Origin of the sequence: Desulfoscipio geothermicus DSM 3669 (assembly GCF_900115975.1) — a bacterium.
In the GTDB taxonomy this organism is placed as follows: domain Bacteria; phylum Bacillota; class Desulfotomaculia; order Desulfotomaculales; family Desulfallaceae; genus Desulfoscipio; species Desulfoscipio geothermicus.
This window is the reverse complement of sequence record NZ_FOYM01000013.1, coordinates 57,672-104,800: the sequence shown is the minus strand read 5'-3', so window position 1 is coordinate 104,800 and position 47,129 is coordinate 57,672. Positions and strand designations below refer to the sequence as shown.

Below are 47,129 nucleotides of genomic sequence, written 5' to 3'. Positions count from 1 at the left end.
TTCTACTCCTGCACCCTGTGCCAGAGCTTTGCGCCCACCCACGTGTGCGTGATCGCCCCCGAGCGGGTCGGCCTGTGCGGCGCAGTGAGCTGGCTCGACGCCAAAGCGGCCTACGAAATCAACCCGCACGGCGCCAACCAGCCCATCCCGAAGGAAGGCGTCATCGACGAAGTCAAGGGCCAGTGGCAGTCCTTCAACGAGTTCTGTTTCAACAACTCGCAGCGCAACATCGAGGCCGTCAACTTCTACACCATCATGGAATACCCGATGACCTCCTGCGGCTGCTTCGAGTGCATCCTGGCCATGGTGCCCGAGTGCAACGGCTTCATGGTGGTCAACCGCGAACACGGCGGCATGACCCCGTCCGGGATGACTTTCAGCACGCTGGCCGGCACCATCGGCGGCGGTGCCCAGATGCCCGGCTTCATGGGCATCGGTAAATCCTACTTGGCTTCGCCCAAATTTGTGCCCGCCGACGGCGGATTGGGCCGGCTGGTTTGGATGCCCAAGGCCCTGAAGGAAGAGCTGCGCCCCGCCCTGGAGGAGGCGGCCGAGAATGCCGGCCTGGGCAAGGAGTTTGTAGATAAGATCGCCGACGAAACCGTGGGCACCAGCGGCGAGGAAATCATGTCCTTCCTTGAGGAAAAGGGACACCCGGCGCTGACCATGGATCCGTTGATGTAATATCAGCTAGTATTTCCTTTCGAGTTTCCGGAACACCAGTGGCGGACCCCCTTTAAATGAGTGTTCGAAAAGGAGCACGAAAGACACGAGAAGTTCAAGGCGGCGAAGGTTTTGAGGAGCGGAGCGTATATATAATACGTGAGCACCGCAAAAGCCGAGCCAACGTAGAAATTCGACGTGGATTTCGCGCGGACTTTTCGAACATCCTCTTTAAGGGTTCCGCCGGAGTGTTCCGTATATATGACAAGCGATTTTCGAGAAAGGAGTTTGGAGTAATGGGTTTAACAGGTTTAGAAATTTTTAAACAGCTGCCGAAAACCAACTGTAAAGATTGTGGGCAACCAACCTGCCTGGCTTTCGCCATGCAACTGGCCAGCGGTAAAGCCAGCCTGGATCAGTGCCCCCATGTAAGCGATGCAGCAAAGGAAGCTCTCGATTCCGCCTCCGCCCCGCCGGTGGCACTGGTGAAGGTCGGCAAAGGTGCAAAAGAAGTCGCACTGGGTAACGAAACCGTTCTTTTCCGTCATGACAAGCGTTTTGAGCATCCCACAGGGATTGCTATTTCCGTCAGCGACACCGACAGCGATATCCCAGCCAAGGTAGCGGAAATCAACAAACTGGTCTTTGACCGCGTCGGCCAGATTCACAGCGTGAACCTCGTTGCAGTGGCTAACGCTTCCGGCGATGCTGCCAAGTTTGCCGAAGCAGCAAAAGCAGTTCAGGATAACACTGAATTTCCGCTGGTGTTGATAAGTGAAGATCCGGCGGCCATGGAAAAAGCGCTGGAAGTAGCCGGTGACAACAACCCGCTTATCTGCGGCGCCAATGCGTCTAACCTGGAAGCCATGGTCGAGTTGGCCAAAAAATACGATGCTCCTGTGGTGATTAAAGGTGCTGACCTTAATGAGCTGGCCGACCTGGTACAGAAAGCCGGTTATAAAAAGCTCTTCCTGGATTCCGGCGCCCGCGAAGTCAACAAGGTTCTGGCCGACCAGACCCAGATTCGCCGCCAGGCTTTGAAGAAGTTTCGCCCGTTCGGTTATCCCACCATTACCTTTGCGGACAACCCGGATCCCATTCAGGCCGTTGTGGACGCTGGCGTGTACATTGCCAAATACGCCGGGATAGTAGTACTGAATACTGCAGATCCCGCCGACGTACTGCCGCTGATCACCCTGCGCCTGAACATCTACACCGACCCGCAGAAACCGATTGCGGTAGAATCCAAGCTGTACGAAGTGGGCAACCCCGGACCGAATGCACCGGTATTTGTCACCACCAACTTCTCCCTGACTTACTTCTGCGTACAGGGTGATATTGAAGCCGGTCGCATTGACGCCTACATCCTGCCGGTGGACACCGACGGCATCTCTGTATTAACCGGTTGGGCGGCAGGCAAGTTTACACCGGAGAAGATTACCGAAATGGTTAATGAGACCGGTATTGCCGACAAGGTTTCCCATAAGAAGCTGATCATTCCGGGAGGCGTGGCCGTATTAAGCGGCAAGCTGCAGGAACTGAGCGGCTGGGAAGTGCTGGTCGGGCCGCGTGAATCCGCCGGCATTCCTTCCTTCATCAAGCAGCGGTGGAACGCATAACATTGCTCCGATTGCAGCCTAACACTAGTAATTCAGAGCAGTGTGGAAAATAATAACCTGTAATCAGTTCTGACAGTTATATATACCAACAAAGGAGATGAATTATATGTCATTTAATATAGCAGTAGCCGGGAAAGGCGGTACAGGTAAAACCACATTATGCTCTTTGATTATCAGGCAATTGATAAAAACCGATAAAAAACCCGTCTTTGCAGTGGATGCCGACGCCAATGCCAATTTGAACGAAGCGCTGGGCATGGAAATCGAGGGTTCCATTGCAGACTTACTGGTGCGGATTAACAATAACCTTGAACCTCTGCCGGCAGGCATGACCAAGGACCAGTTTGTCGAATACAAAGTACATCAATCCCTCTCAGAAGGTGATTATGTCGACCTTTTAGTAATGGGCGGCCCGGAAGGAGCCGGTTGTTACTGTTACGCCAATAATTTGTTGCGTGGTTTTGTAGCCGATTTGAGCCAAAATTACCAGTACATGGTAATGGACAATGAGGCCGGCCTGGAACACTTGAGCAGGCGTACTACTCAAAATATAGACATTCTGTTCATCACCAGCGACGCCTCGGCCCGCGGTATCCGGTCTGCCGGCAGGGTGCGCGAACTGGTGGAGAATTTAAAGTTGGATATCAAGAAAATGTACCTTGTGGTATCCAGAGTGAACGAGGGTAATTTGGATGCACTCAAACCGGAAATAGAAAAAACCGGTTTGGAATTAATCGGCACATTACCTCTAGATGAGCAGGTTATGGAATATGACCTGTTGAGCAAACCACTCTTTGATTTACCTGATGATTCACCGGTGGTGGCAGCTGTGAACGAAATTTTAAAGAAAGCTGCCATTCTGTAATACCGCAAAATTAGCTTTCTAACGCAGAAAGGAGCGGAACTAATGGCTGTTACTATAGCTAAGGAAAAATGGACCAGCAAGGTAGGCGAAATGGTGCTGGGAGCCGATTCGACCGTTAAGGTAGGCGGCGAAAGCGCACTGCCTTTCCTGCATTTTGAAGGAGAAATTCCCAACAAGCCGGTACTGGCACTGGAAGTTTGGGACCTGGAACCTGTAGATTGGCCTGAAATTTTAAAGAAACCCTTTGCCGACGTACTGGCGGATCCCGTGGCCTGGGCCAAGAAGAACGTGGAATACGGTGCTGATTTGGTCGCCCTGCGCTTAATGAGCGCCCATCCTGATTATAAAAATGCTACTCCGGAAGAGTGCGCCGCCACGGCAAAGGCAGTAGCAGATGCCGTAGATGTGCCCCTGATCGTTATCGGCTGCGGCGTAGAGGAAAAGGACGCCGATTTGTTCGAAAAAGTCGGTGAAGCCCTGAACGGCAAGAACTGCTTGATCGGCTGCGCCACCGAGAAAAATTACAAGACCATCACCGCTGCCGCGATGGTGAACGGCCACAGCGTGATTGCTTCCAGCCCGTTGGATATCAACCTCGCCAAACAGTTAAATATTTTGATGACTGAAATGAATCTGCCGGCCAACCGCATTGCCATTGACCCGCTGGTGGGCGCACTGGGCTACGGCATTGAGTATGCCTACTCCATCATGGAAAGGGCCAGAATGGGTGCACTCATGGGTGACAAGATGCTGGCCATGCCGGTTATCTGCTTTGTCGGCCAGGAGGCCTGGAAAGCCAAGGAAGCCAAGAGCCCCGATGACGAAAATCCCGAATGGGGCGCCCAGGAGCGCCGGGCCATCCTATGGGAGGTTATCACCGCCACAACCTTTGCCCAGGCGGGCGGTTCCATATTTGTGCTGCGTCACCCCGAGACCGTCAAGCAGGTTAAGGTCCAGCTGGACAAAATGATGGAGAGCAATGCTTATTAAAAAATAGAGGAGGCTAAGAGCATGATCCTTATTGGTGAGCGGATCAACGGCATGTTTAAGGATATCCGGGAAGCTATCCAGAACAAGGACCCGGAACCCGTCAGGTACTGGGCCAAGCGTCAGTATGAAATGTGCGCTTCCTATCTTGATGTCAATACCGGTCCGACTGTGGAAGCAGCGGACCAGCCCGCCGTCATGGAATGGCTGGTAAAAACCGCCCAGGAAGCCGCCCCCCTGCCGTGCTGCATCGATTCCACCAACCCCGATGCCATTGAAGCCGGTTTGAAAGTGCACAAGGGCAAGGCTATGATCAACTCCACGACAGCTGACCAGTTCAAAATGGATATTTATATCCCCATGGCAGCCAAGTACAATGCCGCCATTATCGGTCTGGCCATGAACGAAAAGGGTGTGCCGAAAAGCGCTTCCGATCGTATCGCCCTGGCCATGGAAATCGTAGTCAATTGCGATATGCACGGCGTTCCCATGGAAGACCTGTACATCGACCCGCTTATGCTGCCCTGCAATGTAGCGCAGGAGCACGGCGTTGAAGTGCTGGAAACTCTCAGACAAATCAAGACCCTGGCTGACCCGGCACCGCGAACCACCATGGGCTTGAGCAACTCTTCCCAGCGCTGCACCAACCGTCACTTGATCAACCGTACCTTCTTGATTATGAGCATGGCTTGCGGTCTGGATTCAGCCATTGCCGACGTGGACGACGAAGAACTGCTGGATGCAGTGGCAGCGGCCAACATTTTATTGAATAAAGACATCTATTGCGACTCTTTCCTGAAAACCTTCCGCTCCAAGTAAGATAAATTAAGACCGTCACAAACAGCCGGTCAAGGTTTAGGAAAAGGCGGTTATAATATAACCGCCTTTTCTTAACTGGCGCTGTCCCGGGTACTTAACACCAAACCAAATCATTTGACAGCGTAAGCGCTAAATATTATACTAAGGTCAAGGTATGCATAATCCCGGTTTATTAAATAATTTAAAGATTTTTCGAACAATTGGGCTAAATCAAACCTTATGTTGGTGAAATAAATAATTATTTAACATTAAATGTGCCAAGATTTGCAATACATTGAAACAATCCCGGTTTCACCACAAAGGTTATAATATTAGCCTTAGTAGCATTTAACGAACCAGCTAATTTGCTAAACAATCAGTACAACCGGGAACAGAGCATCCTTTGAGTAACCGGCTCGGGCATCCGGTTAAATGCAATATCTTCCCGGCCCGGAAAATCTTTGGAATTCTGTGATGCCGAAACTAGGAGGACGGATGTGATGCTTAGATGAGTACAAAACCTGACAAGGTCGGAGCCGTACTAGTAGTTGGCGCAGGTATCGCCGGTATACAAGCATCGCTTGATTTGGCGGAATCAGGCTATTATGTATATCTGGTGGAAAAAAGCCCGGCCATTGGCGGTACCATGCCGATGCTGGACAAAACATTCCCTACTAATGACTGCTCCATGTGCATCCTGTCTCCCAAACTTGTTGATTGCGGGAGACACTTGAATGTCAATACCATTACCAACGCTGAAGTGGTGGACATTCAGGGTGAACCGGGTAACTTTAAAGTTACCGTTAAACAAAAGGCCCGTTTTGTTGACCCGGAAAAATGTACCGGATGCGGATCCTGTGCTGAAGAATGTCCGGTTAAAGTGGATGACGAATTCAATCAGGGTCTTAATAAGAGGAAGGCCATCTACAAACAGTATGCCCAAGCCTATCCCAACGCCTATGCCATTGATGCCAGCAAATGTTTGAAAATCAAAAAACCCAAAGCATGTGGCAAATGTCTTGAAGTCTGCCAGGCGGATGCCATCAATCATCAAATGCAAGACGAAACGAAGGAAATTGCAGTTGGTTCCGTCATTCTTTGCCCGGGCTTTGAAAAATTTGACGTCAGCCAGCTTGCATATTATGGCTACGGCAAACTGCCCAATGTTTTAACCAGCCTTGAATTTGAACGTATCCTCAGCGCTTCCGGTCCGTTCGGCGGACACCTGCAAAGGCCTTCCGACGGCAAGGAGCCCCAAAAGATAGCCTGGATTCAATGTGTCGGTTCCCGTAACTGCCGCATCGAACATGGTTACTGCTCTTCGGTTTGCTGCATGTACGCGATCAAGGAAGCCGTAATCGCCAAGGAACACACCCATTATCCCCTGGACACGGCTATTTTCTTTATGGACATGCGCACCTACGGCAAAGATTTTGAAAAATATTATGACCGGGCCAGACTGGAAAACGGCGTGCGTTTTATTCGTTCCCGCGTGTTTGAGGTAATGGAAGCCGACGACGGATCCGGAAACTGCCGTATCCGTTATTCCAACGAAGACGGGTCCATTGGCTATGAAGACTTTGACCTGGTGGTCCTTTCCCTCGGACTGGAACCGGCTTCCGAAATGGTGGAACTGGCCGGCAAGCTGGGCCTGGAGTTGAACAAGTTTAATTTCTGCGAACCGCCCGCCCTGACCGGCGTGGCTACCAATAAACCCGGTGTTTTCGTGGCCGGCGCTTTCAGCGGTCCACGGGACATTCCCGAAACCGTCATGCAGGCCAGCGCCGCGGCAGCAGCTTCAGCCGCAGACCTGGCATCCGCACGCGGCACTATGACCAAAGCTAAAGAGTACCCGGCGGAAAAAGATGTGGCCGGTGAAATCATTCGTACCGGTGTGTTCGTTTGCCACTGCGGCATCAACATCGGTAGCGTGGTTAACGTGCCCGAAGTTGTGGAATTTGCCAAGACATTACCAGGTGTTGTTTTTGCTGATGAGAAAATGTACGCCTGTTCGCAGGATACCTCGGCACAAATAAAAGAGGCCATTGAACAGTACGGCCTAAACAGGGTGGTTGTAGCCTCCTGCAGTCCCCGGACTCACGAACCGATGTTCCAGGAGACTTTAAAGGAAGCGGGGCTGAACCCCAACCTGTTTGAAATGGCCAACATCCGTGACCAGTGTTCCTGGGTCCACATGAACGAGCCCGAGAAAGCCACCGCCAAGGCCAAGGACCTGGTTAAAATGGCTGTATCCAAGGCCGCGTTGCTCGAACCGATCGACGGCGTAACCCTGGATATGAATCATGACGCCCTGGTTATTGGCGGCGGTGTATCCGGCATGACCAGCGCCATTAATCTTTCCAAGCAGGGTTACAAAGTATATCTGGTGGAAAAAGCAGAGACTTTGGGCGGTATCGCCAACCGTCTCCGTTTTGGCATGCGGGGTGAAGACGTGCCCGCGTTTGTCAGCGATCTGGTGGCCCAGGTCAATGCCGATGCAAATATTAAAATATTTACCGGTGCTGAGATTACCGATGTGCACGGTTTCGTCGGCAACTTCGAAACTACACTGAGTAGTGGTGAAGTTATCCAGCACGGCGTTACCATAATCTCCACCGGCGCTGAAGAATACAAGCCCACCGAGTACCTGTACGGGCAAAGTGACCGGGTAATGACCCTCCTGGAACTGGAAGGCCTGCTGGCCGCTAAGGATAGCAAGGTTACCGGCGCCAAGAATGTTGTATTTATCCAGTGCGTAGGTTCCAGAGACGAAGAACGCCCGTACTGCAGCAGAATTTGCTGCACCAAATCCGTAAAACAAGCCCTCAAGGTAAAAGAAATCAATCCTGACGCCAACGTATTTGTACTTTACCGTGACATAAGAACCTATGGTTTCTTTGAAGAAATGTACCGTGAAGCGCGTAACAAGGGAGTCATCTTCATCCGCTACACCGTGGACAACAAACCGGTGGTGGAGTCCGGAGCGGGCGGCGTCAAGGTAACGGTAACCGACCACGTACTGGGTGTGCCCGTAGAAATCAACGCCGATGTGGTTGGACTGGCAGCCGCCATTGTGGCAGCCAAAGATACCAATACCAAGTTAAGCAAGTTTTACAAGGTCCCGCTCAATCAGGAAGGCTTCTTCCTGGAAGCTCATATGAAGCTGCGCCCGGTTGACTTCGGAACCGATGGCGTATTCATGTGCGGCCTGGCGCACGGGCCCAAAAACCTGGAAGAAAACATCTCCCAGGCCAAGGCAGCCGTGGGACGCGCCTGCACTGTGCTGGCCAAGGATTCCATTTCCGTGGAAGGCAAGAGCGCCTTTGTTAACAAGAAGAAGTGCGCTGGCTGCGGTGAATGTGAATCTGTCTGTCCGGCCAAGGCTGTACAGGTAGATCCGGAAGAAAAAGTAGCCGTGGTCAACGAAGCCCTGTGCAAGGGCTGCGGTGCCTGTGCCTCCTCTTGTCGTTGCGGAGCTATTAACGTCAAGGGTTGCACCAACCAGCAATTAGTGGCCATGATTAACGCGCTATAGATGGGGGAGGGAAACAAACGGATATGAAATTCGAACCCAAAATTGTAGCTTTTTTGTGCAACTGGTGTAGTTACGCCGGTGCTGACCTGGCCGGCATAGGCCGTATTCAGTATCCACCCAATATCCGGGTGATACGCATACCCTGTTCCGGAAGGATAAATCCTTTATTTATCATCAAGGCGCTCCGGCACGGAGCCGATGCTGTACTCACCTCCGGGTGACACCCCGGCGACTGCCACTATGTTAGTGGCAACCTGGTAGCCCGTAGGAAATTTGCTCTGTTAAAAGACTTACTGGAATATGTCGGCGTTGATGAAGGCCGGGTCAACTTCTCCTGGGTATCAGCGGCTGAAGGCGGGCGTTTTGCCGAGCTGGTCAAAAAAGTTACGCAAAAAGCTGAAGAAATCGGCCCCAATAAGGGCCTAATTGATAGTGAATCGGGGTGTTGCGGATGCAAAAGCTAACAGCTCAAATAAAAGACGCAGCCAAAAAATTACTTGAAGAAAAGAAAGTTGACCTGGTGATAGGCTTTGCAGAAGGCAGTCTCCCACTGCGCGGCACACCCTTTTTCGCCCGCACTTCCGAAGAAGCCGACAAACTGACCTGGAGCAGGGGCTGTGAAAATAATCTGGCCAACTACCTGCGCAAACGGGAAGATAAGGTGGCGGTAGTGGCCAAGGGCTGTGACGTACGGTCTATCGTAGCCCTGATCAAGGAAAACCAGATTAACAGGGATAATCTGTATATCATCGGCGTACCCTGCAACGGCATGATCGACCGTAAGAAAGTGAACGCCATGCTTGGCGGCAGGGAAGTTCTGGCAATGGAAGAAAACGGCGACACCGTTGTGTTAAAGGGAAAAGACTTCAGCGAAACTGTCAATATTACAGACCTGTTGCATAGTTCCTGCCAGGACTGCCGTTACGGCAACCCGGTGGTTTATGATGAACTAATGGGCGAACTGCTGCCGGAAAAGGGCGAAGACGACTTTGCAGACGTTAAGGAGTTTGCCGCCAAGTCTGCAGCGGAGCGCCGCGCTTACCTGGCCAAAGAATTCAGCAAGTGTATCAGGTGTTACGCCTGCCGTAACGCTTGTCCCATGTGTTATTGCGAAGAATGCTTTGTGGATTGCAGCCAGCCGGAATGGATTGGCAAGAGCGCCGCAAATACAGAGGATAATATTTTATTCCAGGTGGTTAGGGTATTCCACAGTGCCGGTCGCTGCGCCGATTGCGGAGCTTGTGAAAGGGCCTGCCCCATGGGCATCAACCTGCGCCTGTTAACCCGTAAAATGGTTAATGACGTTAAAGAATTGTTTAACGCCGAGACCGGGGTCAACATGGACGACAAAGCGGCCCTCGCTACATTCACAGCTAATGACCCAGAACCTTTCTTGGTGAAGGAATGAGGTGAAACTGATGATAGTAAGCAAAAAAGACATACCCAACTTCCTGGATAAATTAATCAGCGAGTATCAAGTATTTGCGCCTGTCAAGGAAGAAACCTATACGCTGTTCAAACAAATCTGTTCCGGTGCCGATGCAGCCCTGGACGCGGGAAACACCAAGCTTCCGGCCAAGGAAATCTTTTTCCCGCAGTCCGAAAAGCTGTTCAGCTATAACGTTAGCGAAGAAGGCGCCAGGCTGGAAGCGCCCGTGGACGATCAGAAAAAAGTGATCTTTGGTGTTCGCCCCTGTGACGCCAAAAGCTTGACGTTGCTCGACAACGTTTTTAATAACGATAAATACCAAGACCCCTACTATTTAACCAGACGTAACAATACAATTATGATAGGTATTGGTTGCAACAGCCCCGCCAGCACCTGCTTCTGCACTTCAGTAAACGGCGGTCCCTTTGATACCAAAGGTCTGGACCTTTTGCTGGTGGATACCGGGGATGCTTACGTAGTGGAAGTGGTATCCGACAAGGGACGGGAAATAGCTGAAAAAGCAGGTTTTGCCGCCGCTGCGGACGCCAACAAAGATGCTGCCGCAAAAGTTAAGCAAGATGCCGTGGTAACTTGCCAGGTAAATATCGACGGCTTGAAAGCCAAGCTGGACGTTAATTTCTATGACTCCATCTGGGAAAAAATCCATGAAAAGTGCCTGGGCTGCGGAGCCTGCACCTACCTGTGCCCCACCTGCCATTGCTTTGACATAGTTGATGAAGCAACCGATTGCAACGGTTGCCGGGTGCGCAACTGGGATTCCTGCGCCTTCCCGCTCTTTACGCTGCACGGTTCCGGCCACAACCCGCGAACCAGTAATAAAGAGCGTTACCGCAACAGAATCATGCATAAATTCAAGTATTTTGTAGACAACTTCAATGAAATCGCCTGTGTGGGTTGCGGCAGGTGCATCAAAAACTGCCCCGTTAATATGGACATCCGGGTGGTACTGGAGGATATTCGGGGTTCGGAAGCGAGGTTGGATAGTTAATGAAAAATCCATATCTACCGCTGCCAATGAAGCTGGTCAAAAACTTTACTGAAACAGAAGATAAGCTCATCCACACCTTTACCCTGCAGTACCTGAATGAAGAGGACGAAAAGAGCTTTTCTTATATGCCAGGGCAGTTTGCCGAGCTTTGTGTATTCGGGAAAGGCGAGGCCCCCTTCGGTATCGCTTCTTCACCGACTGAGCCGGGGTTCCTTAAATTTTCGGTAGCTAAAGTGGGCGTTGTTTCCACAGCTCTCCACCTGATGGAGGAAGGAACGATTGTCGGAGTGCGCGGCCCGCTGGGCAACTATTACCCCGTGGAAGAGTTCAAAGGTAAAAACGTGGTCATTATCGGCGGTGGTTTTGCATTCACCACTTTACGCTCGCTGGCCACCTATATGCTGCACCCCGAACGCCGCGGCGACTACGGCGACATAACCGTCATTTACGGTGCCCGTAACCCCGGCCTGCTGCTGTACAAAGAGGAACTGGCCGCCTGGGAACAGAGCCCGGACATCAACCTGGTTACCACCATTGACCGTCCTGTTGACGGCTGGAACGGCAGGGTAGGCTTTATTCCCGCCGTTACCGAAGAAGTGGCGCCCAGCGCTGAAAATGCCTATGCCATTATCTGCGGGCCACCGGTGATGATTAAGTTCACCATGCCTGTGCTGGAAAAACTTGGTTTCACGCCGAAAACAACCATTATGTCGCTGGAAAACCGGATGAAGTGCGGTATCGGTATGTGCGGCAGGTGTAACGTGGGAGGCAAATACGTTTGCAAGGACGGCCCCGTCTTTACCAGGGCCCAACTCAACCAACTGCCCAATGAATATTAAACATAAATGAAATTCGCTGGTTATGGCGTCACTGTTATTATAATCAGACGCTGTAACCAGACCCACTTGTATTTATACCGTATGCCAAGATCAAGAGGGGAGGACCATTTAATGGAAGCTATTAAAGCTGCCGAACTCAACCCCAAGTTCAGGGATGAGGTAGCAGGCCTGCTAAAAAACTACGATTTTACCAACTGCCTGGCCTGCGGCATGTGCACAGCAGGCTGCCCGTATTCTGACATTCATGAAAATCAAGACCCGCGCAAATTCCTGCGCAAAGTGCTGCTGGGCATGAAAGAGGAAGTCTTTAGCGATCCTTATATCTGGTACTGCACCATGTGCGAGCGTTGCACCATCGAATGCCCCATGAACGTCAACATTGCCGCCTTGGTGCGCTCATTGCGCGGCACCTGGGATAAGGACAAGATTCCCGGCTATCTCCAGACCATTGCCGAAGAACACAAGGAATCCGGCAACCAAATGAATGTTGATCAGGTCGACTATGAAGAAACCCTGGAATGGATTGAAGAGGAACTGCAGGAAGAACTGGGCGACCCCAACTATAAAATTCCTTTAAATAAGGAAGGAGCCCAATATTTTTACGGCTTTAACGCCCGGGATATCAAGTATTATCCCAACGAACTGCAAACCACGTTAAAGATTTTCTATGCGGCCGGTATTGACTATACCATCAGCACAAAGCGCTGGGATGCCACCAACATTGCGCTCTTCACCGGACAAAACGATGACTTCGTGGAAATCTCCAAGCCGGTTTGGGAAGAATTTGTACGGCTTGGGTGTAAAGAATTTATTGTAACCGAGTGCGGTCACGCCTTCCGTTCTATGCGTTGGGGGTACAGAACCTTCTGGGATGGAAAGGAGTTTCCTATCCGCCATATCTTAGAACTGCTTAATGACCTGGTTAAAGAAGGTAAATTAAAGCTTGACCCCGATGCCATTACCGAAGTGGTTACTTACCACGATCCCTGTAATACCGCCCGCAAGGAAGGTGTCTGGGAAGCACCGCGGGAGTTAATCAGAAGTTTTGTTAAGAACTTTGTAGATATGAACCCCAACGGCAGGATGAATTACTGCTGCGGTGCCGGCGGTGGCGGTATGGCTATGCCTGAATTCAATGATATTCGTAAAGCTAAGGGCAAGCGTAAAGTGGACCAGGTGGTGGCCACCGGTGCGGAAATAGTAATAGTGCCCTGTCACAACTGTATTGACCAGTTTAACGACCTGAACAAGTGGTATGAGGAAAAAGCCAAGTCTAAAAACATGCACATGTGCACACTGATGGAAAGAGCGCTTATCATGCCGGAAAAGGAAGAAGCATAAAAAACTGTTGCATACAGACATATAGATAAAAGACATAAAAAAATTTATATATAATATTATAATATTATGCTAATGATATGTTTTGCCAGGAGGACTCTTTACGAGAGGACGGGTGTGATGCATGAATAAAGATAAAGTTGGAGCGGTACTGGTAGTAGGAGCCGGTATTTCCGGCATCCAGGCATCACTTGACCTTGCAGAGTCCGGCTACTACGTGTATCTAGTGGAGCAATCACCGGCCATTGGCGGAACTATGCCGAGGTTGGATAAAACTTTTCCCACCAATGATTGCTCCATGTGTATTCTTTCTCCCAAACTTGTAGAGTGTGGAAGACACCTGAACATTGAAAAATATATGCTTACCGATATCCTTGATGTTCAAGGTGAGCCGGGTAACTTCAAGGTAAAATTACGTAAACGGGCGCGATATATCGACCTCGAGAAGTGTACTGGCTGTGGCGAATGCAAAGACGTTTGCCCGGTTGATGTACCCAGTGAATTTGATGCTGACCTGGGCAAAAGGAAAGCTATTTACAAAATGTATGCCCAGGCTATGCCTGCTGCTTATTCCATTGAAAAGAAAGGTACCTCCCCGTGTAAGGCTGCCTGCCCTGCAGGCGTAAATGCCCAGGGATATGTACAGCTGGTTAAAGAAGGGAAATTTATTGAATCTTGGCAATTAATTTACAAAGATAATCCATTACCGGCCATTTGCGGCCGGGTATGTACGCATCCCTGTGAATCGGAATGTCACCGCAAAAGTGTCGATAAACCGGTTAACATCAGGGAGTTAAAGCGTGTCGTTGCCGACGTTGCTTACCGTGACCTGGATAAGCTGCCGCTGCCGGAAGTGGCGCCATCCAATGGCTTTAAAGTGGCCATTATCGGATCCGGCCCGGCTGGTTTATCCGCTGCCTACCAGTTAGCCAAGCAGGGATATGGCGTAACTATCTTTGAAGCATTGCCCCAGGCCGGCGGCATGCTCAGGTATGGTATCCCCGAATACCGTCTGCCCAAGAAGATTGTCGACCTGGAAATCAGCTTGCTGGAAAAAATGGGTGTCGAAATTAAAACCAATACGCCGCTGGGCCCGCAGTTAACTGTAGACGACCTGATGAACCAGGGTTACAAAGCAGTATTCCTTGCCATCGGTGCTCACAAGGGTGTATTACTGAATATACCGGGCGAGGATCTGGGCGGTGTTATTCCCGGTGTTGATTTCCTGCGCCGGGTCAGTCTCGGCGAAAAAGTCACCCTGGGTAAACGCGTGGCCGTAATCGGCGGCGGCAATACGGCTATGGACGCTGCCCGCACCGCGTTGCGCACGGGAGCGGAAGAGGTAACCATAGTTTACCGCCGTTCAGAAGCTGAAATTACAGCAGCTGAAGAAGAAATACATGAGGCCAAAGAAGAAGGCATTATCTTCAAGATGATGACCAGTCCGGTGGCTGTGCACGGAAAAGATGGAAAAGTCGCTAGATTGGAATGCATTCAAAATGAACTGGGCGAACCCGATGAAAGCGGGCGGCGCCGTCCGGTGCCCGTGGCTGGCAGTGAGTTCACCATCGACGTGGACAATGTTATTGTCGCCATTGGCCAGTCGCCTGATGCATCCGGGCTTAATGGCACAGTTGAGTTATCCAGAAAGAATACCATTATCGTTAATAATGAACTGGCCACCAACGTACCCGGCGTTTTTGCCGCAGGCGATGTTGTCACCGGCCCGGCCACTGTGGTGGACGCCATCGGCGCAGGTAAAAAAGCCGCTTGTTCCATCGACCGTTATCTCAGGAACGAAGAAGCTACCATTAAATTCAGCACCTATTCCCAAGATGACGTCGCCGAGTTCCCCAAACACGCCCCTGCAGTAATGGTGTCAAATCCACGGACTGTCGGCAATTTCACTGATCCCGAGCAGCGGATCAAGAATTTTGCAGAAGTTGCCCTGGGGATTAGCGAAGAAGACGCCCGCCGGGAAGCTGAACGCTGCCTCAACTGCTCCGTCTGTTCGGAATGCGGCGAATGTGTCAAGGCCTGCCTGCGTGAGGCTGTTAATCATGAAATGCAGGATGAAGAAGTCGAAGTTGAAGTCGGTTCCATCGTTCTCAGTTCCGGCGCGGAATTGTGCGATCCCACCGATCTATTCTACTTCGGTTATAAAAAATATCCCAATGTGGTTACCAGTATTGAATTTGAACGCATCTTGAGCGCTTCCGGGCCCTATGCCGGGCATCTGGTCAGACCCTATGACGACAAGGAACCACGCAAGATTGCCTGGATTCAATGCGTCGGTTCCCGGAACGCCAGAATACAGCATAATTACTGCTCCTCAGTATGCTGCATGTATGCCATCAAGGAAGCAGTTATCGCCAAGGAGCATAGCGCCGAGGAACTGGATACCACCATCTTTATGATGGATATGCGTTCCTACGGCAAGGACTTTGAAAAGTATTACGAAAGGGCTAAAAACGAGCACGGCGTTAAATTTGTCCGCTCACGCATCTATGAGATCACCGAGGCGGAGGGTGAGGACAAAAATCTGGTCATTCGCTATGCCAATGAAGACGGTACCATCAGTACCGAAGAATTTGATATGGTAGTCCTCTCCGTAGGTTTCCAGTCTTCCAAGAAAGCTATGGAAGTGGGACAGATGATGGGTCTGGAATTAAACAAATACGGTTTCGCGGAATTGGCTTCCTTAACAGGTGTCGGCACAACCCAACCCGGTATTTTTGCGGCAGGTACATTTGCCGGTCCGAAAGATATTCCCGAAACAGTTATGCAGGCCAGTGCCGCAGCTTCTGCTGCCGAAAGCCTGCTTGGCGACGTGCGCGGCACCCTGGTCAAGGAAAGGGTGTTCCCGCCCGAGCGTGATGTGACCGGTGAGGAACCCAGAATCGGCGTATTTGTCTGTAACTGCGGTATCAACATTGGTGGGGTTGTAAAAGTTCCCGAAGTAGTGGAAATGGCCAAGCAACTGCCCAATGTAGTGTATGCAGGCGAATATCTGTACGTCTGCTCGCAGGACAGCCAGGCCACCATGAAACAAATAATTAATGAATACAATTTGAACCGGGTAGTGGTGGCTTCCTGCAGCCCCAGAACTCACAAGCCGCTGTTCCAGGAAACGTTGAAAGAGGCCGGCTTGAACAGGTACCTGTTTGAAATGGCCAACATCCGGGACCAGTGTTCGTGGGTGCACATGCATGAGCCCGACAAAGCCACTGCCAAGGCCAAGGACCTGGTCAGGATGATCGTCGCCAAGTCCACCCTGCTGCAACCCATCAAGCAGGGTTCGGTGAGTGTCACCAAGTCCGCCCTGGTTATCGGCGGCGGCGTTACCGGCATGACCAATGCCCTGAGTCTGGCGGAACAAGGCTACGAAGTAAACCTGGTAGAGAAATCACCCGAGCTGGGCGGCATGGCCCAAAGGATCAGAAAAGGCTTTAAGGGTGAAGACATTCAAGCGTTTGTCAGTGAGTTAATCGGCAAAATAAATAACAACCCGCTGATTAAAACTTATACTTCGGCTGAAATAAAAGATGTTTCCGGTTACGTAGGCAACTACAAGACCGAGCTTGTAGACGGAACCGTTATAAACCACGGCGTGACAGTAATCGCCATCGGCGGACAGGAATACAGGCCCACAGAGTACCTGTACGGCGAGAACGACAAGGTTATGACGCACCTGGAACTGGAAGAAGCCATTTACCGGGGACAGGTCACAGACGCTAAAAATGTGGTGCTCATCAACTGTGTGGGCTCCCGGGAACCCGATAGGCCATACTGCAGCAGGGTATGTTGCTCTAAATCCATCAGCCTGGCGCTGAAATTGAAAGAAATCAACCCTGAAACAAACGTATTCATTCTGTACCGCGATATTCGGACCTACGGATTCCTGGAAGAATTATACGAGGAAGCACGGCGAAAGGGTGTAATTTTCGTCCGCTACAACGCCGACAGTAAACCGGCGGTGGAAAAGGACGGCAATACCATCAAGGTTACCGTTACCGACCATGTGCTCGGGCTGCCCATAGAAATTCCGGCTGACGTAGTGGGTCTGGCCGCGGCTATCCTGCCGCCGGAAGACAACGCCAAATTGAACCGGCTGTTCAAGGTACCTTTGAATGCGGATGGTTTCTTCCTGGAAGCGCATATGAAACTGCGTCCCGTGGATTCCGCCGCTGAGGGCGTTTTCATGGCCGGTATTGCCCACGGACCTAAAAACATGGAGGAGAATATCGCCCAAGCTAAAGCTGCTGCAGGACGCGCCGCCACCATCCTCAGCAAGGATGTTCTGGAATCCCACGGCGTGGTCGCGGTGGTTCAACCCGATAAATGCGCGGCCTGCCTTACCTGTGTGCGGTTATGTCCCTTTAACGCACCCCGTGTAAACAATTACGCAGCGGAAATTGAATCAGTCATTTGTCAGGGCTGTGGAACCTGCGCCGGAGAATGTCCCAATAAAGCCATTACCTTGCAAGGATATAACGATCGCATGTACATGAGAATGATAGACGGTTTATTTAAGGAGGTGCGTTAAGGTGGCTGAATTCTCACCAAAGATCGTAGCGTTTTGCTGTCATTACTGAGCATACTCTGCAGCGGACCTGGCAGGTTCGATGAGGTTACAGTATGCTCCCAACGTCAGAATTGTTGAAATGCCATGTTCAGGCACCATAGATCACCGTGTGCTGTTGCAGACTTTTGAAGACGGCGCAGATGGTGTGTTTGTCGCCGGCTGCATGGAGGGTGATTGCCACTTCCTGAAGGGAAATTTCCGTGCTAAGAAGCGCGTGCATCAGGTTAAGAAAATCCTTGATGAAATTGGTTTTGGCGGTGACCGTTTGGATTTCTTCAACCTGTCTGCAGCTCAAGGTCAACGTTTTGCTGAAATTGTCAAAATAATGACCGACCGCGTTATGGAGTTGGGGCCCAATCCCCTCAATAAGTCTGCCAAGAAAGAAGGTGGCGCTGCTTGATTATCGCCCAACAAAAGCCCGTCAAAGACGTGGCAGCCATGATCAGCAATTGTAAAAAGGTGCTGTTGGTGGGCTGTGCCGGTTGTGTGACCGTTTGTTTGGCCGGCGGTGAAAAGGAAACGGAAGTTATGGCTTCCTCCCTGCGCATCATGCGCAAAATGGAAGACAACCCCCTGGAAACAGTAACCTATACCGCAACCCGGCAGTGCGACCCGGAATATGTCGACATGCTGGGTAACATGGTGCAGGACGTGGATGCCATTGTGTCGTTGGCCTGCGGGGTAGGCGTGCAATACCTGGCCGAGCGTTTTAATGATAAATGGGTGGTACCCGCGCTGGACACCAAGTTCATCGGCGGTTCAACCGTGCATGGTAACTGGGAAGAAAAATGCGGGCTCTGCGGTGACTGCATCCTGCATCGCACCGGCGGTATCTGCCCCATTATCCGCTGTTCCAAGAGCATCTTGAACGGACCCTGCGGCGGCTCCCAGTATGGCAAATGCGAAATCAGCAAGGATGTGGACTGCGCCTGGCAGCTTATCTATGACAGAATGAGCGCACTGGGTAAACTTGATAAATTAATGGAGTTCCAGCCGCCCAAAGACTGGTCCAAGTCCCGTGACGGCGGACCGCGCAAGGCTGTCAGGGAGGATGTGATGATCGATTGAAAACTGAAAGCAAATTACAAAAAATATTAGACAACGGTCAGTTTGCGGTTACCGCGGAAATCGGACCGCCCAAGCATTCCTCTGCCGAGGGGATCCGCCATCACGCCGAAATGATGCGGGATTACGTGGATGCCACCAACATCACTGACAACCAGACTGCCATAGTCCGCCTGTCCAGCATCGCTGCCGGCGTGCATGTACAAAGCTGCGGCATTGAGCCGATCGTACAGATGACTTGCCGCGACCGCAACCGGATCGCCATGCAGTCCGACCTCCTGGGCGCCTACAGCCTGGGAATGCGCAATGTTCTCTGCCTGTCGGGCGACCACCAGAAATTCGGCAACCACCCGACATCCAAGAACGTCTACGATATTGACTCCATGCAGTTGATTTATTACCTGCGCCGCATGCGAGACGAAAAATTATTCTTTTCCGGCGAGGAAATCAAGGAGCACGAGCCCCGGTTCTTCATCGGGGCGGTGGCCAACCCATTCGCCGACCCGTTTGAATTCCGGGTGGCCCGCCTGGAAAAGAAAGTGGAGGCCGGAGCCCAATTTATCCAGACCCAGTGCATTTTTGACATGGAGCGCTTTGAGCGCTTCATGGAAATGGTTCGGGAGCGGGGCATTCACGAACGGGTGCATATCTTGGCCGGCGTAACGCCGATGAAAAGCTGGCGCGCCGCCAAGTACATCCAAAACAACGTCAGCGGCATGATTGTACCCGACGAACTGGTGGAGCGGTTGAAAAACGCCGAAGATCCCAAACGCGAAGGAGTAGAGATTTGCATTGAGCAAATCAAATACATCAAAGAGAATATCAAAGGGGTACACGGCGTGCACGTTATGGCCATCGCCTGGGAAGAAGTGGTGCCCGAAATCGTCGAGAGAAGTGGGCTTTACCCCAGGCCGAAAGTTGATTAAAGATAGTCCCATTTTTTCAGGACCCTCTTAGCGAGGGTCCTGATTATTTACTACAACATTTTGCAAATTGGCAGGATTGTTTTTTGCCTTTGCAGTAAATTACTAATGTGTAAACCATATCGAGGAGGCATCGGTCATGATCTTAACAACCACCCAGACGGTAGAAGGCAAAAAAATTGACGGTTACCTCGGGATAGTGTGCGGCGAGGCCATTATGGGAGCCAACGTAGTCCGTGACATATTCGCCACCATCACCGATATCGTGGGCGGCAGATCCGGCGCGTATGAGGCCAAGCTGGCCCAAGCCCGGGAAATCGCCCTGGAAGAAATGGCCGCCAAAGCGCAGCGGCTGGGCGCCAATGCCGTGGTAGGCATCGACCTGGATTACGAAGTGATCAGGGAGGGCATGCTGATGGTCACCGCCAGCGGGACCGCTGTAAAACTGGCGCTTTAACCAACCGGTTTCCCTGCCTTGATTAACAACGACCCGGTTATCAACTAAAAATGCGAGGTGATAATCATTGGCCGGTAGAGTATTACTGGTGGTGGATATGTTAAATGACTTCATGAGTGAAAACGGGGCCCTTTACTGCGGCCCCGGTGCAGCAAAAATAATAGAAAAAGTATCCGGCATCGTAGAAACCTTTACGTCCGGCGGTGAACCGGTTATTTTTATCATGGACGCTCACGAACCGGACGACCTTGAATTTCACCGGTTCCCCAAACACTGCGTAAAAGATACGCCGGGAGCGGAAATAATAAGGGAACTGGCTTCCGTTATAACATCCGGATCAAAAGTTGAACTGGTTCGGAAAAACCGTTATAGCGGCTTTTATAACACCAATCTTGAGGAAATCCTGCAGCGGATTAAACCTGATGAAGTACACGTAGTGGGAGTGTGTACAAATATCTGCGTGCTTTATACCGTGGAAGAACTTTGCAACCGTGACTATAAGGTTATTGTATACCGGAACGGGGTGGCCAGCTTTGACGAAGAGGCCCATCAATGGGCGTTGAAGCAAATGGAAACCGTGTTGGGGGCCAACATTGTCTGATACAATTAAATTGGTGGATTACCATGTTCATCCCGGTTACTCCATTGACGCCGCGCCGGTGGGTATTGACGAATACTGTGTTCGGGCGATGCAGATCGGCCTGGCGGAAATATGCTTCACACCCCACCTGGAAGTGGACGAGGCCCGGAAACACCTGGACTGGTTCGTACGGTGCAACGGTCGTGTCATGCCCATGGAAGACCTGCAGTGGTTGGATTTTTATTTTCAGGAAATAAACATGGCCCGGGAAAAATTTTCTCCCCGTCTGGTTATAAAAGCCGGTATTGAGGTAGGTTACGAGCCCGGCCGGGAAATGTACATAGAAAAAATATTGACTGGCTTTCCCTTTGATTTTGTGCTGGGTTCCATTCACTGTCTAAACCATGTGGCCATATCGTCAAAAAAGGAATGCGCCGTTCACTTTGCCGGCAAGACCTGTGCGGAGGTGGCTCAGGATTATTTCACATCACTGGAAGCGGCTGTAAAAAGCCGCCTGTTTGATTGCATGGCACATATTGACCTTTACCGACGCTACGGCACAGTATACCTGGACCGTAATAATATTGAGGAAATGCACCGGGGTTATATTGAAAAAATATTTAAATATATGGCCCGGCACCATATCGGCTTGGAAATCAACACCTCCGGGCTACGCCGCGAGCTAGGCGATTTACACCCCTCAAAGGCCATTGTGCAAACAGCCCTGCAACAGGGAGTGCAAATTTTTACCACCGGCTCCGACGCCCATTCTTTAAGTGAAATTGGGCAAGGTTTACAAGCGGCGGAACGGTTGCTAAAACAGTTTGATCTGCAGGCAGCAACCTTTACCGGTCGCAAGCCCGATCCGCAAAAGGGGTGGACAAACCTGCCCACCCTGCCATAAAATAAATTTAGGCTTAGATTAAGGAGAGATATCAATGGGTAATATAAGGCAGGGTGGAACTGTTAAAAAGTATAAAAAGGGCAATATTACCGCCGCCTTCGGGACGGATTTGTTTACGCATGGCTCCACGGCCATCCCGAACCTGCTGCTTAAATTGTATAAACATCTGGGCATCTCGGATACCGAAATGATGCTGCTTATTCAGTTGTTTAGATTACGGACTGAAGAAAAAATATATTTGCCTGCTCCTTCCTTGCTTAGAGAGCTACTATCCGGCAATGAAGAACAAATCACCGGCGATCTGGAAAGTTTAGTCCACAAGGAATTGCTCAAGATTACGGACTTTTTTGACGCGGAACAAAACCTGGTCATCAAGGGATACGATTTCGAACCATTATTTGAAAAACTGTCCGAGGTCTGGGCCTGTACTAAAGTAAAGGAAAACGAAACAATCAAAAAATTGTTAACGGACGGTAATATGGATTCATATAAGGCACTAAACTTATATACCAGTTTTGAAAATGAATTTGGCCGGCCCCTTTCCCCCATGGAAGTGGAACAAATCAAAATCTGGTCACAGAAAATATCCCCTGTTATGGTGTTAGAGGCTTTGCGCCGGGCCGTGCTGATGGGCAAACATAATTTTAAATATATTGATGGTATTTTGCTGGAGTGGGAAAAAAACAATATCAGAACACCCGCGAACATTGAAGAATATGACAGGAAATTTAAAACAAAACAAAGCAATAAACCGGGTGCCGGCGCCCGGCTGCACAACGATAAAAAAAGTGATAAAAAGAGTTTGATCCAATCTCTTTATATGAGTTAGAAAGGTCTGTCAGGATTTGACTTATACTTGCAATAAATGCGCCGACCGCGGGCTGGTTGTCCAAAACGGCGTGGCCGAGCCCTGCAGCTGTATTAAGATGCGCGTCATCAACAATAAAATAAAAGCGGCCCGGATACCGCCCAAGTTTACTCAATATACCTTTGACCAGTTTGCGTTGCACTTTTATTCGCCAACAAAAATAGACCCGGTCAAAAAAATTTCCTATCGCGATTCCGCCGCCATCACCGTACAGGCCGCGAAAGATTTCGTCCGCAGTTACCTGAAAGACCCGCACACCCAGGGGCTATTATTAACCGGTCCGGTGGGGAGCGGTAAAACATTTCTGGCCTGCTGCATAGCCAATGCCCTGTTGGCCAGGAACACAACTTTGCTGTTTGTGGTGGTGCCCGATTTACTGGACCAGATCAAGGCAACTTATGATACCCACAAGCAAAATCCTATGACCGAGTCGGAATTACTGGATACCGCCAGGGAAGTCCCCCTGTTGGTACTGGATGACCTGGGCGCGCATAACTATACCGACTGGACGCGCAACAAAATATTTTCCATTATTAATTACCGGTTGAATTATCTACTTCCGACCGTTATTACCAGCAACATCAATCTGGAAGACCTGGAGGAATACCTGGGAGAAAGAACGACTTCCCGTATTTTTCAGATGTGCCGCCCTTATCGTTTGCTGGTGGATATTGACATACGTGTACAGCTGGTCAAATCCGGCAGGTAAACAACTGTGGTTAATGATTATTAGCCCGTTCTATTTACCGGAGCGGGTTTATTTATCAAGGAGAATTATAATATGGTAGCCCAAAAAAAACTGAGAACGGGTATCAGTACCGGAGCCTGCGCAGCCGCAGCGGCCAAAGCCGCCGCTACGGCACTTTTTAAAAACCAATACCCCGGACGGTTGCCAGTTTCCAATCCCCAGGGCAACCAAATTTGGGTGCCCGTGCAGCGTTATATCAGCCTACCGCAAGGGCAGGGTGCGGCAGTGCTGAAGGATGGCGGCGATGATCCCGATGTAACCCACGGCCTGGAAGTTATTGCCGAGCTAGTGCCCGACGATAGCAATTTAATTTCCATAAAAGGCGGAGAGGGAGTAGGAAGGGTCACCCAGCCGGGACTGCAGGTCCCGGTGGGGGGGCCCGCCATCAATCCCGTACCCGCCTGGATGATCAAAACCGCCGTAGCCGAAGTGTTGCCTGAAAATACAGGGTGTTCCGTCACCATTAGTGTGCCGGGCGGTGAAAAGGTCGCCAAACGCACTCTCAATCCCCGCCTGGGTATTGTAGGCGGCATTTCCATTTTAGGGACTACCGGCATTGTACGTCCCATGTCCGAGGAAGCCTTTAAAAATTCCCTGTTGCCCATGATTGACATGGCCTTAGCCCACGGTTTTGACAAAGTACTTTTGACACCCGGTCGAATGGGTGTCAAATGGGCCACAGACAGGGGATTGCCGGAAAAAACAATCGTCGAAATGGGCAACTTCGTGGGTTTTATGCTGGAAGGCTGCGTTGAGCGGGGTATTAAAAAAGTTATCTTGTGGGGACACTGCGGCAAGCTGATCAAAGTAGCCGCCGGCATATTTCATACCCACAGCAAGCTGGCTGACGCCAGACAGGAAACCTTTGCGGCGCTGGCCGCAGCGGCGGGAGCCGGCTCTGCCACAGTAAATGCCATTTTAAACAGTACCACCACCGAGGCCATAGTGGAAATACTGCTGCAGCATAATCTAACCCGGGTACTGGCAATGGCCGCCCAAAGGGCCAGCGCCAGAGCGACTGCCCACGTCCGGGACCGGCTTGTCGTGGGCACGGTATTGCTTTCCATGCGCGGTGAAATACTGGCCGCGGACGAACAGGCCCGGTTAATCGGGAGGGAATTGGGTTGGCGGATATCACCGTAGTCGGGCTGGGGCCGGGCAGCCGGGAATACCTGACCCGGGCAGCGGAAGAGGCCGTCAGTCAGGCTGATGTTTTGGTGGGCGGGCGCAGACAGCTCACGTTATTTAATAACTTGATAAAAGAAAAGTATATCATTACCAAAGACCTGGACGGCCTATTTCGGTTTATTACAGAAAAAATTAACGCACAAAGGAAAATTGCTGTGCTGGCTTCGGGCGACCCGGGATTTTACGGCATTTTGGCCGCCCTCAAGCGCCGCCTGCCGGGCGTCGATATTAATGTCATCCCCGGTATATCTTCGGTACAACTGGCCTGTGCCAAACTGGGCATCACCTGGGATGATGCATACTTGACCAGCTGCCACGGGCGGGATGTTGCCCCCCTGATCGAAGCGGTTAAAAACCACCATAAGGTTGTTGCCCTGACCGATCCACAACATAACCCGGCGGCACTGGCCCGGACCCTGCTCCGGGCCGGAACGGGTAACAGAACGGTGTTCGTGGGTTGCAATCTCTCTTATCCTAATGAGACAATAAATGCGACCACCCTGGAGGAATTGGCCCAGGTACAACAGTGGCAAGCTCAAAATTGCGTGATGGTGATAAAAAATGAATGATCAATGGCCTTATTCCACTCCGGGCATTGCGGATGAACTCTTCAACCGGAACGAAGTGCCCATGACCAAGGAGGAAGTCAGGGTGCTGACCCTGGCCAAGGCCCGGCTGGCCCCACGGCAAACAGTCTGGGACATCGGTTCGGGGACCGGTTCACTGTCCGTGGAAGCGGCCTTGCTGGTGCCCGGCGGCACCGTGTACGCCGTGGAAAGAACCCCCCGGGGCCTGGAAGCGACCCAAAGCAATATAGCAAAATTCGCTGTGGCAAACGTAGTTTTAATTTCCGGCGCAGCCCCGGAAGCTCTCCAAGAACTGCCCGATCCCCACCGCGTAATTATCGGCGGAAGCGGGGGCCGGCTGGCCGAAATTTTCCAACTGGTGATGCATAGGTTGCAGCCGGGCGGAAGAGTGGTCGTAAATGCGGTGACCCTGGAAACGCTGGCGGTTTGTCAACAATTCTTAAGCGAGTGGGGCGGGGAACTAATCCAGGTCAATATCTCCCGGGTTGCATCGGTGGGAAAGGTGCACATGTGGCGGGCTTTGAACCCGATTTACATATATACCGCGGAAAAAAACAGGGAGGAAGTGTAATATTTTGGCTGGTAGATTTTACGGCATCGGCGTCGGGCCGGGTGACCCGGAACTGTTGACGATAAAAGCACAAAGGATATTAACCGGAGTGGACGTTCTGTGCGTACCCAAATCACGCATGGAGAAAGAAAGCCTGGCTTTGACCACCGTCAAGGCGGTCGTCCCCGGCGACCATAAACTGCTTGAACTGGAGTTTCCCATGTCCAGAGACCGGGCGGTGCTGGAAAACAGCTGGCGGCAGGCCGGCCAAATGGTGGCCGAAGAACTGTTACACGGCCGGGACGTAGCTTTCATCACCATTGGAGATCCCACCCTTTACAGTACTTACGGTTACTTACTGCGTTATATCAGGGGCAATCATCCGGATATTGCCGTGGAAACCATTCCCGGGGTATCTTCCATAACAGCCTGTCCGGCCTACATCAACGAACCGCTGGTGGAGGGCGAAGAAAAACTGGCCGTGATCCCCGCAGCTTATGACCTTGATGACTTGCAGCGTATCATGGAAACCTTTGATACTGTAGTGCTGATGAAAGTAAACCGGCGGTTGCCCGAGTTAGTAGAATATTTCAACCGTTTTGATAATATTGCCACTTACTTCGTTAACCGCTGCGGTTTTCCCGACCAATTCGCCTCAGATCAACTCGATACATTACAGGAACAGAAACTGCACTACATGTCCTTATTGATAGTTAAAAAGCGGAGGGATTATTAATGATTTATTTTATCGGCGCCGGACCGGGCGACCCGGATTTGATCACTGTCAAAGGATCTAGAATATTAGCCCGGGCCCCGGTGGTCATCTATGCCGGATCACTGGTCAACAAGGAACTGCTGAAAATGTGCGCCGCCGATGCCAGGATTTACAACAGCGCCGGCATGACCTTGCAGGAGATAATCCAAATAATGATTGACGCGTATCGCACCGGTCAGGATGTAGCCCGCCTGCATACCGGCGACCCTTCCCTTTACGGTGCCATCCAGGAGCAGATGGACGCCCTGCAAGAAGCATCAGTGCCCTTTACAGTAATCCCGGGCGTCAGTTCATTTCTGGCGGCCGCCGCTGCCATGCCCCACGAGCTTACCCTGCCCGGCATCACCCAGACAGTTATCCTGACCAGGATGGAAGGCCGTACGCCGGTGCCGGAAAAGGAATCCATCAAGAAATTAGCAACCCACGAAGCTACCATGTGCATTTTCCTAAGCGTACACCTTCTGGACAAGCTGACCGGTGAGTTGATCGCGGGCGGCTACCGCCCGGAAACTCCGGTGGTAGTCGTGGAAAAGGCCTCCTGGCCCGATGAGCGCGTTATATCCGGCACCCTGGCCGACATTACCGGCAAGGTGCAAGAAGCCGGCATCACCCGTACAGCCCTGATAACAGTGGGAAATGCCTTAAAAGCCGCCTACACTCCTTCGCGCCTGTATGACGAAGGGTTTTCCCACGGCTTCCGCGGGGATAAAAATTGAGCACCGCCATTTTCTGCCTGACCAAACAGGGTTACCTGTTGGGACGGCAAATCAAGGAAATTTTGTCCCGGAACAGCCAGGAGGTATATTTATACGCCCCCGACAGGGATTTTACCGCAGCCGGCCAGTGCGTAAGATTTCAAGCGCTGGCCCCCGCAGTGGGTACAGCATTTGCCCGCCATCGCCGGATTATATTTGTCATGGCTCTGGGTATCGTGGTCAGAATGATTGCCGGGCATATCAAAGACAAAACCACCGACCCGGCGGTGGTGGTTGTTGATGAGGCGGGCCGGAACGTAATCAGCGTACTCTCCGGTCACCTGGGGGGGGCGAACAGCCTGGCCCGCCATGTAGCGAACGCCCTTGGCGCGAGGCCCGTAATCACCACGGCCACCGATGTGCGCGGCCTGCCGGCGGTGGACGAACTGGCCAGAGAACGCGGCTGGGCTCTGGATCCCCCGGCGGCGGTTCGTCGGGTTAACAGTGCCATTGTTAACGGAAAAATCGTACATTTTTATCTGCCCGAGACAGATACCTTGCCTGATGATGTTAACAACGTAAAATTTTTTAGTATCAATGATTATCCCGCCCCGGCCGGCCACACCGATTATAAGGTTATAGCAACCAACCGGGTTTACGACCCGCTCCCCGACAATACCATGTTTTTGCGTCCCCGTAACCTGGTGGTGGGAGTGGGGTGCCGGTCGGGCACACCCGGGGAAAAAATATTGACGGCCATTAAGACCGCCCTGGCTAAAAGTAAGCGATCCCGGTTAAGCGTAAGGGCCCTGGCCACCATTGACCGCAAGGCCGGTGAACCGGGTTTACTAAAAGCGGCCCAGGCCTTAAAAGTGCCCCTGGTTTGGTATACAGCAGCGCAAATAAATGATTTTATTCGAACAACGCCCCTAACCATGCAATATTCCGATTTTGTAAAACAGAAAATAGGGGTTCCCGCAGTGTGTGAACCCGCAGCACTTCTGGCAGCAAGAAAGGGTGAATTAATATTACCGAAACAAAAATTTTCGGGCGTAACCATCGCCCTGGCGGAGGATCAATAACCGTGGTCGGCATCGGCCCGGGAGGGGCAGCCGATATGAGCCCCCGGACCTTGCAGGCGCTGCAGACCGCCGGCGTGATCGTGGGGTACAAAACATACATTGACCTGGTGCGAGATAATATTCAGGGCAAGGAGATCATCAGCACCGGAATGACCCGGGAGAAGGACCGCTGTGCGGCGGCCATTGAGCAGGCGTCCGCCGGGCGCCGCGTGGCGGTGGTAAGCAGCGGTGACCCCGGCGTATACGGCATGGCCGGGTTGGTGCTCGAAATGCTGGACGCATCCGGCAAACTGGACGACGTCCCCGTGGAAGTCATCCCCGGGATTACTTCGGCCACTGCCGCCGCTGCCCGCCTGGGCGCCCCGCTGATGCACGATTTCGCGGTAATCAGCCTGAGCGACCTGCTGACCCCGTGGGAAACCATAGAAAGGCGGCTGGAAGCTGCGGCCGGCGCCGATTTTGTCATTGTGCTCTATAACCCGGCCAGCAGGAAAAGAAACTGGCAAATTAACAAGGCACGGGAAATATTTTTAACATTCAAAGAACCATCTACACCGGTGGGGATAGTCAAAAACGCGGCCCGGCAAGATGAAGAAATTTACATCACCGACCTGGAAAATATGTTACACCATCCCATTGACATGCTCACCACAGTCATAGTGGGGAATCGTTCTACCAGGTTGGCCGGCGGGTTCATCGTAACCCCACGGGGATATGCACTATGATCCTGGTTTTGGGCGGCACTGCAGAAAGTCGGGCTTTAACGGAAAAACTATTCCAACATGATTTCAAATTAATTGTTTGCACGGCTACCGCCTACGGCAGCAGTTTGCTGAAAGACTACACCAAAGCATCTGAAGTAATAACGGGACGGCTGGACGAAAAAGGCCTTGTCAACCTGATCAGCGCCAAAAATGTGCGAGTATTGATAGACGCGACGCATCCGTTCGCTGAAATAGCCACCGCCAATGCCATGAATGCCTGTAAGCAAACCGGCATTTTATACCTCAGGTTTGTCAGGCCGGCCATGACATTACCCGACCATCCGCTAATTTTTCCGGTGACCGGTTACGAACAGGCTGCCGTTAGGGCAGTGGAACTTGCGGGTAAAACCATATTTATTACCACCGGCACCAAAACCCTGCAAATATTTGCCGACGCCGCTTATGCCGCGGGACTGCGGCTGATTACCAGAATTTTGCCGGACCCCGCCGGGCTGCGCCTTTGTATTGACCTTGGAATACCTCCGCGCGATATTGTGGCCATGCAAGGGCCGTTTTCAGTGGCTATGAACAAATTGCTGTTGACCGAATACGAAACCGATGTGCTGGTAACCAAAGAGAGCGGCATCGCGGGCGGGTCCGATACTAAAATTCAAGCCGCCCTTGATTTGTCACTGCCGGTGGTGGTAATCAAAAGACCCCCGGATCCGGTAGGCACAATCAGCGACCTGGATGAACTGATTGAAAAATTATATACGCATGAAAGGACGGAAGGCAGATGAAGACAGGCGTTATATTATTGAGTCATGGCAGCAGGCTGCCTGAAGCGCAGGCTACCTTGCACAAAATAACATCCATGGTAGCCGCCGGCGTTGATGAACAGTTCCTGGTGGAAGGCGCGGCACTGCAATTTAACCAACCCGACCTACCGGCAGCCGTTGCCCGGATAATCCAGCGGGGAGCGGAAAAAGTAGTGGTGGTGCCCCTCTTTCTATACATGGGCTTGCATATGCAACGGGACATTCCGGAAATCCTGGCGGCGGAAAAAAACCGTTACCCGGGCGTGGAAATTTCCCTGGCCGAACACATCGGGGCGGACCCACGCCTACTGAATATCATCATGGACCGGGTCAGGAGGGCATCCTTTTGAAATACATAACCCACCCAGGTGACATAGAGCGGGAAAGTATGGCCATCATTGAAAGAAACACACCCGGGCTGGCTAACTGGCCCGTAATGGAACAGGCCATTGTCAAAAGGATTGTGCATACCACCGGTGACTTCAACATCGCCCCCCTGGTTAAAATTCACCCCCGGGCCGTTGCCAGCGGTCTCAAGGCCATTCACCAAGGTTGTACCGTTTTTACCGACGTCAATATGGTACTGGCCGGTTTAAATAAAAAGAAGCTGGCCCAGTTCGGCATCCGGACCGCCTGCCGAATCAGCGATCCGGACATTGCGGCGGAAGCGGCAAGAACGGGCCGGACCCGGGCCATGATAGCCATACAAAGGGCGGGTACGCTGACCGGCGACATAGTAATTATCGGCAACGCCCCTACCGCACTGTTTGCCCTTTGCAAACTCATTGATACCGGCGCCGCCCGGCCCGCGCTGGTCATCGGCACGCCGGTGGGTTTTGTAGGGGCCAGCGAGTCCAAGGAACTGCTGGTGGCACTGGATAAAGTGCCTTACATCACGGTCGCGGGCACCCGGGGCGGCAGCACCATTGCCGCGGCCATCATGAATGCATTATTATATATGGAGTAAATTAAGATAAAAAATGTGGATAGATTGCTTTTAAATGAAAAAGCAGCCTGTCCACATTTTTTATGGATAAATATCCCAGGATATAATATATATAAAATGTAAAAAATATTTTTTGGTCAGAAAGGAGGAAAAAATGAGTACTCATTTTTTCAGGGTCACCGGCGTATTCTTGCTGGTGCTGCTGTGCATTAGCGCTCCGGTCAGCACCGCGCACGCCGACACGGGTACAGATATGAAAACAACGACTATTATTGTGAAATATACGGTGCAGCCCGGAGATACCCTTTCAGAAATAGCGCAAACATTTAATATTGAAGTGGACCGGTTGATGCGGGCCAATAACCTGAAGACATCGGTAATACACCCGTACCAGGTTTTGTTCATACCCGCCGGGAATAACGCGGCAGGAAAAAATACCAGCCGCGGCAGCGTTTCCCGAGAAGACCTGTTGCTACTGGCCAAAGCCATTTATGCTGAGGCAAGGGGCGAAAGCTTCCTGGGCCAGGTGGCGGTGGGGGCGGTAATTGTCAACCGGGTGCAAAGCCCGCACTTCCCCAATACCGTCCGGGAAGTCATATTCCAACGCAACCGACACATCTGTCAATTTACCCCGGTGTCCGACGGTACAATTAATTTAACCCCGGACAGAAAGGCTATACGGGCCGCTGAAACGGCGCTGGAAGGGTATGACCCCACAGGCGGGGCGTTATTTTTCTATAACCCCAGGATTGCTTCGGACAATTGGATTAAATCTTTACCCGTCGTGACACAAATAGGCAGACATGTTTTTGCCACCAAAACATAAGCAGGAAGCCCGGCTTCCTGCTTAAACTATTTCTTCCACCTTTAACCCTGCCACCGTGATATTGATGTGTTTTACCGCCAATCCGGTCATTTTTTCCACCTGTTCCTTGACATAAACCTGAACATCCCTGCTGATATTGCTTATATTAATTTTTGAACTGAACACTATGTCGAGTTCTATGATAATTCCCTGTTCATTTCTAACAATATGAGCGCGTTGCACCCCCACAACCCCGGGAACAGCTTTGGCGGCAAAAGCGGCAATGACTCCCAGTGTACTTTGGGAAATGGTGAATTTGCCATACAGGGTAAATGTGGGTCTGACCACCGATTGTTCCAGCCAATTCCGGCGGTCTCTCAGCCCCTTGCGCTTTAAAAATACTTGTAAAGGATCAATAATTATTTCAGGCAGGCTCTTTTTTACCTCTATGGTGGGCGCCGGTATGACATGTTTACTATGTTGTTTGCGCATGATCCGCGCTTTCCTGATTTCCTTGGGCGAAGCTATCTGATCAATCATGATAAATTCCGTAATAGCGGGCAACTCCAACCGTTGCGATATCTTTTCCACCATTCCCCTGGACGTACCCAATAGCAGTATCTTTTCCGGTTGCAGACGGGTAATAGCTTCCCGGGCAATATTCATTTGATCGACATCCATAAACAATGCCGCTTTGATGGCCCCGATCCGGGTCGGTTGTTTTTTTGCGGATACCCCGGCGACAATCTGGTTTCCCTTGATAATCAGCCCGTCATCCACAATAACCTCAGCACCCAACCTGTTGGCCAGCATAACCGCGCGATGGCTTTTGCCGGTACCGCTCGGCCCCACCAGGGCGTAAACTTCCAAAATAATCCCCCATTCCTTTTGCATATCTTGGATTCATGATATGGAACGTGTATTGCTTTATTAGTTTATTATAAAAAATGCACCCTTGATATTGAAGGCAATAATACCATATATTATTATATATTATCAATATGCCGGCTTTTACATACCTATATAATTATATTGCAGGAGGATGCCTGTTGGCCAATACATTTATTCAAATGTTGAAAAATGAATTCAATTTAAGCGAACTTGAAACCAGAATACTACAAATGACTACGCGCCAGTTGCAACGAACCGACCGCCGTTATTATTTTCAGCATATCAAGCCCAGAGAGAAAAATTTTAAAATTTATCTTCGGGGCGTTTATGATTCCCTTGACCCCGTATTGCAAAAGCAATGGCTGGATAACGTCGTGCAGAACATGCTAAGCCGGGGTGGTGAACCGGACATTGCCGACTCTCTGGTCATGGATATAATTGGACGCCTGGCGGTTTACAACCACATGCGGATAAGGGCCGAGGAAGAAGGGGTCAAAATTAACAGACTGGCCAATTTCGGCGGCATGGGAGCTCTAATCATGCTGGTAGGGGCAGTTACCGCATTTGTCATGTACTTGCTGGCCCGGTAAAATAATTAATAACTGGAGTGATAATCATGTGTAATGAACTAACGGCTCATACCGCGGCGGTGAATGATTTTTTGGCCGCCGACCCCGATGAAATGGTATTGAAAAGCGGCGCTGCTTATTCTGATGATGGTAATCATATTATTATATCATACTACGCCCAAAAGCACTTTGTTTCTTTAGCCAGCGGAGAAGTCACCACGGCAGATAACCGGCAAGTTTCGTACAATGACGCTACACTAATACTACAGTACCTTAAGCAATGCAGCGGATTGCCGCCAAGGAACCGATGGTTATCTTTCCTTGAACTACCCCAGGGAATTCACCACCATGTACCATTTATTAAAAGCGCCTGTGAACCGATAAGAGACGCGTTTGGCAGCGGTCTGGATTTATTCCTGCAGCAAACCGTGAAACTGGGTGGCAAACCCATTGATATGGGTGACGCCGCCGCCTTAATCCCGGCCTTTCCCAAACTGCCGCTGGCAGCCGTTTTATGGGAAGGAGACGATGAGTTTCCCGCCCGGGCAACCATTTTGTTTGACAGCATCGCCCCTTACCAGTTGACGACAGCCGCCTTGTGGGTGCTGGGTTGCGAGTTGGCTAAAAAGCTCGTTTCGCAGCCATTGCCAACAACATCCTAAAGCATAATACCTTGCAGGGGTTTTTGCCATAATAAAAAGCCCGGCTTTTAAAGCCCGGCTTTTTACGTAATCCGGTAAATCCAGTTGACACCGTTATTATTATCCCAATTATGCGCGTTATCCCGGAAGCAAAAATTGAACTGTCTGTCTTGAATATCAATTGTTTGCTCCCAGCCTTCGCTGGTTTTTTCCATCAGGTAGTCCTTGACTTCTTGCCATTCTTTATCTTCCCCAAAACCGCCGTGTAAAAATATTTGTTCGGCGCCCGATTGATTTAAAAGACCATTGTACCGGATGCGAATTTGCTTGCCATCTTGCGTAAGCGGTTTGACCTGAACTCCCTGGATGGGGGCGGAAAAAGTAAATGGGCTAAGGGTACTCATTTCGCACCTCCGTTTCTTATTTCAAATATTAGTTTAAACAAAATGCAGCTAATTATTAGAACTATCGGCTGTCAGTAATTCTCATAAAAATCTATTTGACAATCAGTTAAATCTGAGTTATCATATTATTTGTCGATAAAATCTTTACTTATCGGGATGTGGCTCAGTTTGGCTAGAGCGCACGGTTCGGGACCGTGAGGTCGCAGGTTCAAATCCTGTCATCCCGACCAATATAAAGGCGCGCATTAGATCAGTACATTAATGCGCGCCTATTATTATTTTAACCCGAAAATAGCTTGTGTTATTTTCGTACCTGGACGGGGTTATCATTTATATATAATACCCGCCAGAAATATAACGGGTTTTATTTTTTATGCTCGTCACCTTCCTCTGTACTGTTAATTTTATATTTTCAGTAATTGATATTAATGTTATAATGTGTACAAGCTGAATATATATAGTTGATTGAGGAGGGAATTGTTTTGAAACTTTTAATCATGGGGCCTCCCGGCGCCGGTAAAGGCACCCAGGCCGAGGTGCTGGTCAAAGAATTGAACATCACTCACATATCCACCGGTGATATGTTCCGCGCCGCCATCAAGGAAGGAACCGAAATGGGCAAAAAAGCCAAGGAATACATGGATAAGGGCGCCCTTGTGCCCGATGAAGTGGTTGTCGGCATGGTTAAGGACAGGTTATCCAAACCCGATTGCCAGGACGGCTTCCTTCTGGACGGCTTCCCCCGTACCCTGGAACAGGCCAAGGCGCTGGATGCCACCCTCAATGATATGAACATCCAGCTGAACGGCGTCATCAACATTGCCGTACCCCGGGAAAAGCTGATGGCCCGTTTGACGGGGCGCCGGGTGTGTAAGGGCTGCGGCGCCAGCTACCACGTACTGTTCAACAAGCCGGAAGTGGAAGGCAAGTGCAACAGCTGCGGCGGCGAACTGTACCAGCGCAGCGACGACAACGAGGAAGCGGTCGGCAACCGCCTGGATGTTTACGAAGCCCAAACCCAGCCGCTGATCGATTACTACCAGGGGCAGGGACTGTTGCTTAACATAAACGGGGACCAGGAAATCAAGAAAGTTCTCGAGGATATATTGGCCGCTTTGAAGAAATAATAAATAACAGCCCCCGGTTATATGCCGGGGGTTTTTAAATTTTAAACGGGCGTGATTAAACATGGAACAATACAGCGGGCTGTCCCGCATTTATGACTACCTGGTTGCCGGAGTTGATTTTGACGCCTGGATAGATTACGCGGAAGCGCTGCTGCGGCACTTTGGCCTGCAGGCCCGAAGCGTCGCCGACATGGCGTGCGGCACGGGCAACACAGCCATCCCCTTTGCCAGGCGGGGCTATAAAACCTTTGGCATTGACATAGCCGGGGAAATGCTTGCTTTGGCCCGGGCCAAATCGGCCGCGGAAAATTTATCCATTACTTTTTTAAAACAGGACATGCGGCATCTCCGTTTGCCGGAAAAAGTTGATTTAATCACTTGCTTTCACGATGGTCTGAATTACTTGCTGGAAATTGAAGACATCAAACAGACTTTCCATAAGGTTAATGAGAATTTGCTTGACCGCGGCGCCTTTATTTTCGACCTTAACGCGGTTACCTGGCTGTCCGGGTCGGACAACAGCATTACCGTTGTGGACGATTCGGACATGACAATAATCTGGGAAACCGGCTATAATAAAACTGCAAACATTTGGCACATTAATTTGACCGGCTTTATGCGCGAGGGCGAATACTACAAAAAGTTCGCCGAATCACACCGCGAGAAGGCCTACCGACCGGAAGAAATTGCATCATACCTGGAGGATACAGGCTTTATGCTGCTGGGCAGTTTTAACGCCTTTACCTTTGATGCGATTCACAGGAAAAGCATCCGCCATTTCTACGTGGCGCAAAAAATGATAACGGAGTGATGGACCAATGGATAATATCCGCATACCGGAAGCGGAATATGCCGTGATAGGAGGCTCCAGCACGTTTTCCCTCAATTTCCCGGAAGACCTGGAAGACAGTGAAAGCAAGGAGAGTTTATACGATCCGAGATGGTTTAATTTTCCAGCGCCCGGTTAAGGCAATTAAATTTATTGCGCCCAAGAACTGGGCTGGAAAAAAGTGGCCCTGGTAACTTCCACCAATAATGATTACAGTGTGGGACTTACAAAAATATTCAACTTACCATCACTTTTGGCGGGCGGCTTACTGCCCGCCGTTATCGGCATATTGCTTGGATTTCCCAAATACTGCTGGTTGAACAAAATGCGCACATAGCCCTGTCCGTGGCCAATCATGCTTACGTCCTGGAAACCGGGGAAATTGTTCTCCAAGGAACAGCGGAGGAAATGGTCAATAGCCCGGAGGTCAAGATACAGCACTAATATTTAATTTTTATTGTTTCTGCAGCTTTATGAAAACCACCTGCTGCGTAAATAATATAATGAATACAAACTCATTGACAATATTGTAAAATTGAGATATTATAGTTAAGCAAATTTACCATTTTAACGGGGGTGCCGGCAGTGAACTTGTACGACGTAGCAATTATCGGTGGCGGTCCGGCCGGACTAGCCGCAGGAATATATGCTTCAAGGGCGGCTCTAAAAACATTGTTGATTGAAAAAGGCATGCCAGGCGGGCTGGCCGCCAGTACGGAAAACATTGAAAACTACCCTGGTTTCGCAGACGGAATAAGCGGTCCCGAATTGATGATGCAAATGGATGCACAAGCGCGTAGATTCGGCCTGGAAGTGACTTCAGCCAATGTTGAGTCCATAGAACAAAAGGAAGATTACTTTGCCATAATCACGGATGATGACGCAGTCCACGCCAGAACTGTTATCCTGGCCACCGGGGCGCAACCGCGCAAACTGCAGGTGCCCGGCGAAACAGAGTTTACCGGTCGGGGCGTTTCCTGGTGCGCCACCTGCGACGGGGCTTTTTTCAAAGATAAGGAAGTTGCCGTTGTCGGTGGCGGAGATGCGGCTGTGGAAGAAGCTTTATACCTGACCAAGTTCGCCAGCAAAGTGCATATCATTCACCGTCGTGACGAATTAAGAGCGACCAAAATACTACAGCAGCGGGCCCGAGAAAACAACCAGATTGTATTTCACTGGAACGCGGTGGTGGAAAAGATAGTTGGCGAAGCAACGGTACAGGAGGTTGTGCTTAAAAACGTACAAAGCGGAGTAACCAGCAGTCTTAAAGTGGAAGGTGTTTTTATTTACGTAGGCACAAAGCCGGTTTCCGAACTGGTAAATGGGTTGATTCAACTGGATGAACGCGGTTATGTAATTACTGACGATAATATGCACACATCCAGGCCCGGGATTTTCGCGGCGGGGGACATCAGACAGAAATCCCTGCGCCAGGTCGTTACGGCAGTGGCCGACGGAGCCATAGCCGCAGTAGCTGCGGAAAAATACATTGAAGGGCAAAAAAAATAGCTGTATCTTGGAGATACAGCGGAGAAAGGGAGAGGAGATTAGGTTAATCAACAACTTGATTTGATTTCATTTTATGCATTAACGGCTGCCTGGGAAATGGTTATCTCTTAAATGGTTAAAATTCTATTGCCAATGGGATATACGGTTGAAAAAACGGTAAAGCAGGGCCTCCGAAACATACGGAGGCTTTTTATTTGTAAATATGGGTGCTTAAAACAGGATTTTAACCTTTAAGCGGAGAAACTAAACAAAAATTATCTGAAATTTCACCCAGGAGGTTTAAAAATGCAAGATTTAGTTGATAGGTTTAAAGCCGGTGAAACCAGGGCTTTGGCGCGTTTGATTTCACTGTTGGAAAATGAGGATCCCCAGCACGAAGAATTGCTGAAAGAGTTGTTTAAACGTACCGGTCAGGCTTATGTGGTCGGTTTTACCGGTTCACCGGGGGCCGGTAAAAGTTCATTGGTGGACCAGGTGGTGAAGCAGTTGCGCCGGGAGGGGCTAACAGTGGGAGTAATCGCCGTAGACCCCACCAGTCCTTTTTCCGGGGGTGCTCTTCTGGGTGACCGCATTAGAATGCAGGAACACGCACTGGATAAAGGCGTTTTTATCAGGAGCATGGGTACCAGAGGCAGTTTGGGCGGGTTGGCCAAAACCACCAAGGATGTGGTCAAAGCCATGGATGCTTTCGGATTTGACTGGGTTATTATTGAAACCGTTGGAGTGGGGCAGGCAGAACTGGATATTATGCACGTGGCCGATACCACAGTGGTTGTATTAACGCCCGGAGCAGGGGATGCCATACAAACCATCAAGGCCGGGATTATGGAAATAGCTGATGTGTTTGCCGTAAACAAAAGCGACATGCCGGGGGCGGAAAAAATCGTCACTGAAGTGGAAATCATGCTGGACCAGCAATGCGACCAGGCCAAGTGGCGACCGCCGGTAAAACCAACTTCCTCCCTCGCGGGCACCGGCATCGTCGAGCTGCTGGACGCCATCAAAGGACACCGGCAACACCTGGCAGATAATAATATACTTCAAATAAAGAGGCAACAGCGAATGCGTGCGGAAACACTGGAGATTGTTAATTTCAAATGGCAGCAAAAGGTATTGAAGCAGTTGAACCTGCCCGGCAAGGTTAACGACCTGCTGGATCAGGTGGTGCAAAAACAACTGGACCCCTACACCGCAGCCCACGCAATTTTGGAATATGTTGCAGATAATCAAACCGCAAAATAAATATTGATAAAAGTGTCAAAAATGTTGGTAATGATTATCTAAATAAAACCAAACATAGGAGTGATATAAAATGAAAGTTACTTACCTGGGACATGCCGGTTTCCTGCTGGAAAAGCAAATATCCATTTTAATAGACCCCTTTATCACCGGAAACCCGGCAGCAAAAGTTAAACCGGAAAATCTAAGCGCGGATTTGATTTTAATTTCACACGGACATGGCGATCATTTGGGCGACGCCATCACCATTGCCCGGAACTGCGGTGCCACAATTGTATCGGTTTTTGAAATCGCCAGTTACTGCGGCAAATTCGGCGTACAAACCCACGCCATGCACATCGGCGGCAGCAACCAATTCGGCCCGGTAAAAATCAAACTCACCCCGGCCTGGCATGGCAGCGGTTTTATAGCTGAAGATGGGACCATTCAGTACATGGGCAATCCCTGCGGGTTTGTTTTTTCACTGGACGGCAAAACCATCTACCATTCCGGGGATACGGGATTATTCAGTGATATGCAGTTAATCGGCAGGCTGCACCCCATCGACCTGGCCCTGCTACCCATCGGGGACAACTTTACCATGGGCCCGGAAGACGCGCTGGAAGCAGTAAAATTAATCAAACCCAACATCGTCATTCCCATGCACTACAACACCTGGCCGCTGATTGCCCAGGACCCGCAAGAGTTCAAGGCGGGTGTGGAAAAAGAGACCCCGGCCCAGGTAGTCATTCTGCAACCCGGAGAGAGCTATGAGCTATAATCGAGAGGAAGAAGTTTTTGAATACCTGACCCTGCTGGTAAAAGAACTGGAAAAGGCCAGAACGGGAAACGGCCATGAAAATTATACCGCTTTCTTACACGGGCAAATTCACGGACTGGCCATGTCCCTGCGCTTGCTTTACCCCGGCCCCGACAACTGGGGCGAAAAGGCGGCCCTCCTGGTACGGCCGGTGATCACGGAACACCGCTGCAACTGCGATGAGCATGACGGCTAGTAAGGCTCCAAAAGTTCACCCGGTACATAGATGTCATCTTGCAAACTTATATTTGCCAGACTAACCAACCGGCCTTTACGTATAAATACGGGCCGGTTGTTTAATTTTTGTATTCCGCTGGCAAAAATCACCACACTGGTGTTATGCAAGGCTATCCACTCTGCGGGCACACCCCCGAACCCGGCGAACCCATCGCCCGCCCACCAATACAACACATGACCGGTCCCGGACAAGCCCGCCTCTGTTTGGAACGGCTGCATACAAAAATCGTCTTCCGGTGGAGCCGGGCCCACACAGGTAACCAGTGCCTTGCGTCCGCGGCCTTCCACGATAAAACCGTTACGGTGCATAAAATGCACCCCGTATCCGCTCTGCGCGTAGCCGGCGGCAATGCACAACTCATTGGCAGCGGGGGTTAAACTATTCGCTTGTCTGAGTCTTGATAATATAAAGTCAAAACCGGGACAGTCTTTTATACTTGACAAATCAGCACCAATGACGGCAGCATGCAAAGTATGCGTTCCGGTCAACCCCGTTCCGCTTATTTGGGCGGCGATCATTTCTTCCCTGGCCCTGTACCAGAGACTCACCACCGGGGCAACGCCCAGAGCGGCATAATCTATACTGCGCCCGAAACCACCCCTGCCGCCTTGCCCGTCTTTCATCAGCTTGACATTCTCCTCCAGCCAAGGGCGACCGAGCAACCTTTCCAGACATTCGACAGCTTCTGCAGCATTTAACTTTCTATTGCGCATTTAATGCATCTCCTATCGCCAATGAGTAGTTAGCAGGATAAATTAGGTTTTATACAGAATTATATTTTTAAGATTGGGAGGGGTTAACGTGCAGATAATAATTGTTTTAGCCCTGGTATTTGCCCTGTTTATTTCTATATTCGCCGTACAAAACGCCACTCCTGTGGACATCAAATTTTTAAAATGGTCTTATTCAGGTATTTCCCTGGTAGTGATAATTCTCGGCTCTTTTGGCCTGGGCGTATTGCTGACACTGTTATTCAATGCTATTAAAAGTTTTCAGAATATGATTAAACTTAAAGAGCTAAAAGATAAGTTGCACCACCTAACCCAGGAAAACCAGCGTTTAAAAGCCGAAGTAACTGAAGCAAAATCTGCTGCCGCCTCGCCGGACAACTTTGCATCGGGGAAGTGAAATATTGCAAAATTTTGTAGTTTGCGATCTGGAAACCACCGGATTTGATCATGAACAGGATAAAATCATTGAAATTGCCCTGGTTAAAGTGATTGACGGAGAAATAATTGAGACTTTTGATACTTTAATTAATCCGCATACTCAAATACCGCTGAAAATAAAAAGGTTAACCGGCATTACAGGTGAACAATTGGCCTCAAGCCCCACCTTGGACCAAGTTTTACCTCAAATTCAGCGTTTTTTGCAAAATGTTCCCCTGGTGGGACATAATATTGCCTTCGACCGTTCATTTTTGTCGGCAAACATTGATTACCTGCCCTTTACCTTTTATCTGGACACCCTGGAACTGGCCCGGATCACCTTGCCTGACATACCGGGGCATAGTCTGGCCAGCCTGGTGCAGTACCTGCAATTGCCGCAACGCCCGCAGCACAGGGCTCTTAACGACGCGCTGTCCACCACCGAATTATTATTTGCGCTGTTGCAAAAGGTTTCCTCTTTCGAAATTGGCGTTCTGCATCGTCTGGTATCGTTACTCCGGCAGGGCCGGTCCCCACTGACGGAAGTGGTGGAAAATGTTTCAAAAAACAAAATACAAAATTTTTCCTGGGAAAAAATAAGCCGGCGCATCCCGGTCAAAGAGCCGGTCAGTGAGCCTGAACCGGAAAGCCTGGAAATGCCAAAGCACATAAACGAACCCGGATTTCAATTGGATTATCTGCTGGGTGTGGACAGCCCGCTTGCCGGCCTGATGCCCAACTATTCCTATCGTCCTGAACAGGTCCGGATGGCGCAAACTGTCAAAGACACACTGGAAGGGCAAAAAATACTACTGGTAGAAGCAGGTACCGGAACCGGCAAGTCCATAGCTTACCTGTTGCCCGCTCTACTTTGGACTTTACAAAACGAGCAGCGGGCTGTAATTGCCACCAACACCATCAACTTGCAGGAGCAGATCTGGCATAAGGATATTCCTTTATTACAGCGTTTACTGAACTTGCCGTTTAAGGGAGCGCTCCTGAAAGGACGGTCCAATTATCTTTGCCTGCACCGCTTTATCAGCCTGCTTAATAACTCGGCCGGCCTGACCCGGGGCGAAGCGCTGCTCACAGCGCGAGTGTTGGTCTGGTTGCAAAACACGGATAGCGGAGATAAAACGGAATTAAATTTATTCGGTCCGGATAATGAATCCTGGCTGCAACTTTGTTCGGAAAGCGAATCTTGCCTGGGCAACGGTTGCCGCTGGTCAAGTGGCTACTGTTTTGTCAACCGGGCCAGGCGCAGAGCGGAAGATGCCCACCTGGTAATCATTAATCACTCCCTGCTTTTTTCGGATATTGTTTCCGATATAAAAATATTACCTCCCCATGGAGCGTTAATCATTGACGAAGCCCACAATATAGATGAAACGGCATATAAACACCTGGGCAAAAAAATTACCCGTACAGAAATTATTCAATGGTTATCCCTGGCCGGAAAAAATTTAAAAAAATTAACGGAACTGGCCCCGCCCCAGGACGGGCAACGCTGGCTGGCAGCGGTAAATAAAGCCGAGGAAGCCAAAAATAAACTTATGGAAAAAGTGAATGTTTTTTTTAAAAGCCTGGTCCAACACTTGAAAACAAACAACCGGGGAAGTTACAGTCAGACCAGGGTACGCCTGCACCGGGAGCCCAATACACTGGAAAACATTGAAGCTGATTATCAGAACTTGCTTTTTCACATGCGTCATTTTATAACCAATTTGCATTCCATCACCCAGTGGCTGGAAATCTGGACGGTCTCCAACGACTCCTTGACGGACATACTGCAGGATATTAACAACAACATTACCACCGGTACCGGCTATCTAAAAGATATTGATTTTATTATTAAAGCACCCGAGGATAATTATGTTTGCTGGGTTGAAGTATCCGCTTTACCCGGTTACGATAAAAAATATAACTGTGACTTGCATGCCACGCCAATAGATATCAGTGAAATACTACATGAACGACTATTTGATACGTCCAGAGCCATTATCCTCACATCGGCCACCATGACCGTCAACAACCGTTTTGACCACTTTATAAAACAATGCGGCCTGGACCGGATGCCTAAAGAAATGGTGAACGCCGGGATAATCCAATCACCTTTTAATTACGACCAGCAATGCCTGCTCTGTATTGCCGATAACGTACCGAATTTTAATGAAACCGACAGTCAGGTTTATTTGGACACGCTGGCGGATACTATCTTCTCCCTGGCGCTGGAAACCGAGGGTAGAACCCTGGTACTTTTCACTTCACATAAATTATTAAAAGAGGCTTATTTAAAAACCAAGCCTGCATTTGACGAAGTGGACATCTGCCTGCTGGGACACAATATAGACGGCAGCCGCACCAAATTAATCGAACAGTTTACCATGAACCGGCGCAGCGTATTGTTTGGCGCGTTCAGTTTCTGGGAAGGGGTGGACATTCCCGGCGAGGCCCTGGTTAATGTGATTATCGTCAAATTGCCCTTTGCACCGCCGGATGACCCGGTACTGGAAGCGCGTAACGAAAAAATCGCCGCCCTGGGCTATAACGGTTTTTACACCTTAAGTTTACCGAGCGCAGTAATCCGGTTTAAACAGGGTTTCGGACGGTTGATCAGAAGCGAACGGGACCGGGGCGTAGTAGTTATCCTGGATAAGAGAATTCTGGAAAAAAGGTATGGTAAAATATTCTTAAATTCTTTGCCGGTTAAGTCTCACCTGCGCGGAGATGTTGCATTGATCAGGAAAAAATTGTCTTACTGGATATTACATGCACATTCACACCCTCCACTCAATAATATTATATATAGATAACAATAACCGGCGAAGGAGAGTGAAAGTTTTGCGGGTTTATTATGTAAGATTGCCATCTTTTCTGCGCAACCTGTTGATGAAAATATGGAAACAATAATAATTGGGAGCAGGTGCAGGCCTGCTCTTTAATGCTTTTTATGTTTTCCTTTAAAATGAGTAAAAACACCGGGTTTCCAGGTCCGGTGTTTTTTTTCGTGCATATTATATATTACGGAGGTGGAAGAACATGTCCCGAAAAACCAATTTTCGCTTGTTAATCGGTTTGGTTTTACTGGCTGTCGGTGCAGTTTTACTTGGTTTTTCTCTACTCAAATGAATAACCAGTCGGGCAGTGTTTTATACCTTTTAATATATATTGTTTACCTGGACAACCCCACCCCCAGCACACCACCCAGGGCTCCCGTGACCAGGGAAATAATCGTCTTTTGCAATACCACCAGAAAAGCGGCCTTGGCATTTAAAAACAAGTTGGCCAATAGCCAACCAAAAAGAACAAACAGCAGGGCTACCCCGATACCATGCACCAACCCCTTACAACCAGCTTCCCGCGCAGCAAAAACACTGCCGGTAAAAATGCTGAAATAAAACAGGCCCGAGGATGCCAGGGGTAACGTCTGCTCAGAAAGAGTAGTCACGTGGTAGACAACACCCGACACAGCGCTGCCCAGAATGGTAGTTATGATTGCCGCCAGTAAACCCTTGAACACTGCATTTAAATTCAGCGGCGGGTAACTTGTTGTTTCCTTTTTCAACGGAACCACATCAACACCTCCCCGTTTTACCATAAATTCTATGTCCCAGTAAAACGAATATGCTTGGCAGATAAAAAAAAAGCCGGTTTTTTAACCGGCGCTACTCTTCTTTGTGATCTGCAAAATCATGCTGCCACTCTCCATCCAGGTTGATCAGCGGGGCCGAACCCGTAGGTTCTTTTACAAAAGCCCTGCCACGCTCATATTCTGCGTTTGGCTTGCGTTTTTTCTTTTTCATTATTATACAACCCCTAATTGTTTATTTTATATTTTGTCTATTTACCCCGTTATATGTTTTATTATTTATGGCATGGCTGGAAGGTTTTAACACCCATTAATCGAATATTTTACTACCAAACAAAATAAGGGGTGTGGTTTGGTGATTGGTATGGTTAGAAACCTAAAAGAATTTAAATTTAGCCTTTTGTTGTTGTTTAGTTCTGCCTTATTGCTGGAAACAATCGGTTCCAAGAACAATGCATTGCTCATATTAAAAAAAGCCATGCACATTTTCCCGCACAACCGGGAACTATACTTGCATGCCAGTCGGTTATATTTGAAGAACGGACAGGTGGACAAAGCGGTTATGTACTGGAAAAAGGCCGCCGGGCCGGAGAACATCGGCAGTTTTATTTACTGGTTGGAAAGGTACAAAAAACGCTATCCGCCCGACAACGAGCCAATCAAACCTACGGCCCAAAGCCCGTCCACCCCGGGGAAAAACGATTTGGAAAAAAAATGGCTGGCCGGGCAAGCGGTTTCAGGTGACGCAGGGTTGGAACTGTTGGAAAAAGGATATATTGAAGAAGCATTACAATTCTTCCTGCAGAACTTACGGGTGGGCAAGACGGACCCGTTTTTACACTTTAATATCGGCCTGGCGTTAAGTAAACTAAACCGGCACGAGGAAGCCCTGGCAAATTATGAAAAGGCCCAGAAGATGGGGTTGAACAGCTTAGAGTTATTAAATAACAAAGGCTACAGTTTATTTAACCTTCATAGGTTTGATGAAGCCCAAAGCTGTTATGAACTGGCCCGGGGGTTGGCGCCAAATGATTATACGATTTTAAACAACCTGGCGGCGTGCTATCTAAAAACGAACCAGAAGGAAAAGGCGCTGGATTCTTTCCTGGGAGCGGCACAAAATAATCCCGGGGACGCCACCCTGGAGAATAATCTGGCCATGTGCCTGGAAGCTACGGGCAACACGCCAAAAGCCATCGAACATTATGAACGAGCCCTGTCCCTGGCCAAGGATACACAAACCCGCAAGCAAATATTAATCAATAAAATAAACTGTTTGATTAAACAAAAACAATTCAGTGAAGCATTGGCAATCTGTGAAAAGCTACCGTGCAGCGACCAAGAATACGAAATTTGGGGATTGCGGGCTGAATTGTTGAACGAACTGGGCAGGACCCGGGAAGCCGCGGAAAGTTATCGCAAAGCCCTGGGTCTGACGGGGTAAATCCTGGCACCAATATATGGGTCAGGGTCTTTTTTTATATATAATTGCAGGACGTACAATGAAAAATGGCGAAATACTTAAATATCGGTCAAAGAGTTATAATAACCGGCAGGAGGGTCTTAGGAAGGAGAAAATAACCATGATAGATCAGAATAAAATAGAAACTGCCGTGCGCATGATTCTGGAAGCCATAGGCGAAGACCCGGAAAGAGAAGGCTTGAAGGAAACCCCGGCCCGGGTGGCCCGCATGTACAACGAAATTTTCTGTGGCCTTTGGGACGACCCGGACAGGCATTTACAAAAGATGTTTGCGGAAGAACATGAAGAAATGGTTTTGGTCAAGGATATACCTATTTATTCTATGTGTGAGCACCATTTGCTGCCCTTTTACGGCAAAGCGCACGTAGCTTACATCCCGCGGCGGGGAAACGTAACGGGGCTTTCCAAGCTGGCGCGGGTAGTCGAAGGTTTTTCCAAGAGGCCCCAGTTACAGGAAAGGTTGACTACACAAATAGCTGATACCATCATGAAAAGATTAAACCCCCATGGAGTACTGGTGGTAATCGAAGCGGAACATATGTGCATGACTTTGCGCGGAGTGCGCAAGCCCGGTTCCAAAACCGTCACTTCAGCGGTGCGCGGGCAATTCCAACGCAATGAGGCCACCAGGGCGGAAGCATTTTCACTTATAAGAAGATAACAGGAGGAGATTTATTTGGAACGCCCGGAACCCGAACAGGGTAAACTGGAATTAATCGCCCATAAGAATTTTACCATGTATGAAGATATGTATAAAGTAGTAGATTTTTTAAATAAAAATTTAAAAGACAAAAAAATTATGTTCGGACTTTCCAAAAACAACGATGAAAACACTCTAACCATTTCCATTTATGAGTTTTAATCTCTTATTGGGGGATAGAGGATGCGTATACTGCTGAGCAATGACGACGGTATTCACGCCCCGGGACTGGCAGCATTGAGATGGGCGTTGGCGCCGCTCGGGGAAGTGCATGTTGTGGCGCCGGACCGAGAACGGAGCGGCACAGGTCATGGCATCACCGTTCATAAGCCGCTGCGCCCCAAACAGGTAAAATTTACGGATGGGACTTTCGGCTGGGCAGTGGACGGCACCCCGGCGGACTGTGTAAAACTGGCCATTGAGGCTTTACTACCCCAGGCGCCTGATATCGTAGTATCCGGAATAAATCACGGCCCCAATTTGGGTACTGACGTACTTTATTCCGGTACCGTATCTGCGGCCATCGAAGGCATAATCAACGGCTTTCCCGCGGTAGCCATATCGCTGGCCTCTTATGAAAGCGGCGATTTTAAATATGCAG

Annotated in this window: 51 protein-coding genes, 1 tRNA gene and 2 pseudogenes (1 of these 54 only partly in view); 49 read left to right on the top strand and 5 right to left on the bottom strand. The window is 50.0% G+C overall.

The features are described 5' to 3' along the window. The 31 genes and pseudogenes from BM299_RS09535 to BM299_RS09385 form a co-directional block, all read left to right on the top strand. Window positions 1–684 (top strand): annotated as a pseudogene (locus tag BM299_RS09535) (acetyl-CoA decarbonylase/synthase complex subunit alpha/beta); the annotation flags it as partial. A 275-nt stretch (window positions 685–959) separates the two neighbouring features. Continuing rightward, window positions 960–2,282, top strand: a complete 1,323-nt coding sequence (gene acsC / locus BM299_RS09530) for an acetyl-CoA decarbonylase/synthase complex subunit gamma (RefSeq protein WP_092483390.1) — start codon at window positions 960–962, stop codon at window positions 2,280–2,282. Window positions 2,283–2,388: 106 nt separating this feature from the next. Further along, the gene (locus tag BM299_RS09525) at window positions 2,389–3,147 is read left to right on the top strand and encodes an ATP-binding protein (RefSeq protein WP_092483388.1); all 759 of its coding nucleotides are present in this window, start codon (window positions 2,389–2,391) and stop codon (window positions 3,145–3,147) included. 42 nt (window positions 3,148–3,189) lie between these two features. Next, the gene (locus BM299_RS09520) at window positions 3,190–4,137 is read left to right on the top strand and encodes an acetyl-CoA decarbonylase/synthase complex subunit delta (RefSeq protein WP_092483386.1); all 948 of its coding nucleotides are present in this window, start codon (window positions 3,190–3,192) and stop codon (window positions 4,135–4,137) included. A gap of 21 nt (window positions 4,138–4,158) precedes the next feature. Beyond that, on the top strand, window positions 4,159–4,953 hold the full coding sequence (locus BM299_RS09515) for a methyltetrahydrofolate cobalamin methyltransferase (protein WP_092483384.1): 795 nt from the start codon (window positions 4,159–4,161) through the stop codon (window positions 4,951–4,953). Window positions 4,954–5,440: 487 nt separating this feature from the next. Beyond that, window positions 5,441–8,467 carry a CoB--CoM heterodisulfide reductase iron-sulfur subunit A family protein gene (locus BM299_RS09510; protein ID WP_092483382.1) on the top strand — a complete coding sequence of 1,009 codons (3,027 nt, stop codon included), beginning with the start codon at window positions 5,441–5,443 and terminating at the stop codon, window positions 8,465–8,467. Between the two features lie 23 nt (window positions 8,468–8,490). After that, the gene (locus BM299_RS09505) at window positions 8,491–8,931 is read left to right on the top strand and encodes a hydrogenase iron-sulfur subunit (protein WP_165608254.1); all 441 of its coding nucleotides are present in this window, start codon (window positions 8,491–8,493) and stop codon (window positions 8,929–8,931) included. Next, window positions 8,919–9,875 (top strand): 4Fe-4S dicluster domain-containing protein, encoded by a 957-nt coding sequence (locus BM299_RS09500; protein WP_092483380.1) that lies wholly within the window; start codon window positions 8,919–8,921, stop codon window positions 9,873–9,875. Before BM299_RS09505 ends, BM299_RS09500 begins: the two co-directional genes overlap by 13 nt. Before the next feature lie 10 nt (window positions 9,876–9,885). Continuing rightward, on the top strand, window positions 9,886–10,905 hold the full coding sequence (locus BM299_RS09495) for a 4Fe-4S dicluster domain-containing protein (protein WP_092483378.1): 1,020 nt from the start codon (window positions 9,886–9,888) through the stop codon (window positions 10,903–10,905). Beyond that, complete coding sequence (locus BM299_RS09490) at window positions 10,905–11,744, top strand: FAD/NAD(P)-binding protein (RefSeq protein ID WP_092483376.1); 840 nt, start codon at window positions 10,905–10,907, stop codon at window positions 11,742–11,744. Before BM299_RS09495 ends, BM299_RS09490 begins: the two co-directional genes overlap by 1 nt. 111 nt (window positions 11,745–11,855) lie before the next feature. After that, complete coding sequence (locus BM299_RS09485) at window positions 11,856–13,085, top strand: (Fe-S)-binding protein (RefSeq protein WP_092483374.1); 1,230 nt, start codon at window positions 11,856–11,858, stop codon at window positions 13,083–13,085. A gap of 121 nt (window positions 13,086–13,206) precedes the next feature. Beyond that, window positions 13,207–17,628, top strand: coding sequence for an NAD(P)-binding protein (locus BM299_RS09480; RefSeq protein WP_092483372.1), 4,422 nt, complete (start codon window positions 13,207–13,209; stop codon window positions 17,626–17,628). A 1-nt stretch (window position 17,629) separates the two neighbouring features. After that, window positions 17,630–18,067 carry a hydrogenase iron-sulfur subunit gene (locus tag BM299_RS09475; protein ID WP_092483370.1) on the top strand — a complete coding sequence of 146 codons (438 nt, stop codon included), beginning with the start codon at window positions 17,630–17,632 and terminating at the stop codon, window positions 18,065–18,067. Continuing rightward, window positions 18,064–18,735, top strand: coding sequence for a methylenetetrahydrofolate reductase C-terminal domain-containing protein (locus BM299_RS09470; protein ID WP_092483368.1), 672 nt, complete (start codon window positions 18,064–18,066; stop codon window positions 18,733–18,735). The genes BM299_RS09475 and BM299_RS09470 overlap by 4 nt, the downstream gene beginning before the upstream one ends. Next, window positions 18,732–19,658 carry a methylenetetrahydrofolate reductase gene (locus BM299_RS09465; protein ID WP_092483366.1) on the top strand — a complete coding sequence of 309 codons (927 nt, stop codon included), beginning with the start codon at window positions 18,732–18,734 and terminating at the stop codon, window positions 19,656–19,658. The genes BM299_RS09470 and BM299_RS09465 overlap by 4 nt, the downstream gene beginning before the upstream one ends. 136 nt (window positions 19,659–19,794) lie before the next feature. Continuing rightward, entirely contained in the window at window positions 19,795–20,112 is a 318-nt protein-coding gene (locus BM299_RS09460) for a YbjQ family protein (RefSeq protein WP_092483365.1), read from the top strand. A gap of 67 nt (window positions 20,113–20,179) precedes the next feature. Beyond that, window positions 20,180–20,713: a cysteine hydrolase family protein gene (locus BM299_RS09455; RefSeq protein ID WP_092483363.1), complete on the top strand. Its 534-nt coding sequence runs from the start codon at window positions 20,180–20,182 to the stop codon at window positions 20,711–20,713. Next, window positions 20,706–21,596: a histidinol-phosphatase gene (locus tag BM299_RS09450; protein WP_092483361.1), complete on the top strand. Its 891-nt coding sequence runs from the start codon at window positions 20,706–20,708 to the stop codon at window positions 21,594–21,596. The genes BM299_RS09455 and BM299_RS09450 overlap by 8 nt, the downstream gene beginning before the upstream one ends. A 34-nt stretch (window positions 21,597–21,630) precedes the next feature. After that, window positions 21,631–22,425, top strand: a complete 795-nt coding sequence (locus BM299_RS09445; RefSeq protein ID WP_245779714.1) for a DnaD domain-containing protein — start codon at window positions 21,631–21,633, stop codon at window positions 22,423–22,425. A gap of 16 nt (window positions 22,426–22,441) precedes the next feature. Next, window positions 22,442–23,173, top strand: coding sequence for an ATP-binding protein (locus BM299_RS09440; protein WP_245779713.1), 732 nt, complete (start codon window positions 22,442–22,444; stop codon window positions 23,171–23,173). Between the two features lie 72 nt (window positions 23,174–23,245). Continuing rightward, complete coding sequence (gene cbiD, locus BM299_RS09435; protein ID WP_092483359.1) at window positions 23,246–24,355, top strand: cobalt-precorrin-5B (C(1))-methyltransferase CbiD; 1,110 nt, start codon at window positions 23,246–23,248, stop codon at window positions 24,353–24,355. Beyond that, a complete protein-coding gene (cbiE, locus tag BM299_RS09430; protein WP_165608253.1) occupies window positions 24,337–24,969 on the top strand; it encodes a precorrin-6y C5,15-methyltransferase (decarboxylating) subunit CbiE in 633 nt (210 codons plus the stop codon). Before cbiD ends, cbiE begins: the two co-directional genes overlap by 19 nt. After that, window positions 24,962–25,558, top strand: coding sequence for a precorrin-6Y C5,15-methyltransferase (decarboxylating) subunit CbiT (gene cbiT / locus BM299_RS09425; protein ID WP_092483355.1), 597 nt, complete (start codon window positions 24,962–24,964; stop codon window positions 25,556–25,558). Before cbiE ends, cbiT begins: the two co-directional genes overlap by 8 nt. A 4-nt stretch (window positions 25,559–25,562) precedes the next feature. Beyond that, on the top strand, window positions 25,563–26,273 hold the full coding sequence (gene cobI, locus BM299_RS09420) for a precorrin-2 C(20)-methyltransferase (RefSeq protein WP_092483353.1): 711 nt from the start codon (window positions 25,563–25,565) through the stop codon (window positions 26,271–26,273). Next, window positions 26,273–27,028 (top strand): precorrin-4 C(11)-methyltransferase, encoded by a 756-nt coding sequence (gene cobM / locus BM299_RS09415; protein WP_092483351.1) that lies wholly within the window; start codon window positions 26,273–26,275, stop codon window positions 27,026–27,028. The genes cobI and cobM overlap by 1 nt, the downstream gene beginning before the upstream one ends. Further along, entirely contained in the window at window positions 27,025–28,089 is a 1,065-nt protein-coding gene (locus tag BM299_RS09410; protein ID WP_092483349.1) for a cobalt-precorrin 5A hydrolase, read from the top strand. The genes cobM and BM299_RS09410 overlap by 4 nt, the downstream gene beginning before the upstream one ends. A gap of 2 nt (window positions 28,090–28,091) precedes the next feature. Next, window positions 28,092–28,814: a precorrin-3B C(17)-methyltransferase gene (gene cobJ / locus BM299_RS09405; protein ID WP_092483347.1), complete on the top strand. Its 723-nt coding sequence runs from the start codon at window positions 28,092–28,094 to the stop codon at window positions 28,812–28,814. Beyond that, window positions 28,811–29,593, top strand: a complete 783-nt coding sequence (gene cobK / locus BM299_RS09400) for a precorrin-6A reductase (RefSeq protein ID WP_092483346.1) — start codon at window positions 28,811–28,813, stop codon at window positions 29,591–29,593. Before cobJ ends, cobK begins: the two co-directional genes overlap by 4 nt. After that, entirely contained in the window at window positions 29,590–29,961 is a 372-nt protein-coding gene (locus BM299_RS09395) for a sirohydrochlorin chelatase (protein ID WP_092483344.1), read from the top strand. Before cobK ends, BM299_RS09395 begins: the two co-directional genes overlap by 4 nt. Further along, window positions 29,958–30,578, top strand: coding sequence for a precorrin-8X methylmutase (locus tag BM299_RS09390; protein ID WP_092483342.1), 621 nt, complete (start codon window positions 29,958–29,960; stop codon window positions 30,576–30,578). The genes BM299_RS09395 and BM299_RS09390 overlap by 4 nt, the downstream gene beginning before the upstream one ends. A 133-nt stretch (window positions 30,579–30,711) precedes the next feature. Further along, window positions 30,712–31,383, top strand: a complete 672-nt coding sequence (locus BM299_RS09385) for a cell wall hydrolase (RefSeq protein ID WP_092483340.1) — start codon at window positions 30,712–30,714, stop codon at window positions 31,381–31,383. A gap of 21 nt (window positions 31,384–31,404) precedes the next feature. Here the strand turns inward: BM299_RS09385 and BM299_RS09380 are convergent, their stop codons facing one another. Further along, the gene (locus BM299_RS09380; RefSeq protein WP_092483338.1) at window positions 31,405–32,232 is read right to left on the bottom strand and encodes an Asp23/Gls24 family envelope stress response protein; all 828 of its coding nucleotides are present in this window, start codon (window positions 32,230–32,232) and stop codon (window positions 31,405–31,407) included. A gap of 179 nt (window positions 32,233–32,411) precedes the next feature. Here BM299_RS09380 and BM299_RS09375 point away from each other — a divergent pair, with 179 nt between their 5' ends. Continuing rightward, window positions 32,412–32,843 carry a hypothetical protein gene (locus tag BM299_RS09375; protein ID WP_092483336.1) on the top strand — a complete coding sequence of 144 codons (432 nt, stop codon included), beginning with the start codon at window positions 32,412–32,414 and terminating at the stop codon, window positions 32,841–32,843. A gap of 26 nt (window positions 32,844–32,869) precedes the next feature. After that, window positions 32,870–33,484 (top strand): DUF3786 domain-containing protein, encoded by a 615-nt coding sequence (locus tag BM299_RS09370; RefSeq protein WP_092483334.1) that lies wholly within the window; start codon window positions 32,870–32,872, stop codon window positions 33,482–33,484. 62 nt (window positions 33,485–33,546) lie between these two features. Here the strand turns inward: BM299_RS09370 and BM299_RS09365 are convergent, their stop codons facing one another. Continuing rightward, window positions 33,547–33,867, bottom strand: coding sequence for a carbohydrate-binding protein (locus tag BM299_RS09365; RefSeq protein ID WP_092483332.1), 321 nt, complete (start codon window positions 33,865–33,867; stop codon window positions 33,547–33,549). Between the two features lie 152 nt (window positions 33,868–34,019). On the opposite strand from BM299_RS09365, the gene BM299_RS09360 reads away from it, so the two are divergent. The 10 genes and pseudogenes from BM299_RS09360 to BM299_RS09325 all read left to right on the top strand — a co-directional run bounded on the left by BM299_RS09360 (window position 34,020) and on the right by BM299_RS09325 (window position 39,566). Beyond that, a tRNA-Pro gene (locus tag BM299_RS09360) sits at window positions 34,020–34,097 on the top strand. Window positions 34,098–34,349: 252 nt separating this feature from the next. After that, window positions 34,350–34,994, top strand: a complete 645-nt coding sequence (locus BM299_RS09355) for an adenylate kinase (RefSeq protein WP_092483330.1) — start codon at window positions 34,350–34,352, stop codon at window positions 34,992–34,994. A gap of 61 nt (window positions 34,995–35,055) precedes the next feature. Then, the gene (locus BM299_RS09350) at window positions 35,056–35,805 is read left to right on the top strand and encodes a class I SAM-dependent DNA methyltransferase (RefSeq protein ID WP_092483329.1); all 750 of its coding nucleotides are present in this window, start codon (window positions 35,056–35,058) and stop codon (window positions 35,803–35,805) included. Between the two features lie 7 nt (window positions 35,806–35,812). After that, entirely contained in the window at window positions 35,813–35,962 is a 150-nt protein-coding gene (locus BM299_RS19295; protein ID WP_165608252.1) for a hypothetical protein, read from the top strand. Between the two features lie 42 nt (window positions 35,963–36,004). Next, window positions 36,005–36,160, top strand: coding sequence for a hypothetical protein (locus BM299_RS19290; protein ID WP_165608251.1), 156 nt, complete (start codon window positions 36,005–36,007; stop codon window positions 36,158–36,160). After that, a pseudogene (locus tag BM299_RS20450) lies at window positions 36,130–36,267 on the top strand (ABC transporter ATP-binding protein); the annotation flags it as partial. The gene BM299_RS19290 and the pseudogene BM299_RS20450, both read left to right, overlap by 31 nt. Before the next feature lie 141 nt (window positions 36,268–36,408). Beyond that, a complete protein-coding gene (gene trxB / locus BM299_RS09340; protein ID WP_092483327.1) occupies window positions 36,409–37,332 on the top strand; it encodes a thioredoxin-disulfide reductase in 924 nt (307 codons plus the stop codon). A gap of 285 nt (window positions 37,333–37,617) precedes the next feature. Continuing rightward, window positions 37,618–38,574 carry a methylmalonyl Co-A mutase-associated GTPase MeaB gene (meaB, locus tag BM299_RS09335; RefSeq protein WP_092483325.1) on the top strand — a complete coding sequence of 319 codons (957 nt, stop codon included), beginning with the start codon at window positions 37,618–37,620 and terminating at the stop codon, window positions 38,572–38,574. 70 nt (window positions 38,575–38,644) lie between these two features. Beyond that, window positions 38,645–39,331 (top strand): metal-dependent hydrolase, encoded by a 687-nt coding sequence (locus BM299_RS09330; RefSeq protein WP_092483323.1) that lies wholly within the window; start codon window positions 38,645–38,647, stop codon window positions 39,329–39,331. Continuing rightward, window positions 39,321–39,566: a hypothetical protein gene (locus BM299_RS09325; protein ID WP_092483321.1), complete on the top strand. Its 246-nt coding sequence runs from the start codon at window positions 39,321–39,323 to the stop codon at window positions 39,564–39,566. Before BM299_RS09330 ends, BM299_RS09325 begins: the two co-directional genes overlap by 11 nt. Here BM299_RS09325 and BM299_RS09320 read toward each other — a convergent pair. Next, window positions 39,563–40,321, bottom strand: coding sequence for a hypothetical protein (locus BM299_RS09320; RefSeq protein ID WP_092483319.1), 759 nt, complete (start codon window positions 40,319–40,321; stop codon window positions 39,563–39,565). The two genes, BM299_RS09325 and BM299_RS09320, sit on opposite strands and share 4 nt — an antisense overlap. An 88-nt stretch (window positions 40,322–40,409) precedes the next feature. Between BM299_RS09320 and BM299_RS09315 the strand changes: the two genes are divergently transcribed. Together BM299_RS09315 and BM299_RS09310 are read left to right on the top strand one after the other, a co-directional pair. Continuing rightward, a complete protein-coding gene (locus tag BM299_RS09315) occupies window positions 40,410–40,736 on the top strand; it encodes a LapA family protein (protein ID WP_165608250.1) in 327 nt (108 codons plus the stop codon). 4 nt (window positions 40,737–40,740) lie between these two features. Continuing rightward, a complete protein-coding gene (locus tag BM299_RS09310; RefSeq protein ID WP_165608249.1) occupies window positions 40,741–43,569 on the top strand; it encodes a helicase C-terminal domain-containing protein in 2,829 nt (942 codons plus the stop codon). Window positions 43,570–43,928: 359 nt separating this feature from the next. Here BM299_RS09310 and BM299_RS09305 read toward each other — a convergent pair whose 3' ends face one another. Both BM299_RS09305 and BM299_RS18860 read right to left on the bottom strand, forming a co-directional pair. Further along, window positions 43,929–44,330, bottom strand: coding sequence for a TIGR04086 family membrane protein (locus BM299_RS09305; RefSeq protein WP_165608248.1), 402 nt, complete (start codon window positions 44,328–44,330; stop codon window positions 43,929–43,931). Between the two features lie 91 nt (window positions 44,331–44,421). Next, window positions 44,422–44,559, bottom strand: a complete 138-nt coding sequence (locus tag BM299_RS18860; protein ID WP_245779712.1) for a hypothetical protein — start codon at window positions 44,557–44,559, stop codon at window positions 44,422–44,424. 150 nt (window positions 44,560–44,709) lie between these two features. Here BM299_RS18860 and BM299_RS09300 point away from each other — a divergent pair, with 150 nt between their 5' ends. From BM299_RS09300 to surE, 4 genes are all read left to right on the top strand, one after another. Continuing rightward, window positions 44,710–45,789 (top strand): tetratricopeptide repeat protein, encoded by a 1,080-nt coding sequence (locus BM299_RS09300; protein WP_245779716.1) that lies wholly within the window; start codon window positions 44,710–44,712, stop codon window positions 45,787–45,789. Window positions 45,790–45,928: 139 nt separating this feature from the next. Then, on the top strand, window positions 45,929–46,489 hold the full coding sequence (folE, locus tag BM299_RS09295; RefSeq protein ID WP_092483406.1) for a GTP cyclohydrolase I FolE: 561 nt from the start codon (window positions 45,929–45,931) through the stop codon (window positions 46,487–46,489). Window positions 46,490–46,504: 15 nt separating this feature from the next. Next, window positions 46,505–46,690 (top strand): YpmA family protein, encoded by a 186-nt coding sequence (locus BM299_RS09290; protein ID WP_092483309.1) that lies wholly within the window; start codon window positions 46,505–46,507, stop codon window positions 46,688–46,690. 21 nt (window positions 46,691–46,711) lie between these two features. Then, window positions 46,712–47,129, top strand: the 5' portion of a protein-coding gene (gene surE, locus BM299_RS09285; RefSeq protein ID WP_092483307.1) for a 5'/3'-nucleotidase SurE. 371 nt of this gene lie beyond the right edge of the window; only the first 418 of its 789 coding nucleotides appear in the window; its start codon is at window positions 46,712–46,714; the stop codon falls past the right edge of the window.

Bases quoted from the DNA above. Each gene is read 5' to 3' on its own strand.
- BM299_RS09320 (WP_092483319.1), bottom strand. From the start codon at position 40,321: ATGCGCAATAGAAAGTTAAATGCTGCAGAAGCTGTCGAATGTCTGGAA.
- BM299_RS09325 (WP_092483321.1), top strand. From the start codon at position 39,321: ATGAGCTATAATCGAGAGGAAGAAGTTTTTGAATACCTGACCCTGCTG.
- BM299_RS09485 (WP_092483374.1), top strand. From the start codon at position 11,856: ATGGAAGCTATTAAAGCTGCCGAACTCAACCCCAAGTTCAGGGATGAG.
- BM299_RS09370 (WP_092483334.1), top strand. From the start codon at position 32,870: ATGTGTAATGAACTAACGGCTCATACCGCGGCGGTGAATGATTTTTTG.
- BM299_RS09480 (WP_092483372.1), top strand. From the start codon at position 13,207: ATGAATAAAGATAAAGTTGGAGCGGTACTGGTAGTAGGAGCCGGTATT.
- cobK (WP_092483346.1), top strand. From the start codon at position 28,811: ATGATCCTGGTTTTGGGCGGCACTGCAGAAAGTCGGGCTTTAACGGAA.
- BM299_RS09300 (WP_245779716.1), top strand. From the start codon at position 44,710: ATGGTTAGAAACCTAAAAGAATTTAAATTTAGCCTTTTGTTGTTGTTT.
- cobM (WP_092483351.1), top strand. From the start codon at position 26,273: ATGATTTATTTTATCGGCGCCGGACCGGGCGACCCGGATTTGATCACT.
- BM299_RS09445 (WP_245779714.1), top strand. From the start codon at position 21,631: ATGGGTAATATAAGGCAGGGTGGAACTGTTAAAAAGTATAAAAAGGGC.
- BM299_RS09460 (WP_092483365.1), top strand. From the start codon at position 19,795: ATGATCTTAACAACCACCCAGACGGTAGAAGGCAAAAAAATTGACGGT.
- BM299_RS09365 (WP_092483332.1), bottom strand. From the start codon at position 33,867: ATGAGTACCCTTAGCCCATTTACTTTTTCCGCCCCCATCCAGGGAGTT.
- BM299_RS19295 (WP_165608252.1), top strand. From the start codon at position 35,813: ATGGATAATATCCGCATACCGGAAGCGGAATATGCCGTGATAGGAGGC.
- BM299_RS09520 (WP_092483386.1), top strand. From the start codon at position 3,190: ATGGCTGTTACTATAGCTAAGGAAAAATGGACCAGCAAGGTAGGCGAA.
- folE (WP_092483406.1), top strand. From the start codon at position 45,929: ATGATAGATCAGAATAAAATAGAAACTGCCGTGCGCATGATTCTGGAA.
- BM299_RS09330 (WP_092483323.1), top strand. From the start codon at position 38,645: ATGAAAGTTACTTACCTGGGACATGCCGGTTTCCTGCTGGAAAAGCAA.
- BM299_RS09385 (WP_092483340.1), top strand. From the start codon at position 30,712: ATGAGTACTCATTTTTTCAGGGTCACCGGCGTATTCTTGCTGGTGCTG.
- BM299_RS09495 (WP_092483378.1), top strand. From the start codon at position 9,886: ATGATAGTAAGCAAAAAAGACATACCCAACTTCCTGGATAAATTAATC.
- BM299_RS09525 (WP_092483388.1), top strand. From the start codon at position 2,389: ATGTCATTTAATATAGCAGTAGCCGGGAAAGGCGGTACAGGTAAAACC.
- cbiD (WP_092483359.1), top strand. From the start codon at position 23,246: ATGGTAGCCCAAAAAAAACTGAGAACGGGTATCAGTACCGGAGCCTGC.
- cbiT (WP_092483355.1), top strand. From the start codon at position 24,962: ATGAATGATCAATGGCCTTATTCCACTCCGGGCATTGCGGATGAACTC.
- BM299_RS09350 (WP_092483329.1), top strand. From the start codon at position 35,056: ATGGAACAATACAGCGGGCTGTCCCGCATTTATGACTACCTGGTTGCC.
- BM299_RS09515 (WP_092483384.1), top strand. From the start codon at position 4,159: ATGATCCTTATTGGTGAGCGGATCAACGGCATGTTTAAGGATATCCGG.
- acsC (WP_092483390.1), top strand. From the start codon at position 960: ATGGGTTTAACAGGTTTAGAAATTTTTAAACAGCTGCCGAAAACCAAC.
- BM299_RS09500 (WP_092483380.1), top strand. From the start codon at position 8,919: ATGCAAAAGCTAACAGCTCAAATAAAAGACGCAGCCAAAAAATTACTT.
- BM299_RS18860 (WP_245779712.1), bottom strand. From the start codon at position 44,559: ATGAAAAAGAAAAAACGCAAGCCAAACGCAGAATATGAGCGTGGCAGG.
- BM299_RS09510 (WP_092483382.1), top strand. From the start codon at position 5,441: ATGAGTACAAAACCTGACAAGGTCGGAGCCGTACTAGTAGTTGGCGCA.
- meaB (WP_092483325.1), top strand. From the start codon at position 37,618: ATGCAAGATTTAGTTGATAGGTTTAAAGCCGGTGAAACCAGGGCTTTG.
- BM299_RS09395 (WP_092483344.1), top strand. From the start codon at position 29,590: ATGAAGACAGGCGTTATATTATTGAGTCATGGCAGCAGGCTGCCTGAA.
- BM299_RS09490 (WP_092483376.1), top strand. From the start codon at position 10,905: ATGAAAAATCCATATCTACCGCTGCCAATGAAGCTGGTCAAAAACTTT.